Origin of the sequence: Cohnella baijiui, from assembly GCF_020731285.1 — a bacterium.
In the GTDB taxonomy this organism is placed as follows: domain Bacteria; phylum Bacillota; class Bacilli; order Paenibacillales; family Paenibacillaceae; genus Cohnella.
The window spans coordinates 346,029-395,613 of sequence record NZ_JAJFOW010000003.1 but is presented as its reverse complement, the minus strand read 5'-3'; the positions used below and the strand labels follow the sequence as shown (position 1 = coordinate 395,613).

The window sequence follows — 49,585 nt, the reverse complement described above, 5'->3', positions numbered from 1 at the left end:
TATTACCAGCAGCGGGTTGCGTAAAAGTTGTGTCCACTTTCTTGACTTAGGTACACGCCCCCGCCACTCCACCGAAATAGGTAACAAATTGTTCCTTATTCCCCCGCGCCCCCGTCACTCCACCGATATCTGTCATGCCGAGGCTTCCGGTTACGCCCCTGTCTGGTTGGAGGCATGAAGCTTGCGGTATTGTCCGGGGGTGCAGCCGATTTCCTTCTTGAACTTGCGGATGAAATTCGGCGCGTCAAAGTAGCCGACCTGCTCGACAATCTCCTGCAAGGGCGAGCTGCTGCTCTCGAGCAAGCGAATGGCTTTCTCCATCCGGCAGCGCCAGACGTACTGCGAGAAGTTGGAGCCGGTTTTCTCTTTGAACGCGCGGCTCAGGTACGAGGTGGAGATGGAATACTTTAAGGCCACGTGCTCCAGGCTCATCGTATAGTCCGTATACTGCTCATCGACATAGGCCACAATGTCGTCGATCAGGGAGACCTGTCCCGTCTCGATATTCCGTTCCACCTGGAGGCAGATGCCGGACGCGAGCGTGATCAGCTTCGCTTCCAGCTCCTCCGCGGTCTCGAACGAGGTCAGGCCGGGAAGACGCCGGAACGCTTCGTTCATGCCGAGCTCCGAAGCGGTGCGGAGCAGGGTGTTCAGCAGTTCAAACTGGAGACAGCGCAGCAGATAGGCCTGCGGCGATTCGTCCCGGATCGTCGCCATCATGTCCGCGATCATCTCCACGGCAACCGATTCGTTTCCTTGCTTCAAGCTCTGCTCCAGCTTCAGCAGCGACTTCTTCGGAATCCAGAAGCTGCCGGATGCGGAAGATGCGAATTCGCCCAACTGATCGAAGTAGGTGACGCTGCCGCTTGAGCCGACGTTCCGGTGCTCCAGGGCGGTGGCCGCCTCGATAAAGGACTGGTTCAACCTGCCGAGATCGTCGTAGACGGAACCGACGCCAATCGTCGGAACGAGCCGGGAATTCTCCAGCACCATCACCCGGATGAGGTCGATCAGCCGTTCCATCTGCACTTGGATCGTGTCGCGGTCGCCGGCAGGAAGCGAGACCATGAGCGCAAACCGATCCTCGTGGGAAAATTCGACGCCGTACACGCGGGCATCCATGTCCGGGAGCTCGAAATAGCTGAGCATCTCCTGCAGCAAGTGCCGTTCCCGCCACGATTTCTCTTCTTTCCGGCTATCCCCCCATGCGATGATCACCGAGACATAAAGTCCTTCCCCGTTCGGGAACTCCAAGCCCGTCTCCGCAATCATCCGTTCAATCTCGGGATCGTCGGGCTTCCCGTGCTTCAGCAGCAGAAGCATGCACTGGTTGCGGACGAAAGGCTCCTGCATATCGATTCGGGCGCTGTAATCGTGAATCGTCTGGCGGATCCATTCCCACTCGTTCCGCGTTTTCGCGGGCTCTGGGCCGTTGCTGATCTGCCTGGCGAACTCCATCAGGTCCTTGATCGGGTGGTACTGGCGTCTGGCCAGAACCATGGCGGCGATGATTCCGGCTGCGACGGCAATGCCGAAGACGAGCGCAATCAACGTCTGGATGTGGGCGACCCTGCTGAAAAACTGGTAGCTCGGCATGGTCGTCACGTAGGTCCAACCGTTGAGCTGCGACTGGACCGACACGACCGATTGCTGTTCCCCATCCAGCGAGAGGCGATGCGTGCCCGTGGACAGGGAGGACAGCACGTCAAGGGCCTCTTGAGGCAGGGCCGCGCCATGGCTGCTGGAAGTCAGCACCCTGCCGTTCTGGTCGAAGATGTAGCTGCTTCCGGTAAAGTCGCTCAGGATGGTGTCCATGACGCCGGTCAGCTTCGACTCGTTCAGCAGATAGATCATCGTTCCGTAAGGATAGAGATCGTTCGGCTTGATCGGCACCAGCAGGGCGAGCATGGGCTCGGTGCGGGAGTAGACGCTTACATTTTCGGCCGGGCGAATCATCGTCTGCTTCACATCGTTGAGATCGCGGACCACGTCTTCCCGCTTCCAGTTCTCAAACCGGTACAGCTTGTCGAAAACGACGTTCAAGTCCGTGAGACCGTTGGAAGAATAAATGACGGAATCGCCGCGGTAGTAGAGGAACATATCCTCCAGAATCTGACTGTTCGCTTTGTAGCTGGAGAGCGCGAGAATCGCATCCCGGCTGTAATAGGGATGACGGACCATATACGGCGTCAATCTCGCATCGTAGGCGATCTTGAAGGAAATGTCATGCAATTCCGTCATTCGGTCGTCAATCGTCAGCCGGACCTGGTTCAATTGGTTGAGATTGGACTGCTCGATCTCGTAGCGAAGGTTCTTGACAGCGTTGTCGTAAACAAAAAACGTGACGCCGCTCAAAGGAATCAGGAATATGAGAATGTAGGACAGAGCATACTTGAGCAGCAGCCGGGATTGAAAAACACTTCGGACGCTGCGCTTCGTTGGTCCCAAGGCGGAAACGGGCGGAGCGGTCTCCACTGAACTCCCCCCAGTTTGTAATGTGATTGTAAACATTATAACATTATATTCAATATAGCACTATCAAAGAACCCGTGTCTACGGGAGGACATCTAGAGCACGGTGTTTACCCACTCGCTTCCCCCTTTTTTGCCGGAACTGACCCTGTCTGCACGACAGGAAACCCTCCGCAGATGCGCGCAGGGCTTTAAGATCAATCCTCGGGTCAGGAGCCAAACCCCTTCATTCGAAATCGATTTGTAAGCAGTCGACGGATCTATAGGCAGTCATGTTCAACGAGACGTTGATCTCGAATTGCCAGTCGATACGCTCCTCTTCAAACCGAATCGTATAAACGACGACATACGGCGTTTCGATATAGTGCAGGGTTAGCCGTATGATGTCCGGACCAAGCCAGGCAGCGCGGGTGACGACGTCCTGTCGATGCAGAGCCAAATCTTTCGGAAAAACGCTCTGCGCAAAGGCCGGCCCGGTCAGATCGAATGGCAATCTTTGATCCCGTTCGTCCTCGTAGTTCATCTCTAGCCAAAGCAGCGTCTCTCGAAATCGGAATCGGACGGTCCTGAGTCCGTGGGGATTGTCCGTTAGCCGGTAGCAACCGTCTCGTCCCCTGTTCGGCAAACCGGACGATTCCATCCCGGTCGTCCACGGCGCCGATCGTTCGGCTAGTCGCTCTTGCAGCCGGGCGGCATCCGCCGGATCGGCGTCTGCTTGGCCCATTCGGTCGAGCAAGCACTCGTAAACGAGATTCAGCAGCGTCTGGAGGGAGTCCATCCCGGGAAAGCTGGCGGTCGCCGCGATAACGAGCCGTTCTTTCGGCGCCACAAAGCAAAGCTGACCGAACGAACCGTCGCCACGATAGCATCCTCGTCTGCATAGATGAAATTGATAACCGTACCCTTGTGCCGAATCGATTCGTTTGGCTTCCGCGCGATTGTCGCTTTGTTCGGCCGTCGCCATGCGAATGTAGGCCGCAGAAACGATCCTTTGTCCCTTGTAGACGCCTTCGTCCAGCAGCATCTGTCCGAATCTGGCGATGCCCTCCGTGGGAATGCTGAGTCCCATGCCTCCCGCAGCGACGCCGAGGGGGCAAGTTTCCCATACCGGTCTAGCTATGCCTATCGGCTCGAACAGCCGGGGCATCAAGTAGTCGACGAGAGGCTCGCCCGCGACCCGCTCCAGGATCGCCGACAGCATATAGGTCGCATGCGTGCTGTAGCGGTAACGCGTTCCCGGCTCGTGCGTCACCTCTTGAGACAGAAAAGCGCGTACCCAATCGCGCTCGCGAGCGACGGCCTCGTAGATAGGGTCTTCATGGCCGGCATTCATAGACAACAGATGGTGCACGGTCATCCGGGCGAGGCGGGGAGAGATCGTCTCGGGACAGCGGTCGGGGAAAAAGGAAACGACGGGCGCGTCCAGTTCGAGCAGCCCCTCGTCCCAGGCGATCCCCACGGCGATCGAGGTGAAACTTTTGCTGAGCGAGTAGAGCAGCTGCGGACGGTCCGGGCGATAAGGCGCCCGCCAGTACTGTGCCGCCGTTTCGCCGTCTTTCAGCAGGATAAGGCTGTTGACCGCGAGCTTCGCTTCCTCGATCCGGTCGAGGAAGTCGAGCACGGCCGTCGAAGACAGCCTGTGTGCAGCGGAAGGGCAGCCGGCCTGGTTCAACGTATGCAGACGGAATCCTCCTTTCCGCGAGACTTCCTCCTCCCAGTTTAAAATGCGGGAACTCTCCGCTCAAGGGGGCAGAATTTCGGATCGTTCCAGCGGCGGATTCGTCAGCTCCTCCCCTTGTCGACCACCATTTGCGTCCTCCCGCGGACGAACAATAACAGGCTATCCCGCGAGCCGGCGCTCGCGGAACAGCCTGTTGCATGCAGGTAGCTGGATCAAGTTGTCTTATTTGTAGTAAGAGGCGATGAGCGGAACCATGTAGGCCCCACCTGCGCTTACTTGAAGGTTCACTGCGACGGTCTTCACGCCGCCGATATCGACTTCGATCTCCTTCAGACCGTCTTCCGGGGAGATCGTGCCTACATCCTTCAGCAGCGCGTTCGCATTGAGGTCGGAGATCTGGACGTCCTTCAGCTCTTCGTCGATGGCGGCGATCTTCAGCACGAGCTTCTGATACTTCTTGTTCGGCGTGAAGAAGAAGGAGGGACCGCCGCCGCTTTCGAGGCGCTCGAACAGCACTTCTTTATAATTAACCCCTTTGTACGTCGTTTGCTGGGGGTCCTTGGAGTAGTTCGTGTTGTGGAATGGCTCGGACTTCACCGGCGTTCCGTTCACCTTTTCGCCGACGACGACTTGTTTGTTCTTGTCGTCGACGACGACGGGCACGTTCAGCGCGCTGCCAATGCCCTTGATCGGCACGTAAACGTTGCCTTTGTAGGTGATCGGCTGAAGCGCGAGGCCCTTGTCGTCGTTGAACTGGGCGACTTTGCCGTTGACGCGGACCTTCAAGTCCCCGTTCAGGTAGGCTTCGATCTTCTTCAGGTTGGTGCCTGCGTACACGCCGGAACTGATGCCTACCAAGAGTGCCGCTCCGGTCAGGGAGGCGACGAAAGCTTTTTTCATCGGATAATCTTCTCCTTCTGTTCCAACTATGAAAATATCAAGAGGATTGCCATTATAAGGTATACCATCGAATGTAAACTTTCAATAGCCCTTTGGAAGCAAATCATTGGAAACGACAAGATCAGATTTGTCCAGCGATTCCCCTGCTTTCTCCATTGTGAACGAGGCGGCGTTACGCAATAATGGGAGTAAGAAAAGCGACTGCGGAGGAGAGGTATGGGATGCGCAAAGTCAAAGTAGGCGTCGTAGGGACCGGTATGATCAGCGGAATCTACTTGAAAAACATGACGGAAACGTTCGACGGCTCGCTGGAAGTGAAAGCGGTTGCCGATCTGGTCCCGGAGCTGGCGCGGGCGCGGGCGGAGCAGTTCGGCGTGCCGAACGCCTGCACCGTGGAGGAGCTGATGGCCGATCCCGACATCGAGATCGTCCTCAACCTGACCGCCCCGGCCGTTCACGCCGCCGTCAATTTGCAAGCGCTTCAGGCGGGCAAGCACGTGTACACGGAAAAGCCGTTCGCCCTCACGCGGGAGGACGCGGACGAGGTGCTTCGGACGGCCGAAGCCAAGGGGCTGCTCGTCGGCTGCGCGCCGGATACGTTCCTCGGCGGCGGCCTGCAGACGTGCCGCAAGCTGATCGACGAAGGCTGGATCGGGACGCCGTATGCCGCGAGCGGCACGATCGTCATGGGCAACGCCGCGGGAGGCATGCACCCGAACTTCCGCAATTTCCTGAAGCTCGGCGGCGATCCCGTCATGGACATGGGCCCCTACTATTTGACGGCGCTCGTCTTTTTGCTCGGCCCCGTACGCCGGGTATCCGGGACGGCGCAGCAGCTGCTCGACGAGATGACGATCCTCAATCCGAAGTCGCCGAGCTACGGCGCCACCGTGCCGGTCGAAGCCCCGACGAACGTCTCCGCGGTGCTTGACTTCCACGGCGGGGCGACGGGCACGCTGCTGGCGGCCAAGGAAAGCTTCGGTTACCTGCCGCGCCTTGAAATCTTCGGAACGGAGGGCAATATGACGCTGCCCGATCCGAACTTTTTCGGAGGGACGATCCGGATCCAGTTCCCGAACGGGGAAACCCGGGAGGTGCCGCTCACCCACGGCTTTCGGGAGGACACGCGCGGCATCGGCGTCGCGGACATGGCGCACGCGATTCGCGGCGGCCGTCCGCACCGCGCGAGCGGCCAGTTGGCCCGCCACGTGCTCGACATCTCGCTCGGCATCTTCGAGTCGTCGAACGCCGGCCGCCATATCGAGCTGTCGTCCACCGTCGACCGTCCGGCGCCGCTGCCGCTTGGCCTTCAGTACAACCGTCTCGATTAAAAAGCGTGATCCCCTATTCGAAACGAGAGGACGTGTCCATATGCATCGTTTTCCTATCGCCGTCCAGCCTTATACCGTTCGCGAGGCGCTAAGCGCCGACTATTTCGGAACCCTTGAGAAGCTGGCCGCCATCGGCTACCGGGGCATCGAGCTCGGCCCGCCGCCCGAAGGCGTCTCCGTCGCCGAGCAGCTGCGCGCGCTGGACGCGCTCGGCCTGCAAGTCGTCGGCGCTCACGCCTCCTTCAACAGCTTCGAAGTCGACTTGGAACGGCTGTTAGACTATCTGCATCAGGCCGGAGGGCGCTACGTCACGATCTCGCTTCTTTTCGACTCCAAGGAGGACGCGCTGCGCAAGGCCGCGCGGTTGAACGAGTTCGGCGAACAATGCCGCGCGGCGAACCTGACGTTCCTCTATCACAACCACGACTGGGAGTTCCGGAAGTACGACGACGAGTATGTCCTCGACCTGCTCATGCGCGAGACCGATCCCGCGCTCGTCCAGCTGGAGCTGGATACGTATTGGGTCGCCAAGGGCGGCGAGGACCCGGCCGCCTATCTCGCCAAGTGGAAGGGCCGCTGCCCGCTGCTGCACATCAAGGACATGGAGCCGGGCGAAGAGCGCTTCTTCGCCGAGATCGGCGAAGGCGTACTCGACTTCCCCGCGATCGCGCAGATCGCCGCGGAAGCCGGCACCGAATGGCTCGTCGTGGAGCAGGACGCGAGCAGGCGCGATCCGTTCGAGAGCCTCGCGATCAGCTACCGCAACCTCGCCGGGCTGGACCTGATCCGCGAGCCCGCGCCCCGCGCCTAGGGAGCAGGCCGTGTCGGCCCTTCCAAGACGCGCCGGCGCCCCCGGCCTCGAGCCGTCCGCCATTCGGCCGGCCATGCCGCTCCCGGCCGTTCACATCCTCGGCGACTTCGTGATGAAGCCGGGATCGGGGCTGGCCGAGCGGGATATTCCCGACTACGAGCTGCTTTATTTTCCCGAAGGAACGCGCAGCGTCTACCGCGTCGACGGGCGCGAGCACGCGCTGCGGGAGCCTGGCTTCGTCGTAACGCGGCCCGGGGAAATCCATAGCTACCGATACGACTTGCACGTGCCGACGCGGCACTTGTTCGTCCATTTCGGGCTGCGGGACCTTCCGGCGGCTTCCCTGCCGCTCCTGCTGCCGGACGGGCCCGCCGTCATCCCGTACGAAGGCGAGTTCCTCGTCTCGCTCCTGAAGCGTATGCTCGTCATCGCGCATACGCAGCCGGATCGCCTGCAGGAGCGCGGCGGTCCGCTGCTGCTGTCGCTGCTGGCGGAGATCCACGCGCTCTGCGAAGACGGCTCGATGGCCGGCGAGGCGGTTCGGCGCCCGCCGCAGATCGAAAAGGCGCTGCGCATCATCGACGAGACCGTCCCCGGCCAGATCGCCGTCGAGGCGCTCGCCGCGCAGGTCGGCTGGACGCCGGAGCATCTGTCCCGCTCGTTCGTCCGCCATCTCGGCTTCACGCCGAAGGAGGCGATCACGCGCCGCCGCATCGACCTCGCCTGCCAGCTGCTGCTGCACGGGCAGCAAAGCGTGAAGGAAATCGCGTTCGAGGTCGGATTCGCGGATCAGAATTATTTCAGCCGCGTGTTCAAAGCGACGAAAGCGATCACCGCGACCGAATACCGGCGCAAGCACTACCATCCCCGGTACGCGGACCTGGCTGCCGTGACCGGTGGGGAGTCGCTCTATCCGCCCAATAGGGTGTTTTTCGGCGAGCGGTGAGGGTGCCGTGCCAGGAAAGATGGGGAGAGCTGGACACGAAAAGAAAATCGCTGCGAGCAGCAGCAAGAAGAGAACGAACCCACGAGAGGAGAGGAATCATGAGCGAATTTCCGTTTCGCGCGTCATTGAACGCGTCCACCCTGTTTCCCTTCGAATTGGACATCCGGGATCAGATCCGCACGGCCGCGGAGGCCGGCTATGAAGGCATCGAGATCTGGATGAAAGACCTGCAAGCCTATGCGGCCGCGGGGGGCTCGGTCGCCGCGCTCCGCCGCGAGGCGGCCGATCTCGGCATCGAGATCGCGGGCGCCATCTCGTTCATTCCGTGGGCGGACGCCGACGCGGACGTGCGCGCACGGGGCCGACTCCAGACCGACGAGGAGCTGACGCTGCTCGCGGAGCTCGGCTGTCCCTCCTTCGCCGCCCCGCCGTTCGGCGACGTCGCGGAGGTCACGCTGGAGGAGATGGCGGAGCGGTACGCCGCGCTGGCGGAGCAGTCGCGGGGCTACGGCATCGTGCCTATCCTCGAATTTTGGGGCAGGGCCAAGCGGCTGTCGCGGCTTGGAGAGGCGATCGAGGTCGCCCGGCTGAGCGGCGTCGCGCGCGTGCCGCTGCTGCTCGATCCGTTCCATCTGTATGTCGGCGGCAGCGACCTCGCCGACCTGTCCCGGCTGCGGGGCGAGGATATCGGAATCGTCCATGCCAACGATTATGCCGGTTCGCCGCCGCGCGAGACGATCGCGGACGCCGACCGGCTGTTCCCCGGCGACGGCATCGCGCCTTCCGCGGAGCTGGCGCGCGCGCTGGACGCCAGCGGCTATCGCGGCTTCCTGTCGCTGGAGCTGTTCGCGCCGGACTATGGCGGACGGTCCGCGCTGGAGACGGCGCGCCACGGCCTTGCCAAGATCAAGCGGGCGTACGCCGTCTGATCTCGGGCAGGCTAAATACTCGCCGCACGGTCAAGTAAAAACGGCTTTGCCGTCTTCCCGGACGGCAACACGTTTTTATCGGAGGTCATACGGAAATGGATAGGGTTAAAACTTATACATTCTGTATGACGAACAAAGGAGCCCGTACCCGATGAGACAACCCGCGGCCCGCGAGCTGATCCTGTTCGCCATCACCTGGCCGATCTTCATCGAATCCGGACTCCAGATGCTCATGCGCATCGCGGATACGTTCATGCTAAGCCAGGTCTCCGACGACGCGGTGGCCGCCGTCGGCGTCGCCAACCAAATCATCCAGATGGCGATGCTCGTCTTCAACTTCGTGGCGATCGGCTCCGCCGTCGTCGTCTCGCAATACATCGGCGCCCGCCGCGAAGGCGAGTTGGGCCGGCTGGCCGGCAGCGCGATCGGCGTCAACTTCGTATTCGGCGTCGGCATGAGCCTGCTCGCCGTCTCGTTCAGCGGCCCGCTGCTGCATCTTTTCGGACTCGAGCCGTCGCTGTTCCATTTGGCGCAGCGGTACCTGTACGTCGCCGGCGGCGCCTTGTTCGTCCAGGCGGTGCTGACCGCGCTCGTCGCGGTCATCCAGTCGTACGGCTATACGCGCCAGACGATGCTGGTCGCGCTCGGCATGAACGTCCTGAACGTCATCGGCAACTGCTTGTTCATCTATGGCCTATGGGGCGTTCCTAAGCTCGGCGTAACCGGCGTCGCCATCTCGACGGCGGCCAGCCAGTGCATCGGACTGATCGTCAGCTACGTCCTGCTCCGCAAGGCGACGGGCGCGCCGATCCTCTGGCGTTATTTCGTCCGGTGGGGACGGGAGCACGTGCGCAAGGTGCTGCGCATCGGGATTCCGTCCTCGGCCGTCACCTTGTCATATTCGGCGAGCCAATTCGTCATCCTCGCGTTCATCGCCACCCTCGGCGCCCAGATGATGACGACGCGGGTCTACACGCAGAACATCATGTTCATCGTCATGATCCTCGCCCAGTCGCTGGGACGCGGCGGCCAGATCCTCGTCGGCCGCAAGATCGGGGCCGGCCGGCAAGATCTGGCCTATCGAGAGGTGTTCGCCAATTTGCGGCGCAGCCTGCTCATCACGCTCGCCGGCGTGTGCCTCCTGTGCCTAGTCCGCGTCCCGCTCCTGGAGCTGTTCACGCGCGACCGCGAGATCGTCTCGCTCGGGGCGTCGCTGCTGCTGCTCGGCTTTCTGCTCGAGCCCGGCCGCAACTTCAACGTCATCCTGGAGAAGTCGCTCCAAGCCGCCGGGGACGCCAAGTATCCGATGACCGTCTCGATCGCGGTCACCTGGCTGTTTAGCCTGCCCCTTACCTACCTGCTCGGCATCCGGCTTGGCTACGGGCTGCCCGGCATGTGGTCGGCCTTCATCGTGGACGAATGGCTGCGCGGCATCATCCTTTTCTTCCGCTGGAAGAGCCGCAAATGGGAGAACAAGGCGCTCGTGCAGCGCGCCCCGCCGCGGGACGCGGAAGGAAAGGCGGCTTTGTAACAAACGACCCGATCGCGAGGCATCCGCCTCCACGACCGGGTCGTTTCCGTTACGTCCTTTTGCGATAAATGCCCAGGTACGCCGTCCAAGGCCCAACGTCTTCCCGGTAGCGCTCGGCCATGACGCGGACGATCTGGGACAGATGCGTCAGGTCGTGGACCGCCCATGTCGACAGCAGTTCTCTCAGCCTCACCGTTCCGAACGCGGGATGCAGACCCGTCCGCTCCAGATCCTCGGCCGGATGAACAAGCTCCCGAAGCCGGGCGAGATTGTTTGCCCTCAGCTCGCCGAACGTCCGCAACCTCGCTTCGATCGGCTGCGCCGTCTGCGCTTCCAGATGGGCGAACCGGTCGAACGGCGGAAACGGCCGCGCCTCCCCTTCCCGGAGCAGCCATTCCACCCGGGGAATCCAGTTCGTACGCTCGCCCTCGATCAGATGATCGACGACCTCCGCGACCGTCCATGTCCCTTCCCCTTCGTCGGCGCGCAGCCAGCCGTCCGACAGTCCCGACAGGAGCTGCGCCAACGTCCGCGGCGTGCGCTCCAGCACCTCGATCGCTTCGTTCATCTCGAAATTCATCGCGGTCTCTCCCTTCGCCAGTACGCGTCGTACAATCGTATGTAGAGTCTACACCCGCTGTCCGGATCGGGGAAGTCCTGTCCGCTGAGCCGCAACGGCTTAAACGATCGAAATAACAATTCGCATTCGCGATGAAGACAGAGCCCAAGAAAATAGATGCCTGTACCGTTACGCGATAAACGCCCTCTCGATATACTGCAGAAGTGTCGCTTCCACCCTGACGAGGAGGGCGCCCCATGAGATGGCAGGACGGTGCGGGGACTTACGGTTCATTTATCAGCTTGGGCTCTACGTGCCAGACCGCTTATCAGCTAAGGAGGCTGCAGCTGCGGACATTCGCGGGTCCGCTCGATTGGTTCATTTCCCGTTCCGTTCCCGACGTGGCCCGTCTGATTCGCAAGCGGTTCGGCGGCTTTATGGAGTTGGAGCGGCTCGAGCTGGCGGGAAGGGAACCCGACAAATACGTCGTGAAGGACAACGAATATGCGATCGTCTCCTATCACGACTTTCCGCTCCTTCCCCGGTGGACGGACGGCTATCCCGAATTTAAGACGAAGATCGATCGCCGCGTGCACGCCTTTTTGACCGCCGCCAAAAAAGGGCCCGTCTGCTTCGTCCGCAGCGACACGACCAAGACGGAGGCGCAGCAGTTATACCGCGCGCTCCATGCGGTCGTGCCCGGCCGGTTCCGTCTGCTCGTCGTGAACAACGGACCGGAGTTTCAAGTGCGGGACGAGGAATGGGGCTTGCCCCACGTGGCTTCCGTCTCCGTGCCGAGAGGAGCCGACTGGCGGGGATTCGATCCGGCTTGGGATGAGATTATGAAAGGGTATAAGCTGAAGGGCGGGATAGGGGCCGCTCGTTCGATCGGAGCGGAGAAATACGGACCGCAGCGGTGAAAGAGGCTGCTAACGCTTAACGCCCGGCCGCCGAACCGGTTTCTCCTGCCTGCCCCATTCCGTAGGCGGCAAGCAAGCCGTCAATGCGCGCCTGGTTGTTCTGCAAATACAAATTGACCCAGGCGAGCAAGCGTTGATCGTCGGGCGGCACCGCGATCGCGATCGGGTCGACTTGATCCGGCATGAGATGCAGCTGCAGGTCGATGGAGCGGTCCGGGTTGCCGGCCAACAGCTGCTTTAATTGCAATTCGTCGTAGTAAATCGCCGCCACCTCGCCTTGAATCGCGGCATCCATCGAAGCCTGCGGCGTGGCGAACGGAACGATCTCGGCATCCGGGAACAGGAGATTTGCATAGCTGACGTAGGAGGTCCCGGCGATGACGCCGATCTTGACCTTCGCCTGCCGGAGGAGCGCAAGCGGTGCCTGGTTCCCGGAGCCCAGCCTCGCCATGGCGAGGCGATTGAGCAGCAAGCCCTGACGCAGCTTGAGATACGGGGCGGAGAACAGCACTTTCTGTGCCCGCGGCAAGGTGGCGCTCAGCTTCGACACGGCGATGTCGGCCTGACCCGACGCCACTTGGTTCACGACTTCTTCGAAGGAGCCGACCGAACGTACATACTCGACGCCCACGCCCAGCTGGGCGGCCATGTCCGCCGCCAATGCCACGTCGCTTCCGGACAGGACGCCTTCTTCGTTGTTGTAAAAGAAGGGCTTGCGATCCATCGCGGGCATGGCGACGCGAAGAACCCCCCGCGCATAGATCGCTTTCATCTGCGGCGAATAAAAGCCGAGCTCCTCTTCCGAAACCGAACGTTTCAAGGGCGACATGACGAATCCGCCAACCTCTTCGGAAGGGGAAGCTGTCTTCGCCGGCTCCCTTTCCGCGCCGCAAGCCGATAGAAGCAGCATGCCCAGGAGCAGCGGAATGCCCGCCAGTCGGAGCATTCTCATGCGCGCCCCTCCCGCTCGATCACGACGACCGCCCCCGCGGTAGCCGCCGTATGCGTAATGCTGAGATGGCAGTCGCAAGAGACGCCGAGCTGCCGCCGGACGGCCGCCGACAGGGCGAGGACCGGACGGCCCAGCCGATCGGACAGCACTTCGATATCCCGCATGCCGATCCCTTCGGGCAAAACCAGTCCAAGCGCCTTCATGAGCGCTTCCTTGGCCGCAAAGCGGCCGGCGAGCCATTCGGCGCGGCGGCGATCGCCTTGCAAGGCCCGAAAGGCCGCCATTTCGTTATCCGACAGCAGCCGTTCGATCAGCAGATCGTCTTGCCGGCCCAGCATCTTTTCGAATTTATCGATTTCCGCAAGATCGATACCGACGCCCATAATCATTGGAAACCCTCCGCTCTTGAAGCGTTATAGCGCCGTATCCATCCCCGCCCCGATCTGGATGTTCTGGCCGCTGACGAGATGGGCGGGAGCGCGAAGCAGCCACTCGACCGACGCCTCGGCCATCTCCCGGGGCTGGGGGAGATAAGGCTTCAGCGCATGAATCTCCAACCGCCGCCTAAGCGCCCCCAGATCCGCCGCCGCGCTCTCCGAAGGCGCGTAATAGCCGTACGTCATGGCGTTCAAGGCGACGCGAAAGGGGGAAAGCTCCTTCGCCAGCGTCTTCATCATGGCGATCGTGCCGTGGTTCAGCACCGGAGAAGATGGATAACCGGCAAAGTACAAGCTGTCCGAGAGAAGCAGAAACAGCACGTGTCCCGTCTTGTTCCGGGCCATATGCGCGGCAGCCGCGCGGCTGTACAAAAAGCGGGAGCGCAGGGCGGCCGTCGTTCCGAGCCCGAATGCGGCGGGGTCCGAGGCGTAAGAGGACGCCTCGTCCGCGGTCTCTGCCCCGAGAATCAAGTGATGCAAGCCGCCCATTCGGCTCGCGGCCTGATCCACCGCCTCCCGAATGCCGGCTTCGTCCTCGCGCACGCCGCAAATCGGAAAAAACCGATCGCGGCTGCCCTCGGGCAATCTTTCCGCGCATTCGTCGGCTTCCGCGAGCCCGGGCAAAACCGCGGCTACCGAACAGCCTCGCGCGAGCAGCCCTTGAAGCACGTCTTCGTTAAAGAGCGCGTCCGCCTTGGTCAACAATACCGCTCCGTTCATCGCAGGAACCCCCCGTCCAGCTTCAGGACTTGACCGGATAAATAGCCCGAAGCGCCGGACGCCAGCCCCAGAATGCCCTCCGCGATTTCCTGCGCCGTCCCTTGCCGCTTCAGATGCGTATGATGCAGGAAATTGTCCATCTTCCCCGCCGGGATCCGCTCGGTCATCTCCGTCGCGATCATGCCCGGCGCCACGGCGTTGACGCGAATGCCTTCCTCGGCATGAAGGCGGGCCAGCAGCTTCGTGAGGCCGACGACCGCGCCTTTGGCCGCGCTGTAATTCGCCTGGGCTTCCCTGCCGTAAAGGCCCGAGACGGATACGACGTTAATGACGGAACCCCCGCCCTGCAGCTTCATATAAGGGATCGCTTCGGCGGCGCACAGCAGCGTTCCTTGCAAGTTCGTGCGCAGGACGTCATCCCACTCCTCGACCGACATCCGCAAGGCTAGCTGGTCCCTCGTCACCCCGGCATTGTTCACCAGGATGTCGATGCGGCCGTACGCCGCCATGACCCGCTTCATCAGGTCTCCGACGAAGAGGGGATCGTCCACCGCCCCCTGATAATAGCCTCCCGGCTGCGATCGCTCGGCCATCTCCGCCTGCAGCCGGGCCGCGATCTCCCCGCTTCTGGCATAGACGCCGACAACGGTCGCGCCCGCCGACGCGAATCGCTCCCCGACCGCTCTCCCGATCCCCCGGGTCGCTCCCGTGACGATCGCTACCCGATTCCGGAGCGGCAGCGCGGTCATGGGAGCGCGTACCCGTCGAGGCGATCCGCCCGTCCCCGCAAGCTGGCTTCGACGAAGCGTGCGATCGACGACACGTTAAACAGATGTTCTCTTAACCGGTCCGCCGGAATCCCCTCTACCATCACCCCGAAAACCGCTTCCAGCCCTACCATGACTTCGAACGCCTCGACGGAGTCCAAGCCCAGTCCTTCGCCGAAGAGCGGCGTATCGTCGCCAATCTCCTCCGGCGTCACGTCTTCGAGCTCCAACCGCTCGACGAGCAGCTTCTCCTTAACCGTTTGCTTGATCTCCTCGAACGAGATGAGCGCTTCGTTATTCATACGGTCTCCTCCTCTTGGCTTGTCGATGATGCTTGACTGACTATGGCGGCCGCAACGTTGCCATTGACGGATGCGCTGACGACCAGAACTTGCTTCATCGCCCCTGACTTCACCCGGTCGGCCGCGATGCCCAAGAGGAGCATCGAGCCGACCGATTCGCCGTAGCCCCACCTCTCGTTCACGCTGTCCAGCGGGATATCCCTCCCCGCGAATGGGTTGCGGAGCGCCTCGAACAACGCCTCGGCCTCGCCGGGACGGCCCGGGTTATCCAGCAGCACGCCGTCTACTTGCTCCAGCGTCACCCCCGCTTGCGCGAGCGCGTCGTCGACCGCCCTCGTCAACGCATCTATCGCGCGCGGCGAACCGGGTCCGCCGCCCCCGAAAGCCAAGCCGAAGCCGCTCAGCTCGGCCAGCACCGGCCGTCCCGCGCGTCGGGCATCGTCCATATCGGCCAGCGCCAGGCCGATGCTCCCCTCCAAGGGAGGGTACGCGCTATCCGTCAGCCGCTTGGCGCGATCGATCCGCTTCGCGAGGCCGGATCGCTCCTCCCCGGCCGCGATGACGAACCGGTCGTGCACGCCGCTGCGAATGCTGCCGCACGCATAGGCCGCAGCGAGAATCCCTTCCGCGCCGCCGGTGCTCAGCGAGCTGCTGAAGCCGTCCAGCTCGAGCTTCTCGGCCGTCTTGCCCGCGACGGAATTCACGACGGTATGCGGAAAATAGATGCTGCTGGCCAGCTCCGGCCCGTTCTCGAACACGCTCTGCAGAAACTTGCCGATGCTGTCCGTGCTGCCCCTCGCGGTTCCGTAGATCAGCCCGATCTCCCGGTCCTCCGTCGTTCCGTTGCGTTCCTCCCACCCGGCATCCGCCAACGCCGACTGCACCGCGCCGATGCTGAACTGGCACAACCGATTCATACGCCTCTCGTAGAGACCGGAATCGAACGCTTTGAGGGAGAAGGTGCAAGCCCCCGGCTCCTCTCCCGTCGGAGGGGGGACGGAGACGTCCTCGCCGGAGACGCCCCCCCTGCGAACCTCGCCGCCCAGCACGGCGCCGATCCCGACGATGCCGATTCTTCGTTCCCGGACGCCCTCCGCCGTCTCCGGCCCGCTATCCATGACCGAAGGCTGCGGTGCCGTTCTCGCCACGATCGACGCATTGTGGCCGCCGAAGGCCGAGTTGTTGTTCAGAAAGGAATCCGGTCTGCCCGGGGGCATGCGATTGGCGATGATGCGGAGCCCCTCGCAGCCCGCTCTCGGCTCGTCGTAATGCAGCGTCGCCGGCAGCAGCCCATGGCGAATCGCATAGAGGGACGTCGTCCACTCGATCGCCGCGGCCGCACCTAGCGTATGCCCGAAGTAGGCTTTGCTGGAGCTGATCGGAATGTGATTCAGGAGGTCGCCGAACACGCCGCGAAGGCCTTGGACCTCGGCTTGGTCGTTGGCCTGCGTACCCGTTCCGTGCGCATTGATGTAGCCGATCTGCGACGGCAGCGTCCCCGATTGGCGCAGCGCCATGCGCACGGCCTTCCGAATGCCGCGGCCTTCCGGATCCGGCGCCGTCTCGTGGTACGCGTCGTTGCTGAGCCCGTAGCCGCAAATCTCCGCGTAGATCGTCGCCCCCCTCTTCTGCGCCCGGTCCATCGGCTCCAGCACGACAAAGGCCGCTCCTTCGCCTAAGCTGAGCCCGTATCGGCTCGCGAACGGCGAGGCGGGCGCGGGGCTCAATGCCCGAAGCACGTTAAAGCCGGCAAAAACGGCGTGCGACAAAGGATCGGACCCGCCCGCGAGCATCGCGTCGGCGTACCCCCAACGAATCATGTCGTAAGCGAAGCCGATCGCGTTGCCGCTGGCCGCGCAGGCCGTGTGGATGGTCGTCACGGGACCGTTCAATCCGAGATGTTCCGCGACATCGTCGCCTTGCTGATAGAACGGATAACGGGCCGTCCTTCGTTCGTCCAGCTCCGTCACCGTCCATTGCTCCTCGAGCGACAGGATGCCGCCGTTGCAGGTGCCGAGCGCGGCGCCCATGACCGGCTCCTTCGCGGGATCCCCTTGCAGCCCGCTATCCCGGAGCGCCTGGTCGGCGGCGATGATCGCGTACTGCGCGCAAAGATCGTATTTCTCCCGCTGCTCCCTCGTAAAGTAAGCTTCGGTCGCGTTCCGGCGAAGCTCCGCGCCGATGCCGCTGTGAAGCCGGGTCGTCGGAAACCGCCGCACGGGACCGATCCCCGTCCGGCCCTCCTGCATGGCGGCCAACACGTCCGGGAACGTCTGTCCCAAGGCGCAGAGGATGCCCATTCCCGTCACCGCGACGCGGCTATCATTCACTTTCGGTTCCGCCATTTCGCCCGCCTCCTGCCGCGCTAAGATCCTTGTACGCCATTTTGCGCTCCGATACGCCGGTCGCGTAAGGCGCGAGCCAGCGGTCCAGCATGCTGCCCATCTCCTCGGACTGCCGGTTCACGGCGAAGATGGCGCGAGGAATCCGGCGCTCCAGCTGCAGGGAGATCGATTGCGCGACCAGCATAAAAGCGCAGCCGGACAATCGAAGCGCCGGCGTGACATACACGCTGTCGTAGAGCACCGTGTCGGCGGCGATGCGAGAAGTGATGCACCACCCCACCGTTACCCCGCCCAATCGCAAGCCTAAGCTGTTGCTCTCCTCCGGCGGCAGATTCGGCTTGAACGGGGACAGGAAGGCCGGATACTGATGGCCTTCCAGCCGTCGCAGCCGGACTTTCTCCTCCTCGCGGAGCTCATGCCAAAAGAAAGTCTCCATGCCGCCGGGCATGCCGGTCTTTCGGACCCAAGACGCCGCCGAGATGCGCGCGTCCGTCTGATAGACTTTGCCTTCCACGGAAGGCGCCGACCACCCTTCGCGATGCAGCAGCGCTTCCACCGCAGGCGTGGCTGTCTTGCCGGAATAGTAGACCAGCCCCAGCTTCGGGCAGCGCCTTTCCCGCAATAGATCCTCCGCATGTCGGAGCATCACCGTCGCGATCCCTCTTCTGCGGAACTTGGCCACAACGAAGAGGGAAACCACCTCCGCCTCTCCGCCGTCATCCGAGCCTCGAACGACAAGCAACCCGGCCGCGGCGGACTGCCCGTCATCCTCCGTCCATTCCGCGCCGACGGCGAAGCAGTTTCCGGGATCGTCCAACCGCTCCAGCAGCGGGCGCGCGTACGAGAAAGTCAGCATGGCGTAGCGCGCGCTTCCCGCCGCATCCAATCGTTTGACGGTGAACATGGTCACGCCCCCTCGGCTGCGCTTCTGGTCAGGTGCGTCTGCCCGCCGCCGCGCGTTGTCGCCGCCTCCCCGTCCGCGGAAGCGGACGCGTCTTCCCCGGAGCCCGCGATCAGGACGGCCGAAGCGCAATTCAGCATAATATTCGCCGTCGTCACGCCGGGATCGACGATGGGATTGACCGCCATCAGGAGAATGACTCCCGTCGCATAGGGAAGGTGCAGCGGATCCGCGATCAGCGAGATCATGCCGATGGATACGATGCCCGGCGATCCCGCGCCGGCGACCGCCGCCAATATCGCGCCGGACAAGGCGACCAGCCAGCCTTGGAGATCCAGCGAAACCCCATACAGCTGGGCAATGAAGACGATGCCGGTCGTATAGGTCAGCACCATGCTGTAACGGCACAGCACGATGCCCAGCGGCACAACCAGATTAGCCGTATCCGCGTTCAGCTTGAACCGGTCTCTCAACGTCTTCAAGACGTAAGGCATCGTCGCGATGCTGTTCTGCGTTCCGAAGGCAATGCCGAGCGGCTCCTTCAATCCCCGCAAGACCTGAAGGAGGGGCAGCCTCAGCTTGACGGAGACGGCCGCGGCCCCGAGCAGTAGCAGGAGGAGGCTCGCCGCGTAAATGCAGGCGATATACTTCACCATGGCCAGCAACAGATCCGCGCCGGCGCCGGCGATCTGGCCGGCCATCAAACAGAACATCCCGACCGGCAGAACATACATCGCCCAGGCGATCATGCGCTGGAACGCTTGGAACAGCAAATCCGTCATCAAGAGGAGCTGATCGCCCGCGTGAACCGAGAGCAGCCCGACGGCCATGCCGACCACGACGGAGAAAAACAAGATCTGCAAGCTGTCCCCTTGGCCGAGGGCGATAAAGATATTGGAAGGAATGAGATCGAATACGAATTGAAGCAGGCCGTTTCCTGCGGCGGAGGCGGAGGCGCCCGCCCCCGCGTCCGCGGATTCGGGCGCGGGCTCCCGGGCGAGCACTTCTTGGCCCAGCACCGTGCGCTGATCGGAGGAGAAGCCTTCGCCCGGATGACCGATCCGGGCCGATCCGAGTCCGAGCAGCCCGGCCAGGAGCAGCCCCCCCAGAAAGACGAGCGACATCCGCCGCAGCACCTTGAACGAGCCCGTCGTCATGAACAGTCTTCCTACGCTGGCGACGATGGCCGTGACCATGATCGGAATGACGCACATTTTGAGAAACGACAAATATAAGTTCCCGTAAGGGATAAGCTTCTCGGCGAATGGGGGCTGATAAAGTCCGACGAGCACGCCGGCGACGATCGCCCCGATCATGGCCCAAATCGAGCGCAGCCAGCGGACGGGGAAGAAAAAGCGTTTCATGAACGGGCGCCACCTTCTGTGGGGGATTTCGTCTATAAGTCGCAAACGTTTCGTCATCGAGTCAGGCAGACGTAAACGGAATTTTCGGCTTCAAGGGGGAAAGGCGGACCGGGGGAAAGATCCCCGATCGGGAATCTTTCCGCTGGCCCTTCTGGTGCGATGCAATTTGAATTAGAGACCCAATGTTACGACCCGGCCGACCACTTGCCCCGCGACCGATTCTGCACTTCCTCCGGTAATGCCCAATCCGTTGCCTACGCCGTTGAAGAAGTCGGTCGCGCCTGACTTGCTGCCCCCCGCTACGCTCTCCAGCTCGCTTTCCAGCAGTTCGCCCTCCGCCTTAACGGCGGGAGGAAGAATGAGGCTCAACTGATACGCGGATTGATCAAGCACGCCGATCTTGAAGCTCGCCGGCACCTCGAGTCCGCTCTCTTGTTGGATCGCCGCGCGAATGTCGCTCACGCACAGCTCCCGGAACGACATATCCGTCGCCGCTCTTGCACCTACTTTTCTTACCGCTTCTTCCACGCTTTGTTGAGTCCAGCTCATAAGCCGATTCCTCCTGCAATTGAGATATTTATCATTAACCCGGCGAATGGCCGGGAGAATGAACCTAATTAGGTTCCGGTCAAGCGATCGCGGTCAGTCAACACTCAGGCCAGCTGCCGCTTGGCGAGTTCCCGAAACAGTCCTTCCTCTCCCATCAGCTCCCCATAAGTTCCCGCCTGGACCACGCGTCCGCCGTCCATGACGAAGATGCGGTCGGCGTTCCGAATGGTGCTGAGCCGGTGCGCGATCACGACGCGCGTCGCGCGCAGTTGATCCAAGCTTTCGCTGACGATGGCCTGCGTCCGGTTATCCAGCGCGCTGGTGGCTTCGTCGAACAAGAGGATCTTGGGCTTCCTCGCGAGCGCCCTGGCGATGAGCAGCCGCTGCCGCTGTCCGCCCGAGAGCGTGCCGCCGCCTTCGGAGACGACCGTATGCATGCCCATTGGCATCTGCTGGATGTCCCCGTCGAATCCTGCCATCCGGGCGGCTTCCCATGCCTGCTGATGCGTCAGATTGGAGGAGCCGACGATGTTCGTATAAATATCTCCCGCCATGACTTTGCCGTGCTGCAGCACGACGCCGAGCTGACTGCGGACGGAACGGATATCCAACGACTTGATGTCCTGGCCGTCATAGTAGATCGAGCCCGACTCCGCCTTTTCGAAGCCGAGCAGCAGCCGGAGCAGGGACGACTTGCCGCAGCCCGAGGCGCCGACGAGCGCGACGAACTCGCCCGGTCGAATCGTCAGGGACAGGTCGTTCAGCACAAGCCGCTGGTCCGCGGAATAGCGGAAGCTCACATGCCGGACTTCGATCCCGCCGGACAGCTCCCCCGGATCGTCCATCGCTTCATGCACCTCGGGCGTCGACTGCAGAATCGGCTTGGTCCGTTCGAGCAGCGGCACGATGTTGAGCAAGGAGACCGCGGCCGACGACATCGCGAGCATCGCGCCCAAAAATGTCGTGAACGCCGAGAAAAAGGCGATGAACTTGCCCGCGCTAAGTCCGTTCGGCTGGCTTGCAACAAGGTAGAACAGCACGATCGAGGCCGCGGCGGGAAAGACGGCGTTAAACACGGCGTGGACGTTCGCGATCGATCTCACCCGGAACGAAACTTCCTTCATCTCTCCGAACGCCTTGGCCCACAGGACGAAAGCCCGCCGCTCCGCCGCGGCCATCCGGAACTTCGCGATCCCGTTCATGATCTGCAGAACGATACCCTCGAGCTTGCCCTGCAGCTTAAACATCACGCGCTGCTTGCGCACGAGGGCGAAGCCTACGCCGAAGGTCGCGAGCATGGAGACGAGCACGAGCGCTGCCGCGGCCAGCGCGAGCTTGACGTCGTAATAAAAGAGCAAGAAAAAGTTGAAGGACGAAAAGAGGCCCGAGAATAAGGCGGTGATCGCCACGCCCGACAGCGTCTTCCGGATATCGTTGATGCTGTTGGCCCGATTCGCCAGATCCCCCGCCGTAAACCGGCGGAAGAACGACGCGGGCAACTGGAGCAGCCGATCCCAGACCGCCGCCTGAATGGCGCCGTCCATCTTGCCTTCGATCCGGAGCATCGCCACCGAGCGCGTCAGCTCGAACAGCGCGGTGACGATCGCGATGGAGATCAGGATAAGTCCCAACTGCACCAGCGGGCCTCGCTGGGCCGCCGGAATGATCGCGTCGAAGAGAATGCCGTTCGCGATCGGCACGCACATGCCGAGCAGCCCCGCGGCGATCCCGAGCAACGCCACGCGCGCGAAGTCGCGCCTGATCGGCCGGTGACCGCCGAACTTCAGAATATCCAGGACGGTCAGCGGAACGGATGGCAGCGCGCGGTAGAACATATGCGCCACCGTCTCCAGCTTCGCGGCCGTCTCCGCCGTGACCGCCGTCTCCGTACCCTCGGCGGGATCAACGAGGGCATAGCCGGACGGTCCTCTCGGCAGCAGCGCGACGGGATGCCCCCCCTCTTCGTGAAAGGCCAGCAGCGGCCCGTTGTCCGTCTTCCACCAGCGATCCCGCAGCATGACTTGCCGCGACCGGAACCCGGACGCTTTGGCAATCTCGCTTACGGGGTCGCGCGATTTGCGCAACCGAAACGCGGCAACCGGCTTGACGATCATCCCGGCGGCTCCCCCTACGAGGCTTGCCGCGGTATGCAGAGCATCGCCGGCTAGCGGCTCGGACCGCGCCTTCGCGCCGGAGCCGCCGGTCACGGAGGCCAATCTTCGGATCGCCCGCTCCATCACGGCATAATCCTGTTCGGTCTTCAGCCGGAGCCGTTCCCGTTCGAACCGTTCCTCGAACGGGCGGCTTTGACGCAAGCGTCCCGCAACGTACCGATGATAGGCGGACAAAGCCTCCATCTGCGGATCCCGTTCCAGCCACGCCAGCGTGCCGAGAACGGACAGTTTCGACGGTGCGGCCGCCGTCAGCCAGTTTGCCGGCGTCAGCGGGAATATCGCCCCCGGACGGTCGATCGCGAAATCCGCATCGCCCATCCCGTGCAGCGCGCCTTCGTGCAGCAGGATCCACGCCGGGACGACCGTACGCAGCGTCGTCCGCTCCTCCGCTTCGACGACGGCGCCAAGCGTCAATTCGATGCTCGGCTCCGTCGGCTCCGCGTGGACCGCCATCCCCGACCAGGCCAGCACCCATTCCTCGATCGCGCCGGCGGCGGCCTCCCGCACCTCGGCAGAAATGGACATCGCTTGAATCAAGACGGCTTTGTCCATGCGAAGCAACCGGGCTCCCGCGCCGGCGACGAGGAGGCCCGCCGACTCGTTCCGGCCGGCGTCCGCCGCTTCGTATCCGAACAGGATTTGCCCCGGCTTCAAGCCGAACAGGAATTGCCTGGGGCGGGTCACTTCTTCCTCGAGCAGTGCCACCGCAAACACGTCCGCATGTCCGGTCTGAACCATCCAAACGGATGTTTCGTCCCGGATGATCAAAGGACGGTTCCCTTCGGCTTCGGTTAGGTCGCCCGCTTCGGCGAACAGTCTCCGCAGTTCGGATGTATCGGTTCCGTTCACCGCCGTTTCCTCCTTTTCCGGTCGCTTCAATGCTCTTCGATCAGCCGGGCGTAGACGCCGTTCCGGGCGATCAGCTCTTCATGGGTGCCGCGTTCCGCGACCTTGCCCCGGTCCATCACGATGATCTCGTCCGCGTCGCGGACCGTGCTGAGCCGATGCGCCACGATGAGGCAGGTGCAGCCTCTTCTCCGGATGCTGGCATCCACCAGCTGCTCCGTCTTCGGGTCCAGCGCGCTGGTCGCTTCGTCCAGCACCAGGACGACAGGATTGCCCGCCAGCGCTCTGGCGATCTCCAGCCGCTGCTGCTGGCCCCCGCTGAAGTTGCCGCCGCTCTCCTCGATGACGTGATCGTAGCCGCCGCTGCGGGCGCTGATCTCGTCGTGAATGCGGGCGTCCTTCGCCGCCCGCACGATATCCGTCTCCGGAACGGTGGCGTCCCACAGGGACAGATTGTCTCGAATGCTCCCCTCGAACAGATGGATCTCCTGGTCGACGACCGCTACGGAGTGCCCGATCAACGCCCGGGAGAGCTGCCTCCGCGGCATGTCGTCGAATCGAATCTCTCCCGCCCACGGCTCATAGATGCCCGCCACCAGCTTCGCGACCGTCGACTTGCCGCTGCCCGACCCGCCGACGAGCGCCACTCGCATGCCCGGCTTCAAGACCAGACTGAACTTATCGATCAGCGGCCCCTCCAGCCGGCTATAACCGAACGTAACCTCGCGGAGTTCGACGAACCCCGCCAGCTTGGCTTGCGTCTCGGGCGCCGAGTCGCTCCTGGCCTCGTCCGCCGCCACCTGCGCGTCAACCGGATAGTTCAGGACGTCGTCCAGCCGTTGGAGACCCCCTTGCGCTTCCTGCAGCGAGCTGCCAAGTTTCACCATTTGATTCACCGGTTCGATAAAGCTGACCATCAAGCTCTGAAAGGCCACGAGCATCCCGACCGTCAATACGCCGTCCATTACCTGCGCGCCGCCCACCGACAGGATCGCCGCCGTGCCCAGGCCGGACAGCAGGCCGGGTACGACCGACAGCAGCGCGGACGAGACGCCGAGCTGCTGTTGGGATTGCAGCAGCTTGCTTTGGTAGCCGGACCACTTGGCGAAGAAGTCGGACTCGGACGCGCTCGATTTCAGCGTTTCGATGAGCTGCAGTCCGCCCATCGATACGCCCTGCATCTTGCCCGATTCCTGCAGCAAGCGCATGTTCTGATCGACTCTATGCTTGGAAACGAAGCGCAGAAAGAGCACGTTCGCCAAAGCTGCCGCCACGGCAATGGACGTCAGCAGGATGCTGTATTGCATCATGAGCAGCAGGTAGAAGGCGATCATGATCGAATTCAGCACGGCGACGGCCAGATCCCCCGACAGCAGTTGCGCCACGCGGTCGTTGATCATGACCCTCGAGCCGATCTCGCCGCCGTACCGTTGGGAGAAAAATTCGATCGGAAGCCTCAACACATGCCAGAAAAATCGTCCGGACGTGCTGAGCGAGAACTTCATCTCGAGCCGGAGCAAATAATAGCGCTGCAGCCAGGTTAACGCTCCGCGCATCGCGGCGGTGGCCGCCATGCCGATCAGCAGCGGGACCAGCCAGCTGCGCATTCCGCCCAGCAGGATATGGTCGAGGAGCACTTTGGTGAACACCGGGATGACGAGCCCGGGAACGACCAGGAACAACCCCGCCAACACCGCATAGGCTAGAGCCAACTCGGACCCTTTCAGCCGGCGGCGAAGCGAGCTCCCTATCCCGGGGCGTTCGCCCATGCGCTCGTACTGATCGGAAGGCTCGAACGTCAGCGCCACCCCGGTGAAGGACAGGTCGAACTCCGTCTCGGACACGACTCTCGGACCGACTGCGGGATCGTTCAAATACACGCGGCCTTTCTTAAAGCCTTCCAGCACGACGAAATGGTTGAAGTTCCAATGGATGATCATGGGCATCGGCATCCGGCGGAGCTCCTCCGGATTTTTCTTGAACCCTTTGGCGACCAAACCGTATTTCCGCGCCGCCTTGAGAATGTTGCTCGCCTTGCTCCCGTCCCTGGAGACGCCGCAAGCCACGCGCAGCTCCTCCAGCGGAACGTAGCTTCCGAAGCCGGCCAGCACGATCGCCAGCGCCGCGGCGCCGCACTCTACGGCTTCCATTTGCAGAATGGTCGGGGTCTTCACCCGTCTAGACGCGCTGATCTTAAGGCGTATGCGAGCCTTCGCTTCCATCGGGGTGTCATCTCCCTTTTCACTTGATCTGCGGAATCACGGACGTGATCGGCTTCTGCTGTTTGACGATGATGGAAGCCGACACCAAGGTGCCGCTGTCGATTTCGACCGGCGGTCCCTCTCCGGTCGACCACTTGAAGCCGCTGACCGTATGGGGGTCCGGAATCGGATCGACCCGCACCTCCAACAAGGCGGCTCCTCGGCTTCCGAGCTCGCCTACAAGCGCCTCGTTGCCGAGCGTGAGGAGCATCGACTGCGCGGTCACCGGGAACTCGGAGATGGAGGTCACCCGGCCCCGGATGAAGCCGAACTCTTCCCGGTTGACCGAGCTCGGAGAGAGATCCACCTGCATGCCCGGAATGATCTTCTTCCCTTCCTGCAAGCCGAGGTAGAGGACGGCGTTCAGCGCCTTCGCCTGCTTGTCGCCCGACTCGATGACGAAGAGCGGCGTACCCGCCCCGACCGCCGCGCCTAATTTGGAGCGAACCTCCAGCACGCGGCCGGCATAAGGGCTTACGATTCTGGATGCGTTCGCGTAATCGGCCCGCAGGTCCGTTATCGCTTTTTTGAGCTTTTCGACTTCGCTGGACGATTCCGCGGTCGCATGCAGCCGGGCGGTCGCTTCGGCCAAGAGCAGCGATTGCTGCAGCTGACCCAGCTGCTCCAGCAGTTGCGGCTGTTCGATCCGGGCCAACACGTCGCCCTTGTTCACGTAATCGTTCTCCGCCGCCCGAATGTCGGTGATCGTCCCGCTCGAGTCGGCATAAATGTTCTGCAAACCTCCCGGCCGTATCAACACGCCTTGCGATTGGATCTTCGTGCTCAGCGTACCTTCGAATCCCCATGCGATGGCGGAAGCGAGCAGTAAGCCGAGCGCCAGCAGCGCGATCCAGCCTTTGGGGGAAGTAACCCGCATGAGCGTATCCAATTGCTCGGGGGAGGACAGCCGCTCCACGGACACCTTGCGAAAGACATCGTTATTCATTCGTTCGCGCCCCCCCGGTTAAGTACTGGAACGCGCCGCCTTGGACTCGCTTCAGAATGATCGGCATCCCGCGCACATCGCCGCTGCCGTCGAAGGAATGGGAGCCGGAGGCGCCCTGCCAGGACTTGACCTGCTTCAGCGCTTCGGCCAGCTTGGACGGCTCCCTCGAGCCTGCCCGTTCCAGCGCGTAAGCCAGCAGCTTCAACGAGTCGTAGCCTTGCGCCGCCCATTTGAGAGGCGCTTCGCCATACTTTTGCTCATAGCTCCGGACGAATTGCCGCACCGTTTCGCTCTCGGCGAACGGGTCGAAGATGGAGGCGACGACCGTTCCCTCCGCCGCTCCGCCCGCCGAATCCGCGAGCGCGGCCGCGTCCAGCCCGTCCCCGCCGATCACGGGTACCTTCATGCCCGCCCGGCGGAGATCCGCGACGAATTGGGCGCCATCGGGCATGACCTCCGCCACGAAGACGGCATCGCACCCGAGCAGCTTCCACTTGGCCACGATCCGTTTGAGGTCATTCAGATCCTTGTAGTCCGTCAGGCGGTCGACGATCTGCATCCCCGTCGCTTTGGCTTCATCCTCGAACGCGTTGGCCAAACCTCGTCCGTATTCGTCGTTCGCGTAGAAGATCGCCACGTTGCCGAAACCTTCCGCGTTGGCGTATGCCGCCATCCTGGAGCCGATCTGCGCATCGTCGGGAATGAGACGAAATACGCGATCCGCCCCGCCTGCCGTGAGCGCCGGCGCGGTCGAAGACGGCGCCAGCAGCAGCAATCCCGCATGGTCGTACACCTTGGACGCGGGAACGGCGACGGCCGAGCTCCGATGGCCGATCACCGCCATCAGCTCCGGGTTGTTCGCGAAGGCTTGCGCGATCGCAAGCCCGTCCGTCACCGAAGATTTGTCGTCTTTCTCGATCAGGCGAATTCGGCTTCCCAAGACGCCTTGCCGGTTGATCTCGTCCAAGGCGAGCTCCAGTCCCTCCCGGAACCCGTCGTTGCGATCCGCAAAAGGCCATGACACGCCCACGAGAATGTCGCCCGTCTGCCTGCTTAGCGTACGGTCGCGTTCTTGACGGGCGGTACCTTCATGCGCGCAGGCGGTTAACAGCAGGATCGCGATAAACACGGCGATTACCCTATTGAGTCTCATGAGCCGGATCTCCTTTGCCCCATACCGTTTCGCATTTTGCCGCGTACGCATGTTTTTCAATGCGCTACTTCCTATGTCAGTCTACGGAAGCCGAATAAAAGAATTATGAAAGACCTTGCCGTTCAAAAAAGCAAAAACCGCGAAGCATCTAGGCTTCGCGGTTTTTTTCTGCGTGGCAGTCATTTTTTTTGGGCCATTCGGGCGATCAACCCATCATACAAACGGATCAGTTCGTCGGACGGGCGGATGCCGAGCTCGCGGCTAAGCAGCCGAACGTAATCGGTGTACAGCGCCGTCAATCCCTTCTTGTCTCCGGTTTTCCCTCTCAACGTCATCAGCAGCCGCAGGACCGATTCGTCCAGCGGGTTGCGTTCGTTCAGCTTCAGCAGCAGCCGCAAAGCGGTCGTCGTATCCCCCGCCGCGTCCAACGCTTCGGCGAGCCGTTTGACGAACGCGGCGTACAAATCCGCGTAACGGGCCGTCTCATGAACGGCCCATACATACGCCTTGTCGCCGAACAGATCGCCCGCATACATCCGTTCGATTTGCAGCCCCTGCTCCGCCTTGCCGGCTTCCTCGGACAGCCATTGCACCGCCTGCTGCTCGAATGCCAAGCAATCGACGAGCGGGCTCTGCAGCTCCAGCGCGTAGCCGTCGTTTTCCGAACGCACGGCATCGCGCATGCCCAGCGGCTCCAAGGACTTGCGCAATTGATATACGGTCGTATTCAAATAGCTATCCGCATTGGCCTGATCCATGCCTCCGAAGATGTCCGCGACGAGCCTGGAACGCGGAATCCGCTTGCCTCGGTACATCAGGAGGTAGGCGAACAGTTCCGCGCACTTGCGGGAGATCCACTTGACGCGGACCGCGCCGTTGCTGACGGAGACGTCGCCGAATGCCGTGACGGCAATGCTTCCGGAGACCGTGGAGAGCGGATCCGACTGCAGCAGGTCCAGCGCCCGGCGGTTTGCCATGGCGCGATGAACCGCGCGCTGCAGACGGTCCTGGGCGACCGGCTTGACCAGATAATCCAGCACGGACAGCTCGTAAGCGTTCAAGGCGAATTCCTTGTGCGACGTGACGAAGACGACTTGCACCGCCGACGCTTCGACCTCCGCGGCGAACGCCATCCCGCTCTCGCCCGGCATGGAGATGTCTACCAAAGCAAGCCCGATATCTCCGTTCTCCCGAAGGAACGCAGAGGCGGATTTCGTATCCGTAAACGCGCCCGCCACCTGAACGCCGGGAACCTTGGCCAGCATTTTCCGCAGAATCAAATGCATTGCCGGCTCATCGTCCAATAAGATGACCTTCAACCGTCTTCGCCTCCTCTTCGTCATCGTCGCCGGCGGGCATCCCGCCCGCAGAACCGGGCAGCGTAAAGTAGAAGGTAGAACCTGCGCCCGGCACGCTGTCGAACCACAGGCTGCCGCCATGGATTCGGACGAACTCGCGGGTCAGCATCAGCCCGAATCTCGCGCTGCCCTGATCGTCGCCAGCGTCCGGCAGCTTGGAAAACGGCGCGTCTTGAAGCAGCATCCGGGACGTCGTTTCGTCGATGCCCGATCCGTTGTCGCGTACCGACACGACGATCCGATCGCCCGACTGCTCGGCCCCGACCGCGATCTCCCCGCCGCTGCCGGTATATTTGATCGCGTTCGAGAGCAGATTCCGCAGGATGAGATCCAGCATTTCTTTATCGGCGTGGACCGCGAAGCTCCCGTCGACGCGCTCCGTCAGCAGAATCTGCTTCATGTCGGCCTTGGCGGAGGCTAACGACAGCGCCTGCCGGACGACCTGCTGCAAATTCCAGCCGAGCGGATGGAACGCGACCTTCCCTTTCTGTCCGCGATACCAATCCAGCAGATTCTCGACGAGATGGAACGTGCTCTGCACCTGGCCTTGGAGCTCGCGGAACAGCTCGGCATGCGCCATATCGGACGCGCCCAGTTCCTCTCCGAGCAGCTCGGTCAGACTGACGAGTAGCGCGATCGGATCGCGGATGTCGTGCGCCACGACCGTAAACATCTTGTCCTTGAACGCGTTCAGTTCCGACAGCTGCCGGGCGTTCTCGCGTATCCGGGCTTCGTTCTCTTTCAACTCCGTAATATCGTGCAGCACCAAAATTTTGCCGATCGGGACCGTCCCCGAATCGTAGAGGATCGACAACCGGCAGTCGAAATGCTTGTACCGCTCCTCATGGACGCGCCGGAACGGGAAGCGTTCGTCCCCGGCGCTTGCGCCGCGAACGCGGGTCAACAGTTCCGGCCTGGCCGACAGCATCTCGGCGGAATCGGCAGGATAGCGTGTCGTCCTGCCGAGCTCGGGGAGCGCCTCGATCGCCGCCTCGTTGCAGCTGACGATCTGGTCCTCGTAATCGAACAGGACGACCCCGTCGCGGATCGTATCGAACACTTTGGCTTGGGCAAGGGGGGTTAAGCGCAGCAGATCGAACCGGAAGATGGCCCACATGAAGGCCCCGCCCGTCACGGCGAACCCAAACGGCGTCGGATCGATGCGGATGCCGAGCCACAAGGTCAGATTCAACAGCATCGGCGCGGCCGCGCCCAGGATGAGGACGGCGATCTGCTTGCGCACGACCGGCAATGCGCGCCAGTACATCGGGATGAAGACCAAATATCCGCAAATAATGACGGCGTAATTGTAGATGGCGTGAACCTTGTACCAGGGCCCTTTGACCGTCGTATACAAAGGAATGGCGGCGTCCGAATTCGGCACGTAGCTGGAATAAATGAGATGATGCCAATCGTTCGTTAAATGCAGGAGGAAAATCGCGGCGGGAATGACGAACAGCGCTAGCGCCATGCGCCGGAGATAACGACCGGCCATCCCCGTGAATTGAAGGAGCATCAAGAGCCAGAGTGGCGCAACGAACGGAATGCCCAAATATTCAATTTGCAGCGACAGCTTCACTTCGCCCAAGTTCCGGCTGATCAATTCGAACGCGTAACCGGCTGCGTAACAAGCCGCGGCCAGCATCGTCAGAATCATCGTCTTGGCGACGGGCAGGTGTCGTTTGCGATAGGACAGAAACGAGATAAACGCCATCAGCGCCGCCGCGAGAAAGAGCAGCATCGCCATCCATTGACTTGTATTCACTGCCGCCGGCTCCCTTGCCATCAATTGACTGTTCCTAGAGGTATGATAACATTTCGGCAGTCCACCGTTGTATAAATTTCGGCGAAAGGAAAAAGGGCCTCCTTGTCCTCACGGCTCGTCTTGATCACGACCGATCGTTGATCGGGCTGGATGACCGCGTATATTTTGTTGCGCACCCGAAAGGAAGCTTTCCCCCAGTGCTCGGCCTCTTCTGTTTCCGGCAGGGAGAGCGACCATCGCCTGAAGCTGTCTTGACGTGGATCAATAAGAAGAGCCGCCCCGTTCGGGGCAGCTCCCTTATTCTGCATATGTCCTGAATGCCGGTGAAGTAGACGCGATCGAGTCGGTCGCGCTGCAAAACGTCAACGAGCTGAAACAAGGCTCCGATACGAAGGTAGCGACCAACGGCAATTGAGTGACGGAGCAGCCGTTCTTCAATACGCTGGTTCATACTTGATATTGTGGTCGATCACAAAACCAAAGTGTACCAATCCACTTTTCCCCACACTGTAAGATTTTTGATCCATGTAACGATCGCTGGTCGGGAATGGATGTACCTGGTTGGCAGTTTTCAAAAATTAATAACGTTCCAGTTGTCGGAGAAACTTCAATATTTAAATTCGGAAAATATGTTTCTCCTCCAGAGACAACATCATTTAAATAAAAGAGAGCAGTATATAACCGTTGACCTGAACGCTCTAGAAATGCTTGGTATGCTTCTTGCTCTATATCATAACAATCCAAATGAGGTTCAAACTTCCCGCCTACTCCATAATGAGCTACTTGTAAATTATCCGCGTAATGAATTGGTTGCTCAACAATTTCTGCGATTTGCTTACATATGCTTTGTACAACTTCATTATGATTATGGTAAAACCAAGCCAAGTTTGAAATCCTTATTTGAGAAAATTCTAACCCTGATTCCCCTACCACGGTTGCCGGTGTTAACCGGCCACGTGCCAAATTAATCAAAGATTGACAGGCTTCTGGATCGATCGCCGAAGGATAGCACCCGATAAACGGTTGTTGGTTTAGTAGCTGTGTGGGTTTTTGAATAGCAATTCAACTCCCGGCATGTAAATTCAGTCGAGTTATTTATATGTATAGGGCTTATTTTTGTGCTTATTTTTGTTCTTATTTTTGAGTATCGCTCCTCTTTAGGGGTACATTTCATTTCAAGGAGCATAATCTGCAATGAGATCAAATAGAGATTTTGGCTTCTATCGCTATGGAAGAAATGGAATAGTCCAGTATTATCAATCCAAAAGAAAAAAATCGAATATTCGCTTGGTACTCTCACTGTATCTGCAGGTGCAAGTTCATTAAACGTGAGGAGGGAGATATTGATCACCATCAGCCTTTGCTTGATCGTTAAAAATGAAGAAGATACGATTGGACGCTGCTTGTCCTCGGTGGCTGAAGCTGTAGATGAAATTATTATTGTAGATACCGGATCGACGGACGGAACAAAATCGGTTGTAGAGCCTTTTCATGCGCGCATTTACGACTTTCAGTGGATTGATCATTTTGCGGCCGCCCGAAATTTTGCTTTTAGCTTGGCGACAAAAGATTATATTTTTTGGCTGGACGCGGATGATGTATTAATGGAAGACAATCGCGATAAACTTATTGCTCTAAAAGCAACGCTTGATCCCAACGTAGATTCCGTAACAATGGATTACCATTTGGCATTCGACGAATTCGGCAAAGTGTCATCCAGTGTCAAACGAAACCGCTTGGTCAAAAGAACCAACCAATTTCGCTGGATAGGCGCCGTTCACGAATACCTCGAAGTATGGGGCAATATTTATAACAGTGATATTGCAGTGACTCACAAAAGCATTCACCATGACAGTGACAGAAATATAAATATTTACGAAAAACGTCTTGCGAACGGAGAAAGTTTTTCTCCGCGGGATCTTTATTATTTTGCCAACGAACTTCTTGACCATAAGCAGTACGAACGAGCCATTGCTTTTTATGAAAAATTTCTTGCTACCAAGCAGGGCTGGATTGAGGATAACATATCCGCCTGCGGCAAAATGGCGGATTGCTACCACCAACTGGAAAACCATCAAAAAGAGCTGGAGTCCTCGTTAAGATCGTTACAATACGATAGCCCGCGTGCAGAGTTTTGCTGCCGTCTGGGGTACCACTTTTTGCGCAACCGTGAAATCCGAACAGCCATTTTTTGGTATAACCTCGCCACCACAGTGGTACCGTCGGAAGAACAATTGGGATTTCATAACGTAGCTTGCTCAACGTGGCTTCCTCATTTGCAGCTTTGCGTTTGTTATGATCAAATCGGCGAGTATTCCATGGCTTACCAGCACAATGAAATCGCCCGGAAATTCCGACCAAACGACCAAAATATTTTGTTTAATACAGCATATTTAGAAAATCGCTTAAATTCGGTAAATAAAATAGAAAATGGAATATGAGCCCTTCAAAATAAAAGATCCCCTCGACTTTGGACTAAGCCAAAGCAGATTAGGGATCCGTTAAAAAGGCAAAATAAAATTAGAGGGTAATTCCAGCGCTGGCATACCCTGATACGGCAGTAACAATCGGGATGTCTCCTACGCTTTTTGCAGAAAATACCATTAATAAACGAGTTTCTCGAGTTACAGGTATAGACAGCCCACTTGTGATGCCATGGGTAACTGTACCAAGGGGAAGATCACCCGTTAGCTTTGGAGCTAGTGTCACAACAGCCCCCGGAATCGGAGTAAATATGTTATTGGGAATAGTCGAGGCATACAATTCTGCTTTAATCAATATCGATGATGATCCAAGTGCCAATGCGGTCGTAGTACTAAAATAGGCCGCAATAGAAGTAATCATGCCATCACGAGGAACGGAGAACGCGAAGTCACGAAGTGCCCCCCCTGCACCTGTGATATCAATTGGCCCGCCTAGTACGTTCACATTGGTAACAGAATTACCAAAACCAACAATCCCGGTAACAGTCGACGCTCCAGGAATTTCAGACTCCATGGTAACCGGAGTGCCTGAAGCAAATGGAATGATTGCTCCTGTAAGCCGAATCCTAAATTTCCTGTGAGTCCTTTTGGTCCTTTTTCTCCTTATGATTTTCTTTTTGCATTTCAAGCATTTTAGCTTCTTTTTCAAATGTCTTTTAGGATGAGGTTTTGAACATTCCATACAAACACCTCCTCGCGTCAAATTCACACCATACAGCGGTAATTCACTCTATATTATGTAATTTATCTATCTATGCATGGGCATACATTGATAGGACTTTGCGGATTTTATAGTCATCTCCCTAGAAGTTGTCCATCCGCTCCCGGAGGCGCGTTTGCGGGCGCCTGCCGTTGTCTAAGCGACAACCCGTCCAGTAGCCAACGATTGCGGAGCAAAACAAGGTTGAATCGGGCGTTGACTTCGGTGACGGCTGCACCAAACTTGATGCGAAGGCAAGCTGCCTGGTCCGATTCTACTTCGGGGGCAACCACAACGTTTGGATAGGTGGTTGGTTTGGCGGAAGGCGCAGGCGGTACGCTCAGTCTTTTCATTATGGTGTATAACTGGCGACGATCCACCTGATTGACTTTGCATCGATTCGATTCCGATTAGGAATATCTCATGGGTTACCATGATTCACATTCCGATCATAATTACATCGACTGTCCCACAAAATAAAAGATCCCCTCGACTTTGGACTAAGCCAAAGCAGATTAGGGATCCGTTAAAAAGGCAAAATAAAATTAGAGGGTAATTCCAGCGCTGGCATACCCTGATACAGCAGTAACAATTGGGATGTTTCCTACGCTTTCTGCAGCAAATACCATTAATAAACGGGTTTCTGGAGTTACCGGTATAGACAGCCCGCTTGTGATGCCATGGGTAACTGTACCAAGCGGAAGAGTTCCCGTAAGTGTTGGAGCTAGTGTCACAACAGCCCCCGGAATTGGAGTAAATATGTTATTTGGAATAGTTGAGGCATACACTTCTGCTATAATCAATATCGATGATGATCCAAGTGCCAATGCGGTCGTAGTACTAAAATAGGCCGCAATAGAAGTAATAATGCCATCACGAGGAACGGAGAACGAGAAGTCATGAAGTTCTCCCCCTGCACCTGTGATATCAATTGGGCCGCCTAGTACGTTCACATTGGTAGCAGAATTACCAAAACCAACAAGCCCAGTAATTGTCAAGGCTCCAAGAATATCAGACTCCAGGATAACCGGAGTACCTGAAGCAAATGGAATGATTGTGTTAGTACCTGTTGCTCCTGTTGCTCCTGTAGGTCCTATGGGTCCTGGCGCTCCTGCAATTCCTGGCGCTCCTGGAATTCCTGGGGGTCCTGGAAATCCTGGGGCTCCTGGGGGTCCTATAGGTCCTGTTGCACCTGCACCTGTCGCTCCCGTTGCACCTGTTGCTCCTGTTGCCCCTGTTGCCCCTGTTGCCCCTGTTGCCCCTGTTGCCCCTGTTGCACCAGTTGCTCCTGTTTCCCCTGTAACCCCTGTTGCCCCTGTTGCCCCTGTTGCCCCTGTCGCTCCTGTTGCACCCGTTGCTCCTGTTGCACCCGTTGCCCCTACACCTGGACCTGTCGCTCCCGTTGCACCAGTTGCTCCTGTTGCACCAGTTGCTCCTGTTGCACCAGTTGCTCCCACGCCGGTTGGGCCTGCAGGTCCCGTCGGCCCTCTTTCCCCTGCTAATCCTGCTGGTCCGGCAGGCGCATTAACAATAACCTTAGGAGGAGGGCAAGTTACTTGGACGAGCTTCTTTTTCACGATGATTTTCTTTTTGCATTTCATGCTTTTTAGCTTCTTTTTCAAATGTCTTTTAGGATGAGGTTTTGGACATTCCATACAAACACCTCCTCGCGTCAAATTCACACCATACAGCGGTAATTCACTCTATATTATGTAATTTATCTATCTATGCATGGGCATACATTGATAGGACTTTGCGGATTTTATAGTCATCTCCCCAGAAGTTGTCCATCCGCTCTCGGATCCGCGCTTGCAGCGACGCCGCTAACGCCGCCGAGTTGCAGCAAAGCATCGTTTCCGTTTTAGCCGGCGTCCTTTAACACAAACTGGGTTACCCGCGGCGGCCAGGTCCTGCGCCTTACGGGTAACCCTTTGTCTATCCTCTGCTGCTAGCTTCCTTGCCGACGAACTACCCGAACAGACGGCGCACTCTTTTGTCCCGTAGCCAGAGTCCTCCCCAGGCGATTATCCCCAGATACACCGCATGATCCTCCCCGTCCATAGCCGGCCATTGGAAATGTTCCCGGTCATCGTTTATCCACCTCGCGATTCGGTTTACTAGTACTGTAGCATGAACGATGCTGCTTCGTTTCTTGCGAATTGCTTTTCCTAAACCTCTCCTCTTTTTTCACAAAGGCGACTGTCGTTTGCCTCGCCCTTCTTCTTCTGATGCAGCCGGTTGATCAGCTCGTCTACCTTCCGGCTCTGCGCCTGCACCGCTTCATTTTGGAATAAGGGAATACCCCGTTCCAGCGATTTCTGGCCGAGCTCGTTTAACTTCCTCTTTTCTTCCTCAAACTTATGATGCAAATCGACCATCGGACTGCCCTCCATCTTCTTCATTGAGCGGCGTCCCTGCGTCTCGGATGATTTAAAAGCGTCGTACCCCTCAATTTTGCGCGTTACTCGGTTCATTTTATTTTAATGCGATATTCGCATTAAAACAATGATGTTGTCACTTACAATCTTTTTTAAATGTGAGGTGCCAGCAATGAAACATCGTAAAGAACCGCCCGGTGACAAAAATATCATTGGCGCCAAGGTCGTTGCCATTCGCAAGGAAAAGGGAATCAAGCAAAAGGAGTTTCTGGCCAAGCTGCAGACGTTCGGTCTCGACATCAGCCCGACCAGTCTCTCCCGTCTGGAAGGCCAGTATCGGCTCGTTCAGGATTACGAAGTCGTTGCCATCGCCAAGGCGCTGGAGATCTCCGTCGGAGAGTTGCTGGGTGATCCGGATTGAAAAAAGGAACGTCGCTTGACGTTCCTAAGAGGCGCGCACGTTACATCGATATCCGCCAATCGATTGATGTAGACGCATCCCTTGCCTGCTTGATGTTTTCCGAATTTCTGCAGCAACGCCTCCCGCTCCGGGTCGCCCGTCGCGAAATAAAGGCTGATTCGGGCTTTTCGGGGCGAGAATCCAACCAAAGGCGCGTCGCCCTCGTGCCCGGATTCGTATTTGTAGTGATAGGAACCGAAGCCAACGATACTCGGCCCCCACATTTTTGCCGGGTACCCCGTTGTCTCCGTAAATAAATCCAACAGCCGATAGGCATCTTCGCGTTTGTTAACGTTGTCGATATCCTAACAGCTATGCTGTTGTCGGCGATGGCTGGGATGGGGAATAGACCACGTGTTATAGCATACTATATAATATCTATTGAGTGCGGCAAAGATCGAGGCCGTTCTTTAAGCGCTAGACTTACAAATTAGCAGTATACTCCTATACTAATCAATGCACTAACAATTCTCGAAAAAGATAAGATTTCTCCGGAATATTTTACCATTCTGTTTGTTCTTTCCTCTGCAAATTGCTCCTAATCAGAAATAGCTTTTAAGCATCAGTGGATCAAACCAATGATTAACGCTGTTTAAGAAAGGGGAGCTTACCTTGAATGAACCTACATTTACAACAATTCTAATTATAGCGTTTATCATTTTAGCTCTTTGTTCAGCAAGTCTACTTATTACCGTAATTCTTATTATCTCTAACTTATTCAGAAAAAGGAGAACCTTCCCTAAGTACTTTTTATCAGCAACTTTAGTTGTTGGATTTTTAGTTTCGATCTTTTTTTACAATTATTATTACACTTTCAATCTCCTTCCTAAAGGCGAATTAAATCAAGTTGTTTCTTCTCCAGATGGAAAACTAGAAATTAGAACCTATCATTATAATGGACTATTTAATCGGATGGCGAGAGCAGAAGTGAAATATAGAGAAAGTAAAAAAACAAAAACAATATACTTTAATGATTATGACTTCAACCCACTTGTAATGTGGATAAGTAGTGACAAGGTAACGATCGGAAGAGAAACTTTAGTCATTTCTCAAAATAAGAGCTATGATTTTCGCAAAGATCATACAAATGAAAACAAATTACCACCTCAAGCCTCCTGAATAAGCTAAAGAATCAGAAATAAAAAAATTCGGTGTAAAAGAATATAAATTTGAGTCGAATTACCCACTATATTTGGCTATATTCCGACAATTTGCAATTAAATGGTATGTTATAGTTTTTATGGGTGGTAAACAATTTATTGGGAGGTAATTCATTGTTTAAGAGGATCATACCAATCGTAGTTGCTGGGTGTTTGTTGTTGACAAGCTTTGTGTCTGCAAGTCCAAGCCAAAATGTCAATAATATCTCTGAGGTGCAAAAAGTTCACCGATCCGTTGTCCAAAAAAATCTTGCCATTCTTAATGAAGAAGGCCAAATAGTCGTTAATGCGAACGCCGATGATTTAGGAATCAGTGAAACTCTTTTTGATGAATATATGGGCTATATGCAAAGCGTAAATTACTGTGTTAAAGAAGGAATTGCAAGCTTTGGGAAGGACCTAGAAGTCAATATGTCCTCTCCGGAAGAGTATGTTGAATATTTAGAAAACAAACCCCAATATAAAATACAGGACAATTTAATCGTTGTATCGCCATTTTCTGATCCAGCCGCACCGCCGAAGAATGTAATAGCTTTAGCTAGACTAGACCGAGCATTGTTGGAAGAATTTTATGCCGAAACCTTAAGGGCTTATTTATATGCTGGTAGCACAAGCCCAGCAACGCTGGCTTATGGTGCGGCTGTGGGGTATTTTATTGATAAAGTAAAGCCAGGTGGAGCTTGGGACTATAAGGTCGTTGCAGGTTATTCTCCCTGGTATACCACATTTACTTGCACTTTTTTAAACGCAGTTGAGATTCAAAACTCAGCTTATATCGGAAATTATGTTTATGGCTATACTGGTCGTTATTTGTTTAGTCAAACGATTTTATTAGCTGGTGGCGATGGTGTCTCAATTATCACAGGCAAAAAGCCAGACGGAGAAGATGATAAGGCACCTATTCGTCGAGGATATTCTGAAGCAGGAACCTAACTATTAATAAACAGCCTTGTAATCGTGAAGCAGACTGGGCTAGCCCGCCCTACACCGCACTTTACGATTCCACATTGTTTTAAGTCTTTTATTAAGTAAAAATATGCGGTTTAATAAAATCAGCGGATGCCAAGGATTTTTTCACATCCATGGCTTCCGCTTTTAATCTTATTTTTGTGGTCCTGCATAGCTTAATTAAGCCTAATCCGCATCGAAGTGCGACATATTTGGATTCATTCCAAGCTTTATCGTTATTTCCGATGCTCATATCCTCGCAAAAATCCCGAATCTTCGCTTAGTATAAGAGGCTTTCCTCAATATCAAGCCTCCTCATACGGCTCGATGCCGAATCCCATTCTCCCCAAAATCGAATTCACGAAATCGGTCTTTTGATCGGCGTAGGTTAGCTTATCCTTGCCATGGATCCGAGACAGCCTTTCTTTCAACGCCTGATATTCCTTCCGTGCCTCTTCATGCTGAATCAAATAATCTCGGAAGGCAAGCTGTCTCTTTAAATAGGGGCTTCCTTTTGGGTACATATGGATTTGATGCGTTCTCGGTTCGCCCTTATTGAAATAATGCCGATCCGGCAAGACGTTGATCCCTTTGTAGACGTACGCTATTTTTTCCAATCCCCGCACGCACGCATAGCCTTGCTGAAAATCCTCCAGCTCGATCGCCATGTCAATGATCGGCTTGGCGCTTAAATCCCTCACGGCGGTACTGCCGATATGGTGAACATGTCGGATAAGTTCGCCGATCTCCGTCTCAATTCTATCCTTCTCTAGCAGAAACTCCGCTTCCCATTCCTCCGTCCAAGGAACGAGAAACACTTCGTCTCGAGGTAGTCCGAGCATATTCGCGCCTCCTCTTGTTCCAAACAAAAATCCGGGAACCGGCCCTGAAGGTCTGTTCTCGGATGTGCAAACCAGCCAACATTTTTCCCGTCAAACCATCTTTCTCTGCCAGGTGACAAAACTTAGAAACGCGCAAACGATAAAGATCCCCAAGGAATACAGCCAAAACGGCGCATAGCCTTCCGGTCTGAGCGCCAGCAATATTTTCTGAAATGGATCCGCTAAAACAACCAAATTCGTTGCAATTTTAAAGTACAAAAGGAAAGACAGGACAAAGATGGCAATAAAGGCTGCAAGAGGCCTTGAAATCAATAAACAAACCGCGCTGCAGAACATTAATTTAGACAGACTGACAAGAGCAAACAAAATATAGAACTGAAAACTGTACAAAATGGCGTGCGGAACAGAAACGGATTCGCTGGAACCATACAAAGTCATGATATCAGCTTTAGGAAATAGGAGCCATGAAGCTGCCATGACAAAAACAAACGTAAATCCGATTAAGATGGCCGTCGTCGCAGCCAAGGCCAATAGCTTGCTCAACCAGATCTGGAACCGGGGGAAGGGACGCAGCACATATAACCGGTAAGCCCCGGAATGGATCTCGCCGCTTAACTGATGGACATAAATGACGGGCAATACGACTAGCGTAAGCACCAGAGAGATCCCATCCATCATATACCAAGGCACATTGAGATTGTTAAGCTCGATCTCGCCTCCGCCGAATCGCAAGTTTCCCGAACCGCTCAGCACCCCGCCCCCCAGGTTGGCCGATAATAAAAGAACGAAAAAGAGATACAGGATAAGCATGGATTTACTTTTCCATATCCGTTCCATTTCGCTGACCCATGCTCCAAGCATTGGCAACCGCCTCCTAATGCAAATAATCCTCAACCACAAATCGACGGTAGGCAGACCATCCGAAAACAAGCATATAAAAGAGTAAAATGATAGCCGCCGCCAAAATGGAATTCATTTCTCCATTTAAACTGGCGTATAGCCCCGTGTACTGCATGTACGGAATGAAAGCGTATGCGATCAATTCATGCGCGAATGATCCGCTTGCGAATAAATTTGCAGCATGCAAATACAGTCCGTCGAATAACAATGCAACCAGAACATACCCCACAGAGAGGCCTAGCATGAAACTCACGTTTTTACTAATAAGCGCTATATAGGAAAAGAGACAGGACACCCCGGCCAAGGTGAAGTAGGCCATACCATAATATAGAGCGATTGTTTTTAGGATTGCGGCTAGTGAAGCTTGCTTCTCGCCTTCAAGCGGGAATTGAACGAGCCCTATGACGACTAGCGAAATTCCCATTACGATCAATAGCGCCAATATCACGATATGGATCACAACCAGTTTGCTAAAAAAAATATTCGCTCTAGCATATGGACGTAAAAACAATAGGCGTAGCTGCCCTCCGCGATATTCCTCTGTAAATACGGCAGCAACGAGAGCGGCAACCGCAATATTGCACATTAAATACAAATGGACTTGCAGACCTTCGATCATAAACAAACCTGCCGACATCGATTCCGGGCGATCCAGGAGATAGTTCCCCGAAATAAAAGCAAGGATTGGCGCGCAGACAAACAAGCACCATGTCCATTTATTTTTGAACAATCGTTCCAGCTCGCTGAATACCAATGCCTTCATCCCTGCATCAGCCCCAAGAAAGCATCCTCGAGCCTCTGTCCGTCCTTCACGACTTTCTCTTTGGGCCCCTTCCAAATGACCGTGCCTTCACGAATCATGATCAGTTCATCGCACATTTGTTGCAGCTCGTCAAGCAAATGGCTCGAGATAAAGAAGGCTAAATTCTCGTTTTTTCGCAATTGAAAGATAATCTCCCTAAGCTCCCTCATGCCTAGGGGATCAAGTCCATTCGAAGGCTCGTCAAGCAACAACAGCTTGGGACCGCCCAGCATAGACTGAGCAATTCCTAGTCTTTGTTTCATCCCTAAAGAGTAGGTTCGTACTTTATCGTCGCCTCTTTGATCCAGCCCAACGGTCGATAACAACTTTTCGAGATGTTCTTCCCGTTGGCTTGACTTAATAGTCGGATGCAGCCGGGATAAATTTCGAAGCACCTGTCTACCCGTCATATATTCAAAAAATACCGGGGATTCAATGATGGCCCCCACGCTGGCAATGGCTTGCCGACGTTGAGAACTGACGCGATAGGAATCGATGAGGACCTCTCCGCTTGTCGGTTGTATGAGCCCGGTCTGCCGGCCCCATTGGGCCCGATAAAGCCATAGATCTTTCCCTGTTCCAACTGGAACGATGATTCGTGAATGATCGTTCTCTTGCCGATCTTCTTCGTAATTTGCTTGACTTCCATAATCGTATTCGACACCGTGAAACCTCTCTTTCTAAACGAGATGTAGATGAAGGGGATGAGTCCTTCCCGCCCTGCTACTGGTAGATTACACCAAATAAGTGTATATATGACTAGGCCGGGGGCTAGAGAAAAGACTGGACCAAAGTCTTGCTCGGAATGACGGCCTTCTGCCAAGCGAAAACTGCCCCCTGGACGCCAGCTGCCTCTGTAGAAGGTCTCCCTTTCTCTAAACCGACAGCCGCTCTTTCGTGCCCGTTTGTTGAGTAAATTTGAACAGGCTGCCGATGAGATCGGCAGCCTGTATTTATTGGGGCTAATGGCGTGGTTCCGTTGCCGATCTTTAAATAAAGAAGAAGGGAAAGAATCCAGGGAAGAATCCAGGGAAGAATCCAGGGCCAAATCCGTCAAAAAAGAAAGCCTTGATTTCGGCTTTTTCCCCTTTCGGGGCCAGAATAACATGATCGTCTCTAACTTCTTTTACGACACCTGAAATAGTGGCACCATCTTTGTAATAAGCAACGATGGTTTTATTCTTCAATTTTTTCTTCTGCTCTGCGGTCAAAGTCGTTTTCATGTTGAAACACCTCCTCCTGTATATGTGTTATTATTTTATGGGATACTTGTGATCATGATTTAGACAAGTATACCTATAAAAAATAAATGTACTCCATCCTCCTCCCAGCGGAGCTGCACCAAAGCATCGTATCCGTCCTCATGGGAGACCTATAAAACAAACAAGGGTTACCCTAGGCGGTTGTGTCTAACCGCCTTCAGGGTAACCTACGTTTTATCCGTGCTTTTATGGCCTCCTTGCCGATGCCCTACCCAAATAGACGGCGTACCCTTTTGTCCCGCAGCCACAATCCTCCCCAGGCGAGAATCGCCAGATACACCGAAAAGAACGTATTCGTAAACAATGGGGCATCTACGCGCATCTGCGTCGCAATCTCTCCGCCAAAAAAGCCGGTCAGCAGCACCACTCCAAGGATAGAGGTCCTCGGAATCGCGTATAAGACGGCGCATATGAGCGCCAGGGCCTTTATGTTTCTTTATACGCTGAGCTTCCGTCCTTGGCCAACGAAAAATGGCCGTTCCGCAATGAATTCCCGGTAATATCCAAATATACCGAATACTCTTCTTCCTCTACTCTAAATAGCGGGATGAATTTTACATGATGGCCCTGATCGTCCTCCGTAATGAATTCCAACCGATCCTTTTGGAGTTTAACGAATTTATCGTTGATATTCCGATCTGATATGCCCTTCAAGAGCTTATGGGGTCCAACCTGAGCGAGTAAAATTCTCCCGAACATGACCGCGGCCAAGTCGTCGGAGCCTTGGAGAGGAACGAGATGCAAGGAAGCTTCGATTCCGATTTCAATTTGATCCCGATCGTGGAACACCTGTTGAATGACGATATATCCGTTCTCTTTCTTAAACTGGATCGGAGCGGAGTTGATCTTGACGTTTTTCACCGCTTTTTCCTTGATCATCAGCTTAAACGTCGCGGGTTCGGCAACTTCGATCACGAGCGTGGACGTAAGGCTGTCCGGGAATTCCGTAAGCTGAGTGATTTTGACCTTCCTCTCCCTCCAAACGACAGTTGAGGATATAAAAGCATTGAGCAGAATGCTGTCGTCGCTTTTCAACCATATGTTCTTTTGAAGCTCACTCATCGCCTCGATTCCCGACGCGGTACAGCACCAGAAGGAATCGTACGGGTCACTGAATTTTTTAACAGCGCAGCTGGCCATAGGCTGATGGTACTGCGAAAGACCTGTTTTATTGCTTGCGCTATTCAATATCGCGTTATATTTAAGTGATTCCAAATGATCCAAATATTCAACCGATGAGGACCATTCGAACAACCGCTCCAGGATCCTTTCCGTATTATGCGCGCAGCAGCTTTCACTTTCACCGCCCGTCAAAGCATCTCCCAGCTTCCCGTAGCCGCCCCAGTGCTCCGATTTTTCGGAAACCCCGCCTTTGATAAAAGCGGTCGCCTTTGAGCTGCTGTTTCCGTTTGCAAACGTCCTTCCCAGCAAGTATTCATAAAAATTCAAGACGGCCGTCTTATATTTTTCCTCGCCGCTAATGTTGTACCGGTGTATCGCGGCGATAATCATCGGAAGGTGCGTGTTGGCGTGCAAATTATCTAGCACGTCCTTGCCGGCTTCAAGATGACCGATCCAATAGTCCCTGTCGAAAATATGGGCCAGGTCGAATATCGCGGCATCTTCTGTCAGGTCATACAACGTGTAGAGCGCATCGCCTATGCCTCCAAACTCATTCACGGGATTCACCTTCGTGCAACGGAGGATCCCGTCGATTTTCCAGAAGGAAAGCTTCTTGAATCGTCCATGAATGTAATTGGCCAGGTTTACGGCAAGCGTCAGGGATTTGGGGTTGCGGAGATAGATATGACAGTCAATCAATCCCTGCATGATTTTGTGCAGCGTATAATAAGGCGCCCATACATTCCTGTTCTCTTCGGACTCCAGAATATCCAGCTTCTCTTCTTCGAATGCGCTCAAATATCCGTTCGGTTTCGCGCATAATTCCATGATATCCACGATCTCAATCGCTTTTGTTTTCAACCGTTCATCCTGATCGGCGAATACAAATTTGGAGCAGGCAGAAAGAAAATGTCCTGCAAAATGTCCTCTAAGGCCACACTCGACGTCCTCCCAACCGCCCAAGGGCTCTGCATCTGACGGAATCCTCGCATTGATTTTAAACGTATGCATAAGCCGATGAACGTCAAATTCGATCATATACTTTTTTACGAGTTCTCTCCGGGCGGCAAAGTATTTGTCGGTCAGCCGTACTTCATCAAATTGAAAATTGGAAAACATTCCGGACACCTCTATTCCAACGAGTATATTTAAGCAGACAATCCGGCCGCATCTATATTGTATAGCTTCAAAACCCTTCATTGAATTCATCTGCTTTGGTTAATATATATTATTTTTGGGTTTTATGGACAAACATTTCAAGTTAACTTATATTAACGCTATATGGCTTCTATAAAAGATGAAGGAGATTTCATGGATGTGCAACAACGTGCCCTTACATTTTGATCATATGCTTAGAATACAGGATTTGGGTTTTCATGTTATAAAAAACCTGTACACTCACCCGGATCGAAAGCTAAACTGGGATGTTTTCCTGTATGTTGCCGATGGCCAAATGGAGGTTTGGGAAGATAACAAGGAATATGTAATCAATAAAGGGCAATTTCTATTTTTGAAAAGCGGCCTGCATCACTGGGGTGAGCCGAAAACACCTGCGGGCACATCGTGGTACTGGATTCATTTTTTCAGCAATCCGAATACCGAGACCAGCCAAGAATTGAATGTATACTTGAATTCGTACCCATCACATTTAATCTCGCATGAAGACTATAGCAAGTTTATCAAGCTACCCAAACAGGGAAGTATTTCGCATCCGAAAAAACTGGAGAAAAAACTGGATTCCTTCATTCGATTATTTCATTCAACCGACCCTTATCGGGCTATTACCCTCAGTTTGCAAACGATGGAGCTATTTGTTGATATTTTCGAAGAATCCATCGAGAAATACCCACGATCAAAGTCTGACCGTACGGTGCAACGGATTATCGAATACCTAGAACAAAAGGACGGCTATAGCCTTGATTCACAGGCAATCTCATCTTCCCTCGATATGAATTATAGTTACTTGTGCGAAGTGTTCAAAACGAAAACGGGAAGTACGATCCATATGTATAACTCCCATATATTCATCGATAAAGCAATTGGATTGATGAGTCATTCTAATCGGAATATATCGGAAATCAGCGAGTTGCTAGGTTTTAAAAATCCTTTCTATTTCAGTAGGGTGTTCCGAAAGATCATGGGCTGCGCCCCATCAGAATACATGTGCAAGATTTACAGGGAATAACGGCTTACATCGCATTGTAGAGGAGGTGTTTTGAACTGAAAACAACATTTCTTGAAAACAAGTTTTTTCTAAAGGTTCTCATTACTTATTCTGTGATTATTATTGCAGGGTTGTCTTTAACGTCGTACTACATCCTTTCGAACATGGTAAATAAACTGATTGAATCGGAAGCGAAGTATGAAAATGAAATGCTTGATAAGACGAAGAGCTACACCGAAAGTATTTTCAACGATATGAATAGCATCTTTATTCAGCTATACACTAGCAATTACTACAGCAATAGCCTAGTTGATCTTATAAGCCAGAGCAGCAATACGGCCTTATCTGTAATTGAAGAAAGAAGAATCAACGATAGTTTACAAACGATTGCGAGGTCGCATTCCTTCATTACGGACATCCTTTTGCTCGATTATGGACGCGAGAAAGTATACTTCTATTCCAACGAACGCGATAGGGATATTACGATAGATGATCGTTCCTTCATCGGCAGCTTAATGGATAGTTTAAAAACACGCAAGACGATCAAGGGAATCTTGCCAAACCATGCACCGTTATATATCGTTCCTTCATCAGACGATCAAGTCATTTCCGTGTTCATTAATTTATATAAAGATAAATACGTGAATGACGGCTCAAAAATAGGAGGAGCTATCATCAATTTCAAGCCAGTTGTGTTTAATACCCCGGTTGCGAAAAGCAGTCAGAAAATAAAGGGGAACATTCTGGTTGTCGACGAATCGGATATCGTTCTTTCGGACACGAACAATGAACATACCGGACAGCATCTATCCTCGTTTGTAGCAGACGAGAGTCGAAACGCTGTCGTTCATAAGGTAGTATCTCAGGAAACAGGACTCACATTTATCGATATGATGAACAAAAATGTATTCTACGGCGACATCCATGATGTTCAAAAAAAGGTATTGAATATCATCTTCATTTGTCTGGCAGCTCTGATCCTATTAAGTTTAGCGGCTACCAAAATGTTTACCAGACGAATCAAGTTATTGATCAAGCAAATGAAAGTCGTTGAAAAAGGAAAATTCGATACGCAAATACAAGTGAGGTCAAATGACGAAATCGGATTTCTCGAGGCTAGCTTTAATAATATGTGTAGAAAACTTGAGAACAATATTAAAACGATCTATACAGCCCAGATTCGGGGAAAGAATGCCGAGTTGAAAGCGCTTCAATCCCAAATCAATCCTCATTTCATGTTCAATACACTGGAGTCCATTCGAATGATGGCCTTAATGAATAAAGACCAGCAGGCAGCCGGCATGATTCATATATTGGGAAATATGTTCAGGTGGAATATTAGAATGAAAGATCTAATCGTGAATGTGTCTGACGAACTAGAATATATTCGTGCTTATGTTGATCTTCAAATGATCAGATACAAACACAAGTTTTCGGTCCGTTACGAAGTAGAGAATTCAACCCTGCGACTCGGCATTCCGAAGTTAATCATTCAGCCTTTGGTGGAGAATGCGATACACCATGGTTTAGGAAGCAGGAGTGAGAACGGCAGCATGATTGTAACCCTTTCTCTCGACCACGACATGCTGAGCGTTCAGATCATGGATAACGGAGAAGGGTTGACGAACGAGCAGATTGCTACAATTCATAAAAAGATAAGCGAAGATGGAGCAGACAGTGATTTATACAGTATCGGATTAAAAAATGTCGGACAGAGATTGCTTCTCATGTTCGATCGGATGCATGAACTTAACATATCCAGCAAAGCAGGTTCCGGCACAGTCGTTAACATCAAAATACCTGCGCTTACTAAGGAGGCGATGATTGAATATGTACAGAGTCGTTATAGCTGATGACGAACCTCTAATCATTGATGGTCTTAGAGAAACGATCGAGTGGGATGAGCTTGGCCTCGAAATTGCTGGCGAAGCATCGAACGGTGTCGAAGCATTGGCTATGATCCAAGCAGTGAAACCTAAAATCCTGATTACGGATGTAAAAATGCCTGTAATGGACGGTTTACTGGTAATCAAACAGATTCGCCGCCTGAATCTTCCGATCAAAGTCATTGTCATTAGCGGCTACAGCGACTATGAATTCCTTAAGCAGGCTATTGAATTCGGGGTTGAAAGCTATTTGCTCAAACCGATTAACAATCATGAATTAATCCAGATCCTGCAGAATACGATCCAGCAAGTTGAACAGGGAATCCACTCGGAAATCGTGAGAAGACAAGGGATGGAGGAGCTACGGGTCAGTACGCTGAAGCGTCTGCTCTCTAATCATATTTCCGTTAAAGAATATGAAGAGAAAAAAGGCTTTCTGATGTTGCCTGAAGAGAATGGAACATATGAAATTGCTTTAGGCAGAATCGATCAGATCGAAATCGATGCGGCAGATGCCTATGCCATGCATTTGAAAATGTATTCCGTTCTAAACATCTGCAATGAAATTGTTCAAACAAAAGTCAATGGAACCGTTTTTGAAGATTCCAACGGCTACATCGTGTTTTTTATACAAAGAAGCCGCCTTGAATTTGTTTCCGAGCGGCAATCGATGTTTAATGAAATCATTTCCTCCGTTCGCCATTTCTTGAAGTTACAGTTTACGATCGGTATCGGTTGTATGGTTGATTCCGTATTTGACCTGCGAGAATCTTATCTCGATGCGATAAAATGTTTGGAGTACAGTTTGCTATCATCGTCGAGAAACATTTGGATTTCTGAAGAAATCGATCCGTTTCCAAATGATAATATGTTGCTAACTTTTAATTTTGAAGCTTTAAAAACATTGATCAAGCAAGGAGAAAAACTCGATATTTTGCAGTTAATTACAAACTTTTTTGGTGATCTGTCTCAAAAGAAATACATTTCAACAGAGCGTATTAGGGAAATCGTCGTTCATATTGTAGTCATCATGAATCATACGCTAAGGGAGTTCCGCACCGAGACCGATAGTTGGGTTGTGGACAGCCACTACAACATCGCAAAAATACTGAGCCTAAACCGGCTCAGCGATTTTGAAGAATGGTTAAAAGATTTTTGTGAGCATGTGTTCGCCATAATGCCGAGTAGTAGACCCAGAACAATGAGCACAGTTGTCAGTCAAACAATAGCGTACATCAAACAGCAATACAACGAAGATATTTCTTTAAAGCTAGCTTCGGCCCAAGTCATGCTGCATCCGGCATATCTAGGTCAACTATTCAAAAGAGAAACGGGTGAGTCTTTTACGGATTACGTGAATCAATTCCGAATCATAAGAGCCAAAGAGCTGTTAATCTCAACAAATCTGAAGGTGTACGAGATATGTGAGAAAGTCGGATTCACTAATTATCAATATTTCATCAAAATATTCAAGAAACATACGGGAATCAATCCAACGGACATTAAAAAAGGACATGGTGTTCTTTAAGAATAGAGAGCCCCGACAAGATGATGGAGAA

General features: G+C 55.4%; 44 protein-coding genes and 1 pseudogene. 13 read left to right on the top strand and 32 right to left on the bottom strand.

Annotation, left to right across the window (positions count from 1 at the left end; genetic code table 11):
- Positions 1-150 precede the first annotated feature (150 nt).
- The 3 genes from LKX83_RS05320 to LKX83_RS05310 form a co-directional block, all read right to left on the bottom strand.
- On the bottom strand, positions 151-2,475 hold the full coding sequence (locus tag LKX83_RS05320; RefSeq protein ID WP_227881112.1) for a helix-turn-helix domain-containing protein: 2,325 nt from the start codon (positions 2,473-2,475) through the stop codon (positions 151-153).
- A 222-nt stretch (positions 2,476-2,697) separates the two neighbouring features.
- Positions 2,698-4,143 (bottom strand): serine hydrolase domain-containing protein, encoded by a 1,446-nt coding sequence (locus LKX83_RS05315; RefSeq protein ID WP_227881111.1) that lies wholly within the window; start codon positions 4,141-4,143, stop codon positions 2,698-2,700.
- A 231-nt stretch (positions 4,144-4,374) separates the two neighbouring features.
- Positions 4,375-5,052: a hypothetical protein gene (locus LKX83_RS05310; RefSeq protein WP_227881110.1), complete on the bottom strand. Its 678-nt coding sequence runs from the start codon at positions 5,050-5,052 to the stop codon at positions 4,375-4,377.
- 221 nt (positions 5,053-5,273) lie between these two features.
- Here LKX83_RS05310 and LKX83_RS05305 point away from each other — a divergent pair, with 221 nt between their 5' ends.
- The 5 genes from LKX83_RS05305 to LKX83_RS05285 all read left to right on the top strand — a co-directional run bounded on the left by LKX83_RS05305 (position 5,274) and on the right by LKX83_RS05285 (position 10,600).
- Entirely contained in the window at positions 5,274-6,383 is a 1,110-nt protein-coding gene (locus LKX83_RS05305) for a Gfo/Idh/MocA family protein (RefSeq protein ID WP_227881109.1), read from the top strand.
- Positions 6,384-6,423: 40 nt separating this feature from the next.
- Entirely contained in the window at positions 6,424-7,194 is a 771-nt protein-coding gene (locus tag LKX83_RS05300) for a sugar phosphate isomerase/epimerase family protein (protein WP_227881108.1), read from the top strand.
- A gap of 10 nt (positions 7,195-7,204) precedes the next feature.
- Positions 7,205-8,140, top strand: a complete 936-nt coding sequence (locus LKX83_RS05295) for a helix-turn-helix transcriptional regulator (RefSeq protein ID WP_227881107.1) — start codon at positions 7,205-7,207, stop codon at positions 8,138-8,140.
- A gap of 98 nt (positions 8,141-8,238) precedes the next feature.
- Positions 8,239-9,069: a sugar phosphate isomerase/epimerase family protein gene (locus LKX83_RS05290; protein ID WP_227881106.1), complete on the top strand. Its 831-nt coding sequence runs from the start codon at positions 8,239-8,241 to the stop codon at positions 9,067-9,069.
- Between the two features lie 151 nt (positions 9,070-9,220).
- Positions 9,221-10,600: an MATE family efflux transporter gene (locus LKX83_RS05285; protein ID WP_227881105.1), complete on the top strand. Its 1,380-nt coding sequence runs from the start codon at positions 9,221-9,223 to the stop codon at positions 10,598-10,600.
- 49 nt (positions 10,601-10,649) lie between these two features.
- Here the strand turns inward: LKX83_RS05285 and LKX83_RS05280 are convergent, their stop codons facing one another.
- Positions 10,650-11,180, bottom strand: coding sequence for a DinB family protein (locus LKX83_RS05280; protein WP_227881104.1), 531 nt, complete (start codon positions 11,178-11,180; stop codon positions 10,650-10,652).
- A 236-nt stretch (positions 11,181-11,416) separates the two neighbouring features.
- Between LKX83_RS05280 and LKX83_RS05275 the strand changes: the two genes are divergently transcribed.
- Positions 11,417-12,079, top strand: coding sequence for a DUF1796 family putative cysteine peptidase (locus LKX83_RS05275; RefSeq protein WP_227881103.1), 663 nt, complete (start codon positions 11,417-11,419; stop codon positions 12,077-12,079).
- 16 nt (positions 12,080-12,095) lie between these two features.
- Here LKX83_RS05275 and LKX83_RS05270 read toward each other — a convergent pair whose 3' ends face one another.
- The 17 genes from LKX83_RS05270 to LKX83_RS05190 form a co-directional block, all read right to left on the bottom strand.
- Entirely contained in the window at positions 12,096-13,031 is a 936-nt protein-coding gene (locus tag LKX83_RS05270) for an ABC transporter substrate-binding protein (protein WP_227881102.1), read from the bottom strand.
- Positions 13,028-13,420: a holo-ACP synthase gene (gene acpS / locus LKX83_RS05265; RefSeq protein ID WP_227881101.1), complete on the bottom strand. Its 393-nt coding sequence runs from the start codon at positions 13,418-13,420 to the stop codon at positions 13,028-13,030. The genes LKX83_RS05270 and acpS overlap by 4 nt, the downstream gene beginning before the upstream one ends.
- Before the next feature lie 24 nt (positions 13,421-13,444).
- Positions 13,445-14,188, bottom strand: coding sequence for an SDR family oxidoreductase (locus tag LKX83_RS05260; protein ID WP_227881100.1), 744 nt, complete (start codon positions 14,186-14,188; stop codon positions 13,445-13,447).
- Complete coding sequence (locus tag LKX83_RS05255; protein ID WP_227881099.1) at positions 14,185-14,937, bottom strand: SDR family NAD(P)-dependent oxidoreductase; 753 nt, start codon at positions 14,935-14,937, stop codon at positions 14,185-14,187. Before LKX83_RS05255 ends, LKX83_RS05260 begins: the two co-directional genes overlap by 4 nt.
- Positions 14,934-15,257 carry a phosphopantetheine-binding protein gene (locus tag LKX83_RS05250; RefSeq protein ID WP_227881098.1) on the bottom strand — a complete coding sequence of 108 codons (324 nt, stop codon included), beginning with the start codon at positions 15,255-15,257 and terminating at the stop codon, positions 14,934-14,936. Before LKX83_RS05250 ends, LKX83_RS05255 begins: the two co-directional genes overlap by 4 nt.
- On the bottom strand, positions 15,254-17,602 hold the full coding sequence (locus LKX83_RS05245) for a beta-ketoacyl-[acyl-carrier-protein] synthase family protein (RefSeq protein WP_227881097.1): 2,349 nt from the start codon (positions 17,600-17,602) through the stop codon (positions 15,254-15,256). The genes LKX83_RS05250 and LKX83_RS05245 overlap by 4 nt, the downstream gene beginning before the upstream one ends.
- Positions 17,580-18,506, bottom strand: a complete 927-nt coding sequence (locus tag LKX83_RS05240) for a GNAT family N-acetyltransferase (protein WP_227881096.1) — start codon at positions 18,504-18,506, stop codon at positions 17,580-17,582. Before LKX83_RS05240 ends, LKX83_RS05245 begins: the two co-directional genes overlap by 23 nt.
- A gap of 2 nt (positions 18,507-18,508) precedes the next feature.
- On the bottom strand, positions 18,509-19,867 hold the full coding sequence (locus tag LKX83_RS05235) for a dicarboxylate/amino acid:cation symporter (RefSeq protein WP_227881095.1): 1,359 nt from the start codon (positions 19,865-19,867) through the stop codon (positions 18,509-18,511).
- A 171-nt stretch (positions 19,868-20,038) separates the two neighbouring features.
- Positions 20,039-20,416: a hypothetical protein gene (locus LKX83_RS05230; RefSeq protein ID WP_227881094.1), complete on the bottom strand. Its 378-nt coding sequence runs from the start codon at positions 20,414-20,416 to the stop codon at positions 20,039-20,041.
- A 104-nt stretch (positions 20,417-20,520) separates the two neighbouring features.
- On the bottom strand, positions 20,521-23,439 hold the full coding sequence (locus LKX83_RS05225) for an NHLP bacteriocin export ABC transporter permease/ATPase subunit (RefSeq protein ID WP_227881093.1): 2,919 nt from the start codon (positions 23,437-23,439) through the stop codon (positions 20,521-20,523).
- 26 nt (positions 23,440-23,465) lie between these two features.
- Entirely contained in the window at positions 23,466-25,658 is a 2,193-nt protein-coding gene (locus LKX83_RS05220) for an NHLP family bacteriocin export ABC transporter peptidase/permease/ATPase subunit (RefSeq protein ID WP_227881092.1), read from the bottom strand.
- Between the two features lie 19 nt (positions 25,659-25,677).
- Complete coding sequence (locus LKX83_RS05215) at positions 25,678-26,643, bottom strand: NHLP bacteriocin system secretion protein (protein WP_227881091.1); 966 nt, start codon at positions 26,641-26,643, stop codon at positions 25,678-25,680.
- Positions 26,636-27,796, bottom strand: a complete 1,161-nt coding sequence (locus LKX83_RS05210; protein WP_227881090.1) for an ABC transporter substrate-binding protein — start codon at positions 27,794-27,796, stop codon at positions 26,636-26,638. The genes LKX83_RS05215 and LKX83_RS05210 overlap by 8 nt, the downstream gene beginning before the upstream one ends.
- A 179-nt stretch (positions 27,797-27,975) precedes the next feature.
- Positions 27,976-29,115 carry a response regulator gene (locus LKX83_RS05205; protein WP_227881089.1) on the bottom strand — a complete coding sequence of 380 codons (1,140 nt, stop codon included), beginning with the start codon at positions 29,113-29,115 and terminating at the stop codon, positions 27,976-27,978.
- Positions 29,090-30,919, bottom strand: coding sequence for a sensor histidine kinase (locus tag LKX83_RS05200; protein WP_227881088.1), 1,830 nt, complete (start codon positions 30,917-30,919; stop codon positions 29,090-29,092). Before LKX83_RS05200 ends, LKX83_RS05205 begins: the two co-directional genes overlap by 26 nt.
- Positions 30,920-30,939: 20 nt before the next feature.
- A complete protein-coding gene (locus LKX83_RS05195; RefSeq protein ID WP_227881087.1) occupies positions 30,940-31,227 on the bottom strand; it encodes an MmcQ/YjbR family DNA-binding protein in 288 nt (95 codons plus the stop codon).
- Positions 31,228-31,366: 139 nt separating this feature from the next.
- A complete protein-coding gene (locus tag LKX83_RS05190) occupies positions 31,367-31,891 on the bottom strand; it encodes a prolyl hydroxylase family protein (RefSeq protein WP_227881086.1) in 525 nt (174 codons plus the stop codon).
- Positions 31,892-32,262: 371 nt separating this feature from the next.
- Between LKX83_RS05190 and LKX83_RS05185 the strand changes: the two genes are divergently transcribed.
- Complete coding sequence (locus LKX83_RS05185; RefSeq protein WP_227881085.1) at positions 32,263-33,360, top strand: tetratricopeptide repeat-containing glycosyltransferase family 2 protein; 1,098 nt, start codon at positions 32,263-32,265, stop codon at positions 33,358-33,360.
- Positions 33,361-33,439: 79 nt separating this feature from the next.
- Here the strand turns inward: LKX83_RS05185 and LKX83_RS05180 are convergent, their stop codons facing one another.
- The 3 genes from LKX83_RS05180 to LKX83_RS05170 all read right to left on the bottom strand — a co-directional run bounded on the left by LKX83_RS05180 (position 33,440) and on the right by LKX83_RS05170 (position 36,504).
- Positions 33,440-34,084: an exosporium glycoprotein BclB-related protein gene (locus LKX83_RS05180; protein WP_227881084.1), complete on the bottom strand. Its 645-nt coding sequence runs from the start codon at positions 34,082-34,084 to the stop codon at positions 33,440-33,442.
- Positions 34,085-34,647: 563 nt separating this feature from the next.
- Positions 34,648-35,757 (bottom strand): exosporium glycoprotein BclB-related protein, encoded by a 1,110-nt coding sequence (locus LKX83_RS05175; RefSeq protein ID WP_304518294.1) that lies wholly within the window; start codon positions 35,755-35,757, stop codon positions 34,648-34,650.
- A gap of 513 nt (positions 35,758-36,270) precedes the next feature.
- Positions 36,271-36,504 carry a hypothetical protein gene (locus tag LKX83_RS05170; protein ID WP_227881083.1) on the bottom strand — a complete coding sequence of 78 codons (234 nt, stop codon included), beginning with the start codon at positions 36,502-36,504 and terminating at the stop codon, positions 36,271-36,273.
- Positions 36,505-36,652: 148 nt separating this feature from the next.
- On the opposite strand from LKX83_RS05170, the gene LKX83_RS05165 reads away from it, so the two are divergent.
- Entirely contained in the window at positions 36,653-36,901 is a 249-nt protein-coding gene (locus tag LKX83_RS05165; RefSeq protein WP_227881082.1) for a helix-turn-helix domain-containing protein, read from the top strand.
- Here the strand turns inward: LKX83_RS05165 and LKX83_RS05160 are convergent.
- Positions 36,832-37,242, bottom strand: a complete 411-nt coding sequence (locus tag LKX83_RS05160; RefSeq protein ID WP_227881134.1) for a DUF1801 domain-containing protein — start codon at positions 37,240-37,242, stop codon at positions 36,832-36,834. The genes LKX83_RS05165 and LKX83_RS05160 overlap by 70 nt on opposite strands.
- Positions 37,243-37,552: 310 nt before the next feature.
- Here LKX83_RS05160 and LKX83_RS05155 point away from each other — a divergent pair, with 310 nt between their 5' ends.
- The gene (locus tag LKX83_RS05155) at positions 37,553-38,059 is read left to right on the top strand and encodes a DUF5412 family protein (RefSeq protein ID WP_227881081.1); all 507 of its coding nucleotides are present in this window, start codon (positions 37,553-37,555) and stop codon (positions 38,057-38,059) included.
- A gap of 155 nt (positions 38,060-38,214) precedes the next feature.
- On the top strand, positions 38,215-39,033 hold the full coding sequence (locus LKX83_RS05150) for a polymorphic toxin type 44 domain-containing protein (protein WP_227881080.1): 819 nt from the start codon (positions 38,215-38,217) through the stop codon (positions 39,031-39,033).
- Positions 39,034-39,353: 320 nt separating this feature from the next.
- On the opposite strand, the gene LKX83_RS05145 is transcribed toward LKX83_RS05150, so the two are convergent.
- From LKX83_RS05145 to LKX83_RS05115, 7 genes and pseudogenes are all read right to left on the bottom strand, one after another.
- On the bottom strand, positions 39,354-39,890 hold the full coding sequence (locus LKX83_RS05145) for a GrpB family protein (protein WP_227881079.1): 537 nt from the start codon (positions 39,888-39,890) through the stop codon (positions 39,354-39,356).
- Between the two features lie 90 nt (positions 39,891-39,980).
- Complete coding sequence (locus LKX83_RS05140; RefSeq protein ID WP_227881078.1) at positions 39,981-40,751, bottom strand: ABC transporter permease; 771 nt, start codon at positions 40,749-40,751, stop codon at positions 39,981-39,983.
- 13 nt (positions 40,752-40,764) lie between these two features.
- Complete coding sequence (locus LKX83_RS05135; protein WP_227881077.1) at positions 40,765-41,553, bottom strand: ABC transporter permease; 789 nt, start codon at positions 41,551-41,553, stop codon at positions 40,765-40,767.
- Positions 41,550-42,256, bottom strand: a pseudogene (locus LKX83_RS05130) (ABC transporter ATP-binding protein). The gene LKX83_RS05135 and the pseudogene LKX83_RS05130 overlap by 4 nt, the downstream one beginning before the upstream one ends.
- A gap of 325 nt (positions 42,257-42,581) precedes the next feature.
- On the bottom strand, positions 42,582-42,815 hold the full coding sequence (locus tag LKX83_RS05125; protein WP_227881076.1) for a hypothetical protein: 234 nt from the start codon (positions 42,813-42,815) through the stop codon (positions 42,582-42,584).
- Positions 42,816-43,062: 247 nt separating this feature from the next.
- Positions 43,063-43,266 (bottom strand): DoxX family protein, encoded by a 204-nt coding sequence (locus LKX83_RS05120; protein ID WP_227881133.1) that lies wholly within the window; start codon positions 43,264-43,266, stop codon positions 43,063-43,065.
- A gap of 14 nt (positions 43,267-43,280) precedes the next feature.
- On the bottom strand, positions 43,281-45,095 hold the full coding sequence (locus LKX83_RS05115; RefSeq protein WP_227881075.1) for a beta-L-arabinofuranosidase domain-containing protein: 1,815 nt from the start codon (positions 45,093-45,095) through the stop codon (positions 43,281-43,283).
- Positions 45,096-45,291: 196 nt separating this feature from the next.
- Here LKX83_RS05115 and LKX83_RS05110 point away from each other — a divergent pair, with 196 nt between their 5' ends.
- The 3 genes from LKX83_RS05110 (at position 45,292) to LKX83_RS05100 (ending at position 49,554) form a co-directional block, all read left to right on the top strand.
- Positions 45,292-46,161, top strand: coding sequence for an AraC family transcriptional regulator (locus LKX83_RS05110; RefSeq protein ID WP_227881074.1), 870 nt, complete (start codon positions 45,292-45,294; stop codon positions 46,159-46,161).
- Between the two features lie 143 nt (positions 46,162-46,304).
- Positions 46,305-47,993 carry a sensor histidine kinase gene (locus LKX83_RS05105; RefSeq protein ID WP_227881073.1) on the top strand — a complete coding sequence of 563 codons (1,689 nt, stop codon included), beginning with the start codon at positions 46,305-46,307 and terminating at the stop codon, positions 47,991-47,993.
- Complete coding sequence (locus LKX83_RS05100; RefSeq protein WP_227881072.1) at positions 47,971-49,554, top strand: response regulator; 1,584 nt, start codon at positions 47,971-47,973, stop codon at positions 49,552-49,554. The genes LKX83_RS05105 and LKX83_RS05100 overlap by 23 nt, the downstream gene beginning before the upstream one ends.
- Positions 49,555-49,585: the final 31 nt, after the last annotated feature.

Coding starts and splice junctions, on each gene's coding strand:
- LKX83_RS05310 (WP_227881110.1), bottom strand. CDS start 5,052: ATGAAAAAAGCTTTCGTCGCCTCCCTGACCGGAGCGGCACTCTTGGTA.
- LKX83_RS05305 (WP_227881109.1), top strand. CDS start 5,274: ATGCGCAAAGTCAAAGTAGGCGTCGTAGGGACCGGTATGATCAGCGGA.
- LKX83_RS05300 (WP_227881108.1), top strand. CDS start 6,424: ATGCATCGTTTTCCTATCGCCGTCCAGCCTTATACCGTTCGCGAGGCG.
- LKX83_RS05290 (WP_227881106.1), top strand. CDS start 8,239: ATGAGCGAATTTCCGTTTCGCGCGTCATTGAACGCGTCCACCCTGTTT.
- LKX83_RS05285 (WP_227881105.1), top strand. CDS start 9,221: ATGAGACAACCCGCGGCCCGCGAGCTGATCCTGTTCGCCATCACCTGG.
- LKX83_RS05280 (WP_227881104.1), bottom strand. CDS start 11,180: ATGAATTTCGAGATGAACGAAGCGATCGAGGTGCTGGAGCGCACGCCG.
- LKX83_RS05275 (WP_227881103.1), top strand. CDS start 11,417: ATGAGATGGCAGGACGGTGCGGGGACTTACGGTTCATTTATCAGCTTG.
- LKX83_RS05270 (WP_227881102.1), bottom strand. CDS start 13,031: ATGAGAATGCTCCGACTGGCGGGCATTCCGCTGCTCCTGGGCATGCTG.
- acpS (WP_227881101.1), bottom strand. CDS start 13,420: ATGATTATGGGCGTCGGTATCGATCTTGCGGAAATCGATAAATTCGAA.
- LKX83_RS05260 (WP_227881100.1), bottom strand. CDS start 14,188: ATGAACGGAGCGGTATTGTTGACCAAGGCGGACGCGCTCTTTAACGAA.
- LKX83_RS05255 (WP_227881099.1), bottom strand. CDS start 14,937: ATGACCGCGCTGCCGCTCCGGAATCGGGTAGCGATCGTCACGGGAGCG.
- LKX83_RS05250 (WP_227881098.1), bottom strand. CDS start 15,257: ATGAATAACGAAGCGCTCATCTCGTTCGAGGAGATCAAGCAAACGGTT.
- LKX83_RS05245 (WP_227881097.1), bottom strand. CDS start 17,602: ATGGCGGAACCGAAAGTGAATGATAGCCGCGTCGCGGTGACGGGAATG.
- LKX83_RS05240 (WP_227881096.1), bottom strand. CDS start 18,506: ATGTTCACCGTCAAACGATTGGATGCGGCGGGAAGCGCGCGCTACGCC.
- LKX83_RS05235 (WP_227881095.1), bottom strand. CDS start 19,867: ATGAAACGCTTTTTCTTCCCCGTCCGCTGGCTGCGCTCGATTTGGGCC.
- LKX83_RS05230 (WP_227881094.1), bottom strand. CDS start 20,416: ATGAGCTGGACTCAACAAAGCGTGGAAGAAGCGGTAAGAAAAGTAGGT.
- LKX83_RS05220 (WP_227881092.1), bottom strand. CDS start 25,658: ATGGAAGCGAAGGCTCGCATACGCCTTAAGATCAGCGCGTCTAGACGG.
- LKX83_RS05215 (WP_227881091.1), bottom strand. CDS start 26,643: ATGAATAACGATGTCTTTCGCAAGGTGTCCGTGGAGCGGCTGTCCTCC.
- LKX83_RS05210 (WP_227881090.1), bottom strand. CDS start 27,796: ATGAGACTCAATAGGGTAATCGCCGTGTTTATCGCGATCCTGCTGTTA.
- LKX83_RS05195 (WP_227881087.1), bottom strand. CDS start 31,227: ATGCAGAATAAGGGAGCTGCCCCGAACGGGGCGGCTCTTCTTATTGAT.
- LKX83_RS05180 (WP_227881084.1), bottom strand. CDS start 34,084: ATGGAATGTTCAAAACCTCATCCTAAAAGACATTTGAAAAAGAAGCTA.
- LKX83_RS05175 (WP_304518294.1), bottom strand. CDS start 35,757: ATGGAATGTCCAAAACCTCATCCTAAAAGACATTTGAAAAAGAAGCTA.
- LKX83_RS05170 (WP_227881083.1), bottom strand. CDS start 36,504: ATGAAGAAGATGGAGGGCAGTCCGATGGTCGATTTGCATCATAAGTTT.
- LKX83_RS05165 (WP_227881082.1), top strand. CDS start 36,653: ATGAAACATCGTAAAGAACCGCCCGGTGACAAAAATATCATTGGCGCC.
- LKX83_RS05145 (WP_227881079.1), bottom strand. CDS start 39,890: ATGCTCGGACTACCTCGAGACGAAGTGTTTCTCGTTCCTTGGACGGAG.
- LKX83_RS05140 (WP_227881078.1), bottom strand. CDS start 40,751: ATGCTTGGAGCATGGGTCAGCGAAATGGAACGGATATGGAAAAGTAAA.
- LKX83_RS05135 (WP_227881077.1), bottom strand. CDS start 41,553: ATGAAGGCATTGGTATTCAGCGAGCTGGAACGATTGTTCAAAAATAAA.
- LKX83_RS05125 (WP_227881076.1), bottom strand. CDS start 42,815: ATGAAAACGACTTTGACCGCAGAGCAGAAGAAAAAATTGAAGAATAAA.
- LKX83_RS05115 (WP_227881075.1), bottom strand. CDS start 45,095: ATGTTTTCCAATTTTCAATTTGATGAAGTACGGCTGACCGACAAATAC.
- LKX83_RS05110 (WP_227881074.1), top strand. CDS start 45,292: ATGTGCAACAACGTGCCCTTACATTTTGATCATATGCTTAGAATACAG.
- LKX83_RS05105 (WP_227881073.1), top strand. CDS start 46,305: ATGGTAAATAAACTGATTGAATCGGAAGCGAAGTATGAAAATGAAATG.
- LKX83_RS05100 (WP_227881072.1), top strand. CDS start 47,971: ATGTACAGAGTCGTTATAGCTGATGACGAACCTCTAATCATTGATGGT.